Below are 56668 nucleotides of genomic sequence, written 5' to 3'. Positions count from 1 at the left end.
AACGTGAATTCAACGCACGTGGGCGGCACGCATATGATGAACGGCATAGGCGGCTCGGGCGACTTTGCGCGGAACGCGTCGTGTGCGATCTTCTCAACGAAGTCGACGGCGAGAGGCGGCTGCATTTCGAGCGTGGTGCCGATGGTTCCGCATTGCGACCACAACGAACACGATGTCGACGTAGTCGTAACGGAGCAGGGGCTCGCCGACCTGCGAGGTCTCGCTCCGCGCGAACGCGCCGCGCTGATTATCCAGAACTGCTCGCACCCACGGTATCGCGATCTGCTTCGTGACTACTACCGGGATGCATTGCGCGGCGAAGGACAAACGCCGCATCGGCTCGATCAGGCTTTCGCCTGGCACGCAAGACTGCGGGACACCGGCTCGATGTTGCCGGCAGTGCGGTCTTGAGCCGGAATAATTAAGCGAGCGAAAAGACGGCGTCACGGGGGTTTTTCCCCTGACGCCGACGGCATCGGATGGTACGGTCAGCTACCTCGCCGGATGAGCCGGATGATAAACAGCAGAATGACCGCGCCGATCACAGCCGTGATGATCGAACCGATCCAGCCGCCGCCCAGCGAAATGTGCAGCACGCCCGCGAGCCAGCCGCCGATGAACGCGCCCACAATGCCGACGATGATGTCGACGATAAGGCCAAAGCCGCCGCCCTTGACCAGCACGCCAGCCAGCCAGCCAGCGATCGCGCCGATGATAATCCATGCAATGATGCCGTGTTCCATAATCGAGACTCCATGGTTGAGTGTGAAAAATACACGGTGACAGAGCTTAGTCGAACCTTATGGGACAGTCCATATTCAGGATATGGAATTAACATTGTCTGAATCTATTGCAAGCTAAGTGTAGACGATGGGCGCGCATATTGGCGACCCGAGCGTGGGCTGCCGCGCAGAGGAAATTTCGACAACCAGCGCAGACCGATCGCCTGATTATTACGGAGTCCAGATATTGACGGTGACCATCGCGAAAAGCAAACTGTTCACACCTTGAATACCTGTCGCGCACGTTGCCGGCCTGCACGACGGTGGCGGGGTTTGCCGTTCACGTCATTGAGGAATGTATGAAAGTTAAAGCTCTTGGCATTGTTGCCGGCGCATTGATCGCCACTGCTCCGTTCGTTTCGTTTGCCGCGGGCCTGCCTGCGCCGTTCGAAGGGAGCAGCACCCTGCAGGCGGAAGGCGTGGTGAAATCCGTCGACTACGCAAAGCACACCGTGACTGTTTTCGACGCACGGGGCGGCGAGGCATCGCTCGACATCACGGACACGCACAACCTCGCGCAAATCAAGCCAGGCGGCAAAGTTCACATCCGTATGATGCGCAACGCTATGATAAGCGTCACGCGCGGTGCTGGCGGGCAGGGTGCAATGGCTCCAAATTCGCAGCCGGACGCTAACCCGAACGTGGCCGAAGTGCAGGCAATCGACCACGCTTCAGGCGTCATGGCATTGAAGGGCGCCGGCGGCTCGGTGTTCCACATCCAGGGCCGCGACCCGGTGAAGCTCGCGAACGTGAAGCCGGGCATGCAAGTATCGGTGGCATTCGCACCGCAAGTTAGTGTCGCAGTGGCGCCTGCGGAATAAATCGCGCTTGGCGCCCGTCCTTTGCGCGCCTTGTTCGACCATGACGCGATAATCCGCGAGGGCCGCGCTCCACTCGCCTTAATCCGGTTCGCCGGGCACGAGACGCAGTCGCGTGATTTCCGACGGCGCGCCGAGGCGCTTCGGAGGTCCCCAATAGCCGGTGCCACGGCTCGTATATACCCAGAGTCCGTTCAGACGTGCAAGACCGGCGGTGAACGGCTGCTGAAACCGCACAAAAAAGTTCCAGGGAAAAAACTGGCCCCCGTGCGTATGACCTGAGAGTTGAAGTGTGAAGCCAGCCGCAGCGGCAGCTTCGGCAGAGCGAGGCTGGTGGGCGAGCAGCACCTTGATCAAGACGTCGCCTGGTGCGCCCGCAATTGCCGCCATCGGATCACTGCGGTGCAGCGGGTCGTGATGACCAGCAGAATAGTCGGTTACGCCGGCAATGACGGCCCGCGCACCGTCGTGATCCACGATCACGTGTTCGTTGAGCAGCACGTTCAGTCCGAGGCGTCGGAATTCGTCGATCCACGCGTTGGCGCCGGCGTAGTATTCGTGGTTGCCGGTAACGAGAAACGCGCCGTGACGCGCATTCAACCGTGAAAGTGGTTGCGTGTGCTGCGTCAACTGCGGCACGCTGCCGTCCACCACGTCGCCGGTTACGGCGATGAGATCGGGCTTCAGGCGATTCACTGCGTCGACAATCGCATCGACGTAGCGGCGCTTGATGGTCGGGCCCACGTGAATGTCGCTGATCTGAACGATCGTGAAGCCTTCGAGCGCGACTGGCAGATCGTCGATCGGCACCTCGATCGTCACGACCCTGGCGCGGCGGCGGGCGTTGACAAGCCCGATCGAGGTCGAGAGTAAGGCAAGCAGCGGAACGGCGGCCGCGGTGGTGGTCCGCCAGTGAGCTAGGGCGATCGTCTTGGGCCAGATTGCGTCGATCGTCATCAGCGAAGCGAGCGCAAGGTCGCGCGCGAATGTCAGTACCAGCAGCGACGAGAAGAAGCCCATCGCAAGCAGGCCCACCCACGCGAGCCGGTCGCCCAGCGGTTGCCGTTTGATGGTGCGCGCAAGCATGCCGAGTGGAATCAGAAATACGGACAGTACGAGCCACAACCCGGAGATCCAGCGAGCTGTGTTATCTACGGGCATGTCCGGAATCAGGCGAAGGCCGACGTAGATGTGCAGCAGAATGCCAATCAGGATGAGGCGTACCAGAAACGATGAGCGGCGCATAGAGAAGACGAAGGCGGGAAGGAACCTGCATGAACGGCACGCTGGCGGGAGAGTCTTCGCTGGCGCGATGCAGCTAACGGTCGAACCATTCTACCGACATGCGCAACTGCGTGCCCGCGGCGCGAAATATGCTGCTGCTGTTGGCGAGCTTCGCGCCATTTACAGTTGAGTCGGCCTGTCTCGTTGCACTGCAGCGAGAACCAGTACGCAGCAAGCGTCGCAATGGAAGATCCCTCACAAACGTCCGCAATCGGTCTTCATCGCCCGAATTAAATGGGCTTTGAATTGCACCCCGGCGTGGACTATTCTGAAAGAGAGTAGGCCGAAACAGCCAGCCATGGCGAACTATCGGCGCGTCAAAGGCCTGCTCAATCGGCGTTATCGCCCGCAAATAGCGAGGCGGGAGGCGATCATGAAACTGCTCGGTTCGGGCCATCGTTTTCATCACGGCGATTCCGCGCACCGCGCGCATCACGTGGGACATGAGGGCAGCCATGTCATGTTGCCTCTCGTCGGCATATCGTTGATGGCGCTCGGGTTGTACCTCGCCGTGCGCAACGTCGACTTCTCCGAGCTGGGCAAGAGCGCGCTGTTCGATGTCGTGATGCTGTGCGTCGCGCTGGGTATCGCCGGGTTGTTTGGCTTCGTCGGCGCGTGGCTACGTTCGAATGGCGACGAGGCCGAAGAAGGCTTCTGCTTCATCGGCGCCGTAATCGGGGTCGTGGTGTTCTACGTCGCGATTTTCAGCTAAAGATGCGCGTCACATTATGCGAGCCGCTTCGTCGAAACTGAAGCGCGGACTGCGCGGGTGGAGTTTCGACGCATCGCCGTAGCCCAGATTAATCAGAAAGTTCGATTTGATCGTCGTGCCCGCGAAGAATGCTTCATCGATCTTCGCGGCGTCGAAGCCCGACATCGGACCGGCGTCGAGGCCGAGCGCGCGGGCCGCGAGAATCAGATAGCCGCCTTGCAGCGTCGAATTGCGGAACGCCGTGTCCGCAATCGCCCGGTCGTTGCTGGCAAACATCGCGACAATGACGGTCACGGGCGCCGCCATCGTCTTATCCACGTTACCCGCCGACAAGGCTGGCCGCAGCTTCTCCTTCGCTGCTGGGCTTTTCACGAAGACGAAACGCGCAGGGCTCGAATTGGCCGATGTCGGGCCGAGCAGCGTCAACTCCACAAGTTGCTGGAGTAGCGCGCCGCCGACGGGCTTTGGCTGCCAGGCCACATGCGTGCGGGCTTCGCGGAACAACTGGTCCAGCGCGTCGTCGGAAAGAATCATAGTGATGGTCCGGGAAGATAGAGAATGAAAAAGCGCCGTGACGCGGCGGTGAGCGCGTCAACAAAGCGCAATGAAACCGCAAGCCGCCGAAAGTGAGCGGCCCGTCGTTGCCGCCATAATAGCCAACGTTGCGCCCCGCAAGGTTGGCGCGCCCGCATCAGACACGCCTATGAACGATCTTTTCAATGACCTTCCGACGCCCGACGTCGACTGGTATCCCGACTGGCTCACGCCCGCACGGGCGGAGCAGCTTCTGGCGCAACTCATCGGTGAAGTCGAATGGCGGCAGGACACGATGGGCACGCCCGGCGGCCGTGTCGCGCTGCCGCGGCTGACTGCCTGGCAGGGCGATCCGAATGCGGTCTATGTTTACTCGGGCATCCGCAACATCCCGCAGCCATGGACGCCGGCCGTCGCCGAGCTTAGGGTCGCCGCCGAGGCCCTCTGCGGCGCGCAGTTCAACAGCGTGTTGCTCAACCGCTACCGCAACGGCACGGACAGCATGGGCTGGCACGCCGACCGCGAGCCTGAACTCGGCCCACAGCCGGTGATTGCATCGGTCAGTCTTGGCGCGGCGCGCACTTTCGACCTTCGGCATAACAAAAGCGGCGTTGTGCAGTCGTTTTCCCTGAAGGGCGGCAGTCTGCTGGTGATGAAGGGCAGCACGCAAGCCGAATGGCGGCATCGTGTGCCGAAGGAGCCGCGCGTCGCGGGCGAGCGCATTAACTTGACCTTCCGATGGGTCACGCCGCGCGCCGCGTCCCGCTAATTTGCTATCACTCCATACCGCGTCGCACAAACCCCGGCAGGTAAGCGCATAAAACCTCACGGCAGCCACCGGCCCGTCTCCATCCGCGTATCGCATTGGGCCGCAACAAACCGTCTTGCCGTCGCCAATCCCGTGTCCTATATCAAAACTGATATTGCCGACGCGAATCATATGATTGGACTGTTAACGCCCCGCACACTACGCTACATCACGATCCACACACCGTGAGTGCCGCGACGGCCGGGCGGATTCGATGGATCGCCTACACAACAACGATCAGGAGACAGTCATGGCGAATACACGACGCGCCGCATGTCGTGCGTTGGGCGCGCTTGCGCTGTGCGCGGGTTTGGGTGCGCTGACGCTGGCCACGCCGGGCGCCTACGCGCAGGACAAACCGATCACGCTGGGTTTCGCGCAGGTCGGCGCGGAAAGCGCATGGCGAACCGCTAATACCGAGTCGGTAAAGTCCGCGGCCACCGAAGCGAAAATCAAACTCAAATTCTCGGACGCGCAGCAAAAACAGGAAAACCAGATTAAGGCGATTCGCTCGTACATCGCACAAAAAGTGGATGTGATCGCGTTCTCGCCGGTCGTCGAGTCAGGCTGGGAACCGGTGCTGCGCGAGGCCAAGGCTGCGAAGATTCCGGTGATCCTCACGGACCGCAACATCGACGTCAAAGACACCTCGCTTTACGTGACGATGATCGGCTCGGATTTTCTGGAAGAAGGACGACGCGGCGGCAAATGGCTCGCCGACCACTATAAGGATTCGCAAGGTCCGGTGAACATCGCCGAATTGCAGGGGACAGTCGGCTCCGCGCCAGCGAATGACCGGCATGCGGGCCTTATCGAAGTGATCAAGAGCGATCCGAAGTTCAAGATCATCGCCTCGCAAAGTGGCGACTTCACATTGGCCGGCGGCAAGCAGGTCATGGAAGCGTTCATCAAGAGCTACGGCAACAAGATCAATGTGGTTTATGCGCATAACGACGACATGGCGCTGGGCGCTATCCAGGCGATGGAAGAGGCCGGCATGCATCCGGGCAAGGATGTGACCGTCGTTTCGTTCGATGCAACCAAAGGCGGCTTCCAGGCAATGGCCGCTGGCAAGATGAATGTCGATGTCGAATGCAGCCCGCTGCTTGGTCCACAGCTGATGTCGGCGGTAAAGGATGTGGTGGCCGGCAAGCCTTTGCCGAAGCGCATTCTCACGCAAGAGACGGTCTTCCCGATGAGCGTTGCGGCGCAGACATTGCCGACACGCAAGTATTAAACAATGTAGTTAGGCTGCCTTATTAATATGCGTGAATAAAAATCACAGCACCACGGCAGAAACGCGGATAAGCACAGTAACGACAGATCGAAAAAGTTCTCCAGCGGTGCCTGACCGTCCGATTGCTTGGGCAGCGGACGGTCTCTTTTCACCCAAGGTCCGCGATGCTGGAGCGCGCCGCATCAACGCAACGCCGATCGAGCGAGGTCTATGACGCATCCCGCTTCCGAACCGAATCCGCCGGCCATGGGCGCGTGCGCTTCCGCCAACGCCAACGCCAACGCCAACGCCCGAGACCCGATTCTCTCCACCACCGGCGTGAGCAAAACCTTTCCGGGCGTGAAAGCGCTGCAGAACGTTGATTTCCGCCTGTTCCCCGGCGAAGTTCACACGCTGATGGGGCAGAACGGCGCTGGCAAATCCACCTTGATCAACGTGCTCACCGGCGTTCTCGCGCCCGACGCCGGCACGATCCGTCTGGCGGGCGAAGTGGTCGCGTTCGCGTCCCCGCAGGAAGCCGAGGCGGCCGGCGTGCGCACGCTTTATCAGGAAGTGAACCTGTGCCCGAACCTGTCGGTCGCGGAGAATATCTTCGCGGGCCGGCAACCTCGGCGCTTCGGCGCGATCGACTGGTCCGACATCAAACGGCGCGCTCAAGCCGCGCTTGCGCGGCTCGATATCTCGCTCGACGTCACACGTTCGCTCGATGCCTACCCGATCGCCGTGCAACAGATGGTGGCGATTGCAAGAGCGCTTTCCGTGGACGCGCGCGTGCTGATACTCGACGAACCCACGTCGAGTCTCGACGACAGCGAAGTCGCGCAGCTTTTCAAAATACTTCGACATCTTAAGCAATCTGGCATTGCAATCCTGTTCGTCACGCACTTTATCGAGCAGACGTATGCCATTTCAGACCGCATCACGGTCATGCGCAATGGCGAGCGAGAAGGCGAATATCTCGCGCGCGATCTGCCTGCCGATCAACTCGTCTCGAAGATGGTCGGTCATGAGCGCATGAGCGCGCGTCTGCGCGAAGCCGCGCACGAAGCATCCGATGCGGGCGAGCATCCGCAAGGCAAACAGGCAGCGCCTGCGTTTATCGAGCTGCGCGGCGTGGGCCGGTGCGGCACATTGCAACCCATCGATCTCGACGTGCGGCGCGGCCAGATACTGGGTCTCGCCGGCCTGCTCGGTTCGGGCCGCACGGAAACTGCGCGGCTGCTGTTCGGCGCGGACCGCGCCGACAGCGGCACCTTGCTCGTGGACGGCAAGCCCGTGCGTCTGCGCTCGCCGCACGACGCGGTGCGCCATGGCATCGCGTATTGCGCGGAAGACCGCAAGAAAGAGGGCATCGTCGCGGACCTGTCGATCCGCGAGAACATCGTGCTCGCGTTGCAGGCGAGGCGCGGCTGGTGGCGCAAGATCAGCCGCCAACGCGCGCGCGAACTGGCCGACCTGTGGATCGAGCGCCTCGGCATCAAGGCCTCGGACGCGGAACAGCCGATCGCACTGCTGTCCGGCGGCAATCAGCAGAAAGCGCTGCTCGCGCGCTGGCTTGCCACCGATCCGAAACTCCTGATTCTCGACGAACCCACGCGTGGCATCGACATCGCCGCGAAGTTCGACATCATGGACCGTCTGCTCGCGTTGTGCGCAAACGGCCTGAGCATCCTGTTCATTTCGTCGGAGATCGGCGAGGTGCTGCGCGTCAGTCATCGCGTGGCGGTGTTGCGCGACCGCCGCAAGATTGCCGAGGTCGCGGGCCATGCGTCGAACGAGGACAATATCTACCGACTCATCGCGGGGAGCGGCGAATGAAGCTATCGAACTGGCTCGCGCGCGACGGCGTCGAGCGTCTATTGATCTGGCCGTGCGTGACGTTGGCACTGTTGTGCGCGCTGAACCTGTGGGTGAATCCGCATTTCCTGTCGCTGCGTCTGCTCGACGGCCATCTGTTCGGCGCGCCAATCGACGTGCTGAATCGCGCCGCGCCGCTGGCGCTCGTGGCGACCGGCATGACGCTCGTGATCGCGACGCGCGGCATCGACATCTCGGTGGGCGCCGTGGTGGCGATCGCCGGCGCGGCGGCGGCCACGCTGCTCGCGACGCAGCCGCTGCCGACCGGCGGACTCGTCGCGCAAGCATTGCTCGCGGCATTGCTCGTCGGCGTGCTGAGCGGAATGTGGAACGGCGTGCTGGTGTCCTTTGTCGGCATGCAGCCGATCATCGCCACGTTGATCCTGATGGTGGCGGGGCGCGGCATCGCACAACTGCTGACGGCGGGCCAGATCATTCCAATCGGCGCACCCGGCTATCTGTTCGTCGGCGGCGGATACTGGCTCGGCGTGCCGTGTTCCGTGTGGATCGCCACGCTCGCGGTGCTCGCAACGGCAGCGCTTGTCGAAGGCACAGCGCTTGGCTTGTTCATCCGCGCTATCGGCGTGAATCCGGTCGCGACGCGCCTCGTCGGATTGCGCTCCAAAGCGCTGGTCTTCGCGGTGTACGGCTTCTCGGGATTGACCGCCGCGGTGGCGGGCATCCTGATCAGCTCGAACGTGCGCAGCGCCGACGGCAACAACGCAGGCCTGCTGCTCGAACTCGACGCGATTCTCGCGGTGACGCTCGGCGGCACGTCGCTGCTCGGCGGCCGCTTCAGTCTCGCGGGCACGGTGCTCGGCGCGCTGATCATCCAGACGCTGACTTACACGACGTATTCGATCGGCGTGCCGCCGGAGGCGACGCTGGTCGTAAAGGCCGCCGTGGTGCTCGCGGTAAGCGTGATCCAGTCGCCGGCCGCGCGCTCGCTCGCCATATCGTTCGGTATGCTTATAATCAGAAAGCGCGGGGTGGCGCGATGAGACGACTTCTCGAAGCATGGGCTCATGTTGTCGATCCGCGCACGCTGCCCATTGCGGTCACGATCCTGCTGTTCTGCGCGCTATTCGGGTTCGGCTCGGTGATGTACACCGGCTTCTTCTCGTGGCAAGTGCTGCTCGATCTGCTGGTCGACAACGCGTTCCTGCTGATCGTCGCAATCGGCATGACCTTCGTGATCGTGTCGGGCGGAATCGATCTGTCGGTGGGTTCCGTGGTTGCGCTTACAACTATCGTAGAGGCGGTGTTGAGCGAACATCTGCATCTGTCGGTATGGATCATCTTGCCGATCGTTCTTGTGATGGGCACCGCGTTCGGCGCCGTCCAGGGCGCGCTGATTCACTTCTTCCGCTTGCAGGCGTTTATCGTTACGCTGGCCGGCATGTTCTTCGCTCGCGGCTTGTGCTTTCTGATCACCACGCAGTCGATCACGATCAACGATCCGGCCTTCCACGCAATCTCCGCATTCCGGCTGGACATTGGCGTCGGCTCGGTGAGCGCCAACGTGCTGATCGCGTTCGTCGCGCTGCTGGGCGCGATTTACGTCGCGCACTTCACGCGCTTTGGCCGCAACGTGTATGCGGTCGGCGGCAATGCGCGCTCGGCGCTGCTGATGGGTTTGCCGGTCGCGCGCACGCGCGTCGGCGTGTATGCGCTGAGCGGCTTCTGCTCGGCGCTCGGCGGCGCGGTCTTCACGTTCTATGTGCTGTCCGGTTATGGCTTGCAAGGGCAGGGCATGGAACTCGACGCCATCGCCGCGACGGTGATTGGCGGAACGCTGCTGACAGGCGGCGTGGGCTATGTCATCGGCTCGCTCTTCGGCGTCGGCATTCTCGGCACGATTCAGACGCTGATCACCTTCGACGGCACGCTCAGTTCCTGGTGGACGCGCATCGTGATCGGCGCGCTGCTATGCGCGTTCTGTCTGCTGCAGCGCCTGATCGAGCGCCATGCCAAGTCGGTGCGGCGGCCCGGCGGAACCGGCGCGGTGGTGACGTCGGGGCGCGAGCGCGCGCAGGACGAAGCCTCGACGGCATCCGACTCGCACGCGATAGGACGCGCGCCCGAACAGGCCTAGGCGACGCGCCGCAGTGCCCGCTTACTCGCTGTCGAGGCGCCGCCGCGCCGTCGCCGTCAGCCGTTCGAACGCAAACGTGCTGGCCGCGAGCGCGGCGATGTCCGGATAGTGCTCGCGCGTGATGTCCGTCAATACCTGGCCCGGTGGCGCTTCAATCGACACGCGCGCGCCCATTTCCTCCATCACGGTGAGCGCGTCGAACCATCGCACGGTATAGCGCATATTGGTCGCGAGGTCGTCGCGAATCGCGTCGGCCGTATACAAAGGCCGGCCGCCGCGATTGCCGATATAGCCGCTGCGCGGCGCGTGAAAGGGAATCGAGCGGGCGTACGCCACGAGTTCGTCGGTCGCGTTGGCGAGCAATTCGCAATGCGACGGCACGCTCACCGCGAGGCGCGTCGCCTTGCGCGCGCCCGCCGCCAACGCGCGGCCAATGAAGCTGTCGAGTGCGGCATTCGCGCCCGCCATCACGATCTGGCGCGGCGCATTCACATTGCCGATATAGACGGGCGGCTCGCCTTCGTTGGCATGCTGCGCGGCGAGCGTCGCGAGTTCGTGTTCGCTCAAGCCCGACACCGCCGCGAGACCGTAGCCCGACGGATACGCGGCTTGCATCAATTCCGCGCGGCGGCGCACCATCTTCAGCGCATGAGGGAAATCGAGCGCGCCGCAGCTCACCGCCGCCGGATACGCGCCGACCGACAAGCCCGCGCTCATGTCCGGCATGAAACCTTCATCGGCGAGCGCGCGGGTGAGGGCGACGCCCGCGACGGTGAGGCCGCACTGCACGGCGACGGTCGAGCGCAATGCGTCGGGTGCATCGAGTGTGAGCACGTCTGCGCCGAGCAGGCTGGAGGCTTCGTCGAGCGTGGACTGCACGGCGGGGTGCTGCGGCAGACGGTGCAGAAAGCCGTCGGTCTGCGCGCCCTGGCCGGGGAAGATCAGCGCAAGCATGACGCGTCGGCCCATGGATCGACAATCAGTTGCGGGCCGCGCGCGTGGCGCGCCATCACGCGAGATTTCCCCGCGGCCCACTCGACGAGCGCGACGCCGCCTTCGGGCGTTTCGAGTTGCGCATCGACGCGGATGCCGGTTTCACGCGCGAGCGTTTGCAAATGGTCCAGTAACGAGGCAGCGAATTCACGCGTCAATCGATTCGGCATCCGAATCAATAGATCGAGATCGCTCGACTCCGTGACGGTTTCCACCTTCGTTGCGAGTTCAAAACCGGCGCTGCCTGTCGGACCCCATACGAATTCGTGCAAAGGGCTCCGTGCATTCTGCTGCAACGCGGCAAGCGCGATGAAAGCGGGCAACGCGCCACGCCTGGCAAGCGGTTGTCCGCGCGCCAACGCTTCCGGCGCGACAGCGTCAAGAATGTCCGCCGACGCCGCCCACGTGCCGTAGCGCTGGGAACGCCGCGCGCCACGCAGGCCAATCGCAACGTATTCCCGCGCGGCGAGTGCGCGCCGCACGACGGCACATGGCGCGCGCGCGAAGGCGTCGCGCACCCATGCCGGCTCGCCGTCGAAGGCAGGCAGCCGCTGCAAGCGCAGCAGATCATGCGGCCGCCAGCGCGCGTCGCACGACACGGCGGACTCGCGCACGAAGGGCGGCGCTGCGCAGACCTGCATCACAGGGCATCCCATTGTTCGGCGAGACGCCGCCGCACTTCGATCGACGCCGCGCGGTTCTTCTGTGCCTGCGCCGATTCCAGCCGGCGCGACAGATCGCGGCTCCCCGTGCGCGCGTCGCGAATCTGCTCGCACAGCACCTGCTGCACGCGCGCGATGTGCCCGGCGTTGGGCGCGTCCGCATCGACACCTTCGATCAGTTGATCGAGCAGCCCAAGCTTCGCAAACGAGGCCATCGAGTAAGACATCGGCACGATGGTTTCGCCGAGCGCGTCGAGCGCTTCGACCGTGCGGCGCGTCACGCGCGCGGCCGCTTCCTTACCCATCGCGTGCACCATCGTGCCGGGCGCGTCGAGCGCGACGATGCGGTTCGCCTGGTAGCCATGCGCGAGAAACGCGCCCGACATGGCGGGCCCGACGATCAGCGCAATCACCGGATGCCCGGCGTCGCGAGCCGACGCATAGGCATCGACGGCGGCGGCGCACGCAAGGTGAATGCCGAGCATTTCTTCGCGATAGCCGTAGGCCTGACTTTTCACATCGACGATCGCGACGATCGGGCGGCGCGTGCCGCTCGCCGCGTCTTGCGCGATGGCTTCGCGCACGGTTTGCGCAAGCCGCCAGCCTTGTTCGAGTCCGACCACGTTGTCGGTCGCGCGTGGAAAGCGGTTGGCCGGATCGGGCACGACCGTGATGAAGCGCGCGCGCTCGCCGCCGAGCGGCGCGTCGCCGCTCCACACGGGCGCCGCGCTGTCGGGTTCTCCGGCGAGCGCGCGGAACCAGCGCGCGCCGCGGCTCAATGACGTGTCGCTCATGCTTGCTCCTTGCGCGGCTGGATTGGCGTGGACTGCGCGGCATAGACCTCGCGCATGCTGTGCGGCGTGACGCTCGCGGGATCGATCCGCGCGAGCCTTTGCAAGAACGTCTCGACCTGTTCGCTGCGATGCGCGGCGGGCACGCCCGCGCGAAACGCGTCATGCACGGCGGCGCGCACGGCGTCGGCGTCGTCGTCGACGAGTTGATCGGCCAGCGCCGCCGCCACGCGTTGTTCGCCGCCGATCAGTTGCCAAACGCGGCGCCGGTCGCTGGCGTCGAGTTCGTCGATGCCCGCTTCCTGCTCGATCACTTCCGGCCCGTTCATGCCAAGCCGTCCTTGCCGCGTCACGACGAGGTACGAGCACAGCGCCGCCGCGAGCGACATGCCGCCGAAGCAGCCGACCATGCCCGCGATCACGCCGACCACCGGCACATGCCGGCGCAGCGCGACGATGGCCGCCTGAATTTCGGCGATCACGGCGAGGCCGAGGTTGGCTTCCTGAAGCCGCACACCGCCGGTTTCGAACAGCACGACCGGGCGCACGATCTGGCCGCGCTCGCAATCGCGCAACGCCAGTTCGAGCGCCGCGGCGATCTTGCTGCCCGACACTTCGCCGATGCTGCCGCCCTGGAACGCGGATTCGATTGCGGCGATCACGGCGGGCTGGCCGTCGATCGTGCCGCGCGCGATCACGCAGCCGTCGTCCGCCTGGCACACGACGCCTTGTAGCGGCAGCCACGGAGACTCGATCCTGTCGAACGGGCCGAGCAATTCGCGGAAGCTGCCCGCATCGAGCAGCGAGCGGGCGCGCTCGCGCGCGGGCAATTCAATGAAACTGTCGCGCAGCAGCGGCGCGCTATGCATGCTCGCGGCCGTGCTCATGCGGCGTCTCCCTGCTCGGCGGCTTCCACCGCCTCCGCGAGACGCAACGCGACGACGCCCGGCGTCGCGCCGAAGTCGTTGATTTCGATGTGCGCGGCGCCGTCGTAGCGCGTGAAAAAGCGGTCGAGCACGCTTTTCCAGATGTGGCTGTAGCCGTCCACGCTGGTGCGCACGACGACATGCGCGGCGAGCGCGTTGGCGTTATCAGCGGGCGATAGCAGCACTTCCAGATCGCTCGAACCCACCACGCCGACATGCGCGCGGGTCGTGACGGCGCGTTGCGCCGGATAGTCGAAGGTCAGATGTTCCATGTGGCTCAGCTCCCGCTGGCGTCGTGATGCGCCAGCATGTCGAGAAAGAGAGTGGCGGCGAGGAGATCGGCTGCGCCGCCGGGCGATGCGTTGAGCGACAGCAGTTCGTGTTCGAGCGCGGCGAGCGCGGCCTGGCCCTCGCGCGTCGAAGTTCCGCCGGCCTCCAGCACGCGCCGCGCGCCGTGGCGGCCCGCCTGCAAGCCCGCCAGACCCGCGCGATGCAACAGGCAGGTGTCGTCGAGCGAGGCCATGATCGAGAGTAGCGCGTCGATGCGCGCGGCATTTTCGTCGATGCCGCGCGCGCGCGCCGCGAGCAGTGCGGGCAAGCCGATTCCGTTCACATGCGGAAAGCCTTCTTGCGCTTCGCGCCGCGCGCCGCCGACCTGATAGCGTCGGCGCGCGCGTTCGCCGTGACTGTCGGCCTGCGCCGCGAAACGGTCGGGGAAGCACGCGATCTGCGCCGCGCGTCGACAAATGGTCGATGCATCGGGCCGGGCCGCGGCATCGGGCAACGACGCGCCCGCGACCAGCAGCCCGACGATCCAGATCGCGCCGCGATGCGCGTTGCTGCCGCCCGTGGCGCGCAGCATATCCTGCTCGCCCGCGCGGCCGATCTGCGCGAGTTCGGTGCGCAACAGCGCGGACGGTTCGCCGCGGCGGCGCGCCGCGCGCGCGAGCGCGGCGAAGGTCGGTTCGAGCGCACGCGCGGAGCGCAGCATGATCGGCAGATCGAGGTCGCGATGCGCGCCGCTGCCGCGCCGGTCCACGAGCGCGGGCTTGGGCGTGAGTTCGGCTTCTTCGATCAGCGCGGTGACGGCGTAGCGGGCGAGTTGCGCGGCATCGGGCAACGCGAGCGGGCGCTTTGTGAACTGCGTATCGGGCGGTTCTTCGCGGGCGAGCAAAGCAGTTGCCGCGCGCATTACCAGCTCCTGAAACGAGCCGGAGGCGCATACAAACCGCCCGACCACGTGACGAGGTCGTCGATGCTGCGCGCCGCCAGCAGCGAGCGCTTCGCTTCGCCGCGCCGGATGCCCAGATCTTCCGGATACGCGACGATGCCGCGCCGGCGCAACTCCGCCGTCTTCTCCGGCTTCGCGCGCAAACCGATCGGCGTCACGCCGGCGACGGCGGCAATCGCCGCGCGCCGTTCGTCGATGCCCTCGGCCTTGTGCACATGCGCGATGCCTTCCTCCGTCACCACATGGCTCACGTCGTCGCCGTAAATCATGACGGGCGCGACCGGCATGCCGTTTTTCGCGCCGACCGCGACCGCATCGAGTTCATCGACGAAAGTCGGCTCGCCGCCTTTCTTGTAGGTTTCGGCCAGTTGCACGACGAGTTTCTGGCCGCGCGACACCGGGCCCGTGTCCTTCAGCAGCTTGAGCCACGCTTCGCTCGAATGACGCCGGCCGCGCGGGTCGTGGCCCATGTTCGGCGCGCCGCCGAAGCCGGCGAGACGCCCGCGCGTCACCGTCGACGAATTGGCGTCCGCGTCGATCTGCAACGTCGAGCCGATAAAAAGGTCCACGCCGTATTGCCCCGCCAGCTGGCACAGCACGCGGTTCGAGCGCAGGCTGCCGTCGTTGCCGGTGAAGAACACGTCCGGACGCGCCTCGATATACGCCTCCATGCCCACTTCGCTGCCGAAGCAATGAATGCTGTCGACCCAGCCGGATTCGATGGCGGGAATCATCGTGGGATGCGGGTTGAGCGTCCAGTTGCGGCAGATCTTGCCCTTCAGGCCGAGCGACTCGCCGTAAGTGGGCAGCAGCAATTCGATCGCCGCGGTATCGAAGCCGATGCCGTGATTCAGCGAAGTGACGCCGTACGGCTCGTAGATGCCGCGGATCACCATCATCGCGGTCAGCACCTGGAGATCGCCGATATGGCGCGGATCGCGCGTGAAAAGCGGCTCGACGGCGAACGGGCGGTCCGCCTGCACGACCACGTCGACCCACGAACCGGGAATGTCCACGCGCGGCAGTTCGTCGACGATCTCGTTGACCTGCACGATCACGATGCCATGCCGGAACGCGGCGGCTTCGGCGATGGTCGGCGTGTCTTCGGTATTTGGGCCGGTGTAGAGATTGCCGTGGCGGTCGGCCTTTTCCGCGCAGAGCAGCGCGACGTGCGGCGTCAGGTCCACGAACATGCGCGCATAAAGTTCGACGTATGTATAAATGGCGCCGATTTCCAGTTGCCCGTCTTCGAGCAGTTGCGCGACCCGCAGGCTCTGCGGCCCGGCAAACGAAAAGTCGACTTTATGCGCGATGCCGCGCTCGAACAGCGTCAGATGCTCAGGCCGGCTGATGCTCGAAATGAGCAGATGCACGTCGTGAAGTTTCTGCGGGTCCGCTTTGGCGAGCGAGCGCGACAGGAAGTCGGCCTGCTTCTGATTGTCGCCTTCGAGGGCGACACGCTCGCCTGGCTGGATCAGCGTTTCGAGCGCATCGACAATGCGGTGTGGCGGCAGCACGCCGTCTTCGAGCCAGGGCGCAATGGCCGCGAGGCGGCGGTTCTTTTCGTCGCGGCGCGTGGTCCACGAACGCGCGGCGGATGACGCTTCGGCGGGTCGGTTCATCGGCTCAATCAACTCCCGGTGGTGATGCGCGGAGGTCGGCCGCGCGGCTTGGGTCGGTTCGCGAGCGCGGCTTCCGCCTGCGCGCGTTCGGTCAGAAAACGGTGCAGCAGCTCGCCCGTGCCGAGCAGGTGCGCGACGACGAGCGCCTGCGCGGCCGGCACGTCGCGGCGGCGCACGGCATCGAGCAATTCGGTGTGTTCATGGTCGGACTCGCCTTTATACGACGGCAAGCCGAACTTCAGACGCAAGTAGCGCTCGCCGCGCCGATGCAGCACGCCGATCAGATCTTCCAGTTGCGGACGCGCAGCCGGCGCGTACAGGCTCATGTGAAACGCGGCATTGCGCGCGACATAGAGCGACGGGTCCGGCTCGCGCTCGGCGGCACGATGCAGCGCGGCGGATTCGCGCAGCGTGGCGGCCGTGTGTCGGGGAATGGCGAGCCCGATGGCGAGACTTTCCAGCGCCGAACGGATCTCGTAGATTTCGCGCGCTTCATCCGCCGACAAGGGCGCAACCGTCGCGCCTTTGTGCACGGCGACCTTTGCCCAGCCTTCGGTTTCAAGCAGGCGCAGCGCCTCGCGAACCGGAATCGCGCTGACCGAGAAATGCCGCGCGATCGCGTCCTGGCGCAGCGGTGCGCCAGGCGCCAGCGTGCCGTCGATGATCGCCTCGCGCAGCGCTTCCGCAATCACGCGGGACGTGCTCTCGCGCGGCGCGGCAGCCGGAAGAAGCGGGCCGCGTGCCGGGGCGTCCAGGGGAAAACCATCTGTTGCGTCGTTCATAAGTTCAAATATTATATATAAAAAGACGCGAATTAAAGGGCGGGCAAACCCGGAAATTTCCTCCGCTTCCGTGCCGGATCTCTCCTGAGTCTCTGCCGGATTCCCGCCGGTGCCAGCCGTTTCTGCAAGCGGCAAGCCGCCATCAACCAGCGCGCTCATCTCGTCGTTTCATGTCCCCGTTGTTTCCGTCCAGTCACGTAGGCAAACCGTAGGAGAAGCATGATGAGTTCAGTTACCGACCGCACGTCGGTCGCACGGCGTCGCACGCCGTTGAATCGTTCGCAGATAGCGGGTTTCTGGGGTGCGTGGGCCGGCTGGACCCTCGACGGCATGGACTCGTTCATCTACGCGCTGGTGCTCACGCCCGCGCTGGCCGAGTTGCTGCCGCGCTCGGGTTACGAGGCCACGCCGGCCAATATCGGGCTCGCCGGTTCGATTCTGTTCGCGCTCTTCCTGGTCGGCTGGGGCATGTCGTTCATCTGGGGGCCGCTTGCCGACCGCTTCGGACGAACCAAAGTGCTCGCCGGCACCATCTTCACGTTCGCCATCTTCACCGGACTTTCCGCGACCTCGCACAACGTGTGGGAACTCGGCATCTATCGCTTCATTGCCGGCGTGGGCATTGGCGGCGAATGGGCGCTGGCCGGCACCTACGTGGCGGAAGCGTGGCCGGAAGACCGGCGCAAGATGGGCGCCGGCTATCTGCAAACCGGCTATTACGCGGGGTTCTTTCTCGCGGCGGCGCTCAATTACACGGTCGGCGTGCACTTCGGCTGGCGCGCGATGTTCCTGACGGGCGCGGTGCCGGTCGTCGTCGCGATTCTGATCTTGCTGCGCGTGAAGGAGTCCGAGAAATGGCAGCGGGCCGACGCGCGCGCCGAACGCGCGAAGCCGTTGCGCGAAATCATGGGGCCGGCGTATCGGCGGCGCACATGGGTCGCGTGCATTCTGTTGACGATCGCCATCATCGGCCTGTGGGCCGGCGCGGTGTACGAGCCGTCGGCGGTGATTCAGCTCGCGGCCAAGGCCGGCATGGCGAAGAACGACTCGATCCGGATGGCGTCGCTTGCCACGGGGCTGTTGTCCATCGGCACGATTCTCGGCTGTCTCGCGCTGCCGCCGCTCGCTGAGCGCATCGGCCGCCGCAAGACGCTCGCGTTCTACTTCGCGGGGATGGCGGTGGCGATCATCGGCAGTTTCGGCTGGGCGTTCTATTTGCCGAACGGGCTCGCGCCGTTTATCGCGTGGCTGTTCGTGCTGGGTTTTTTCGGCGGCAATTTCGCGCTCTTCAGCTTGTGGCTGCCCGAGCAGTTCGAAACCCGTGTCCGTGCGACGGCGTTTGCATTCTGCACGTCGTTCGGACGCTTCGTCGGCGCGGGCGTGAATTTTCTGCTTGGCGCGGCGGTTCTTCATATGCACACGCTTGGCCTGCCGGTGGCGCTGACGGCGCTTGCCTTCATCGCCGGGTTGTTCGTGATTCCGTTCGCGCCGGAGACGAAGGGCGAAGTGCTGCCGCAGTAGGCCTGGCAGGGCTTGCCCGAGGGTTGGCCATTCGGCTGACTGGCGCGCGCGGACGCAACGAGGCATCCTGTCGATCCGTTAGACGACGTATTCCTCCGCTGTTCCGGGTTGGTTGTTCTGTACGGTGAGCTGTACAATGATTCTCGTGGCTCAGGTGTCGTTTATCTGGGCCGCGGTTGAGTTGACAGCCTCGCCGCACAGGCAATCCGAATGGCGGCGAAAGCGTCCCTAACTTTTGACAGGAGCGGCCCGAGGGCAACCTCTCAGGCCGAACGACCCATGAACGTCCTTACTTACAGCGAGGCGCGCGCCGGCTTCAAGCAAGCAATGGATGACGTTTGCCGCGACCACACGCCCATGCTCATCACGAGACAGAGCGGCGAGAATGTCGTCATGGTTTCGCTCGAAGATTTCAACGCGATGCAGGAGACCTTGTATCTGTTGAGTTCGTCGAAGAATGCCCAGCGGCTCGCGAAATCCATTGCCCAGTTGAACGCAGGCGGTGCGACTGCGCGCGAACTGCTGACCGATGAACCACCACAAAAGACGCAACGAGGAGGCCGCAAAGGCTGACAGCATTTTTATGTTTACCGACGAAGCCTGGGACGACTATCTACATTGGCAGGAATGCGATCGCAAGGTCGTCCAAAAAATCAACACGTTGCTGGAGGAATGCCGGCGCGATCCATTTTCCGGCAGCGGCAAGCCGCAGCCGCTGGCCGGCAGCCTGAGCGGCTTCTGGTCGCGCCGCATCACGCTGGCGGATCGGCTCGTGTATTTGCCTAAAGCCGGAAAGATCTTCGTGATTGCCTGCCGCTTTCACTACGACCCATGAGCGATCGGGGCGGCCGCGGCCGGAATCACTCCGCGTGGCGCCGCGCCCGTCCGCCGCGAAGCAGCAGTGAAAAAAGCGGCCAGCCGAGATTGACGCCCAGGCTCGCCATCACGATCAACGCCATGCCTGCGAGCTGCGGCAGCGAAAGCGCGCGGCCGTACACGAGCGCATCCACGGCAATGGCGGTGAGCGGGTAGACGAACAACAGCACGGCGATGATCGGTGTGGTGAGCTTCGGCAGCGCGCCGTAAATCAGCACATACGAGAGCCCTGTGTGCAGGATGCCCATGCCGATCACCCAGAACCACTGCATCGGGCTCATATGCGCCGCGCTGAGTGGCTCGATGAATGGCGCGATCAACGGCAGGCACACCACGCCGACCGCGCATTGCGCGAGCGTCAGCAGATGAGGCCGCAAATCGCCGAGCCCTTTGGCGATCAGCGTGACGCTTGCATAGAGCACCGACCCCGCCAACGCTTCGCCTATCCCGATCAGATAGCGGGTATGGCCTTGCAGATTCTCCGTGGCCACCACGCCGGACGCGAGCACGAGCCCGACGAAGGCGGTCGCGATCCAGCCGAGCCGGTCCGCGCCGAGCCGTTCGTTGAAAAGCGCCGCGCCGATCAGCACGACCCAGAACGGCTGCACGTGAAACACCACGGTCGCGACCGCAATGCTCGTGCGATGAATCGCATCGAAAAAGCCGACCCATTGCGTCACCATCAGCACGCCCGAAATCAACGCAAGCACGAGCGTGCGCCGCGTGAAATGCGCGCGCGTGAAGAAGCCTTTCCATGCGCAGTACGCGGCCAGCGAGAGAAAGCCGAACAGACAGCGGAAGAACACCAGGGTCAGCGCACCGAGCCGCGCTTCCTCGACGAAGATGCCGATCGTGCCCATCAGAAGCCCGCCGCTCGCCAGCGTGATGGCGCCGTGTTGACGTGGGGTGAGGGACATGCGAGGTGATCTCCGTAACGTGATGCCTCGAATTTTGCGCGGCTTGCATGGCACGCGCAAACGAATTAAATTGAGAAATTCCATAAGCGGAATTGATAAATCATGCACCCCGATTTCGACGTCGACCTGCTGCGCACTTTCGTTGCGGTCGTGGACACGGGCAGTTTCACGAAGGCATCGGCGAATGTGCACCGCTCGCAGGCCGCGGTCAGCATGCAGATCAAGCGGCTCGAAACCATGCTCGGCGCCACGCTGTTCGCGCGCAACACACGCAATCTGTCGCTCACGCGGCCCGGCAATACGCTGCTCGAATATGCGCGTCGCGTCTTGGCCTTGCATGAGGAAGCGTGGTCGGCCATCGTGCGGCCCGAAGTGACGGGACGCGTGGTGCTCGGCGCACCGGACGACTACGTGTCGTCGTTGTTGTCGCCGGTGTTGCGGCGCTTTTCGAATCTGTATCCGCACGTCGAAATTGAAATTGTCTGCGCGCAAAGCACGTCGCTCGCGCCCATGCTCGCCGACAACAAGATCGATCTGGCCTTCGTCACGCGCGACCGCAAACTGCGCGGCGAATTCGTACGCAGCGAGCCGATGGTGTGGGTGGGCGCGTCTGTCGACACGCCGGTGCTGGCGGCCTCGCCGTTACCCGTGGGACTCTACGAGCCCGGCTGCGTGGCGCGCCAGCACACGCTCGCCGCGCTCGACGGCGCGCGCGTCCGTTATCGCGCGGCCTTCAGCAGTGCGAGCCTGATGGGTCTCGTGGCAACGGTGGACGCGGGATTGTCGGTGGTGGCGCTCACGCGTTGCAGCGTGCCGCCGCGGCTCGCCGTGCTCGGCGAAGCGCAGGGACTGCCGAAGATCGAGCCGCTGGAAATCGTGGTGGCGCGCAGTGCGAAATCGGACCGTCCCACCTGCGATTATCTGGCCGCGCAAATGATGCAGGATCTGTCGCTGCGCGGGCAGCCGCGCGGGTTGTCGGCTGCCTCGTGAGGCGGCGCATCGGCGCTTGCCTGCGCTGATTTGCAGGGTTGCGTCAGAACGCGATGTTGGTCCGCACGCCGATCACGAACGTATTGCGAAGCGGCCTGGCCGGGTCGTTCGGGTTCTGACCGGCGCCCGCATTGAACGTGTATTGCGCGTCGGCTTGCAGCATCCACCATGGCGTGACCTGATATTGATAGGTCGCTTCGAGCGCAGTTTCGCTGCTGCGCACGCCGTACGGGCCGCCGCTCGACGCCAGGTAATCCTGATCAAGTCCGCGCGCGTGGCTGCCAACCTTGATGTAGGTCAGCGCGAGGCCCGCGCTGTCGTTGTCGCGGCCCGCGAACGGCGCTTTCAGCACGACGCCGAGATTGGCCGCGAGGCTCACCAGGTTGCGATCCCCCGGCGCGCCCATCACGCGCGCAAATACGCCGAGGCTGCGTGCCTCGTTCGGGTTCGGACGCCAGATCGTCTGGTCGGCCACGGCGTAGAAGCTGTAGTCGCCGCGATGGTTCGCGCCCACGCCGGTCGACGAAGCACTCGCGAGCGATACGCCGTTGCTGTCGTAACGCTGATCCGCGAAACGGCCGTTGTTGTACCAGACGCCGATCTTGTATGTGCCCGGCAGACCGCCGTGGTCGGCACCAGCCGCACTAGCCGTATCGCCGTCGGCCGGCTGATTGACCGCATACTGCAATTCGCCGATGAACAGCGTGCCGTTATGCAGGTTGAAGTTCGTGCCGCTCCGGTTGTTCGGATTATTGCCGAGGGGGTCGCCGTCGAACACACCGGCAAGCGCCGTCAACGAAGGCGCGAACTGGCCGCGCACGCGCACGCCGAGCGCCGACAGCGGATACGCCGGGCCGCCCGACGGCATGTCGTACGAGGGCAGCGCGGGCCAGCCGAACATCGTGTTGATGAATAACGCCGAGTTCGTGCTGGTGATGAACTCCTGGTCGATGCTTTGCTGACCGACCTTCACGTCGACGCGTTTGTCGAGGAACGACTGCTGATACCACAGCTCCCACAGACGAGTCGCGTCCTGAGCTTCGATGCCGCTCGCCGTATTCAAGGTGCCGAGCTTGTCACTGCTGAGATTGCGCCCGTGGATCTGCAAGGCGCTCACGTTGAACTGGCCGCCGGGCAAGCCGAACGCTTTTTCCGTATCGAGTTGCACGGTCGCGGTGGTCAAGCCGTCGTACGCGACGCCGCGCGCGAGACCGCCGCGCAGATTGCCGAGCAGTTCGCTGGTTTCGGTGAGCGTGAATGTCGCGCCGTATTTGCCGAGCCACGGGCGCAGGCCGCCCATGTCGCCGAGCATCTGCGGACGGTTCCAGAAGCCTGTCGGCTCGCCCGCAGGCGCGTTGCTTGCGTCGGCGCGGGTGCCGGTTGCTTCGCTCGCGGCATCGGGAGCAGCCTGAGCCATGGCCGCCGATGAAGCCGAAGCCCACGCGAACGCGGTGCATAGCACGGCACGCCGGAGCGGCAGCGAGTGTGAACGCGCAGTCGCGGCGCGGCGGATGGAGGAGGCGACCTTCATCAAGAGCCTTGTCGGTGTTGTATCGAGACTGTTTCGATGGGTTGGACCGATTCGCGCGCATCGCGGCGTTAAATGGCTCATTAAGTGGCCCTTTAAGTGGCTCTTTAAGTGGCTCTTTAACGGGCGCATGCCGGCATCGGTTCGCGGAAGCGGCGAGGCTTGCGCGATCGTACCGACGCGCCCTGGACGCGTCAACGACACGGAACGATGCGTGAGGGCAAGAGCACCGGGAGCCGGGCGGCGCGCGGATATTCGACGAATTCATGCGAACGCGTCGCGCTGCCGGCTGTCGAACCGCACACGTTTTCCGCAGCCTTTTACAAGGAGTTAGATTATGAAGAAGCGCATCCTCTTGATTTCGTTGCTGGCGAGCGCGGGCCTGTTCGCGAGCGGCGTCTCTCATGCACAGCTGAATCTGAAGCAGTTCGGCATCGGCGGCGGAGATAGTTCGGCGGATGCTGGCGGCGCGGCGTCGTCGGGCGGCGTCTCGCAGTTGCTGCAAACTTATGTGGGCGCGAATCAGCAGGTGCTGAGCGGCCAGTCGAGCCTTGCTTCCGCGATGGGTATGAGCAGCGCCGCCGGCCAGGCGAAGCAGGCGGCCGGCCTGCTCGCCGGCGGCACGCCGTCGGTCAGTCAGTTGACGCAGGTGGGCAGCACGCAGCAGTCGCTGTCGCAAACGCTCACGCAGGCATTCGCGAGCCGTGCCGGCGGCGCGGCGGGCGCATCGCAAACGCCGGTCAACAAGCAGGCCTTTACCGACGGCCTGTCCTCGCTCGGTAAAGGCGTGAGTCAATATTCGAGCTTGCAGTCGGGACTCGGCAGCATCGGACAGATGAATCCTTCCTCGCTGTTGCAGGCCGGCATGAATCCGCAGACGGCGCAAAGCGCGTCGTATATCGCGCAATCGGCGCCGGGCCAGTTGCAATCGCTAATGTCCACGCTCAGTTCCGCGGTACAGTTTGCAACCAGCAATGGAATCAGCGTGCCGTCTATTGCGAAGTCGGCACTCGGAGGCGGGCAGTAACAGCCGCGCAAACCCCACGGGACCCTGCCGATGTCACACATCCTGAATCTGGACAACTACTTCAAACGCATTGGCTATGACGGCCCGCGCGCGCCGACGCTGGAGGTGCTGCGGGCAATCCACCGGTTGCATCCGCGCGCCATTCCGTTCGAGAACCTCGATCCGCTGACGTGCCGCGCGGTGAAGCTCGACCTCGAATCCATCGAGACAAAGCTCGTCGGCGATCATCGGGGCGGCTACTGTTTCGAGCAGAACACGCTGCTCGCGAATGTGCTGAAGGAGTTGGGCTTCAGCGTGACGCCGTTGATCGGGCGCGTGCTGTGGGGCCGCGAACCGGGCGCCATGCCGCCGCGCACGCACATGGTATTGCGTGTCGATATCGACAACGAAGCATGGATCGCCGATGTCGGTTTCGGCAGCGTCACGTTGACGTCGCCGCTGCGCCTCGCGCCGGGGCTCGCGCAAGCCACGGAACTCGGCGTGTTCCGTCTCGCGGACGCATCGCACAACGCGCTTGATCTGGAGGTGCAGGCACGCGAGGAAACCTGGTCGCGCGTCTATCGTTTCGATCTGCATCCGGTGGAATGGATCGACTACGAAACGTCGAACTGGTACACGTCCACGTCGCCGGATGCGATCTTCGCGAGCCATCTGATCGTGTGCCGCGTGTTGCCCGAAACGCGGCTCACGCTGCTCGACGATCAGTTGAACGAACGCGCGGCGGACGGCAGCGTGGTCGGCGAACAGCGTCTTGCGAGCGCCGAAGCACTCGCCGCGTGTCTGCGCGAGCGCTTCGGCCTCGATACCGGCGACGTCGATATCGCCGGCGTATTCAAGCGCGTGCGCACGCAAACGGATTCAGCCTGAGCGGCCACGGCCATGATCGCGCGCCTCGTCGTGCAAACCGTGCTGTGGCTCGCGAGCATGGGCGTGCTGCTGTTCGGCGCGGCCGGCACGCTCGCGTGGCCGGCCGCGTGGTGGTATGTGATCGAGCTGGGCGCGCTGAGCTTGTGGATCGGCGTGTGGCTCGCGCGCCATGATCCGGACCTGCTCGCCGAGCGCCTCGCGCCGCCCATGCAGAAGCAGCAAAGCGGCTGGGACCGGCACTTCATGATGGGCGTCGCGCTCGTGTGGTGCGCGTGGCTCATCGTGATGGGCCTCGACGCCGTGCGCTTTCGCTGGTCCGCGCCGCTGCCCGTCGCGCTGACGAGCCTCGGTTCGCTGTGCGTGTTCCTCTGCATCTTCATGTGCCGCTTCGTGTTCCAGGCCAACAGTTTTGCCGCGCCGGTCGTGAAGATTCAAACGAGCCGTGGGCATAAGGTGATCGACAGCGGTCCTTACGCGCGCGTGCGTCATCCGATGTATGCGGCGGCGCTGTTGTTCTTCGTCGGCACGCCTTTGCTGCTCGGTTCCTGGTGGGGACTCGCGTTCGTGCCTGTCATGGCGGGCGGCCTCGGCTGGCGCGCGGTGCGCGAGGAACGCGTGCTGGCCGCCGCGCTCGACGGCTATCCGGACTACATGAAGCGCGTGCGTTTTCGTTTCGTTCCGTTCATCTGGTAGCGCACGGTCGCGGCGCATCTTCGCCTCCCGGCTCTCAACCTGTCTAGACAAAACCCATCAGGCCGACGCATCTTATTTGCGATATGGCGTGCGCCCGTTGGCTCGACAAGCGCCCGCAGAGCCTTGTCCTGCCGAATTATCTAGGGGCTTACCCGATGATTCCGGCCAATTTGCGCGAATCCGCTTGCGACGGCTTTTTGTCTCATGCAGACTTGTCTATACAAATTCGGCGGCAGCGAAAAGCGCGCTTCGCATCCAGTCGCATCCCGTTGCATCCCTCCGCATTCAGTTCGACGGTTTCCCAATCAAAGGAGTTTCGACGTGAAAGTGAAACGCACCACGGCAGCAAAAGCATTGATCGGCGCCGTGCTCGGCGCAGCGGCGGTCCTCGCGGCGCCGGCGCAGGCGAAAGACTGGAAGACGGTGACGATCGCGCTCGAAGGCGGCTACGCGCCGTGGAACCTGACCTTGCCCGGCGGCAAGCTGGGCGGCTTCGAGCCCGAACTGGTCGCCAATCTGTGCGAGCGCATCAAGCTGCAATGCAACCTGGTTGCGCAAGACTGGGACGGCATGATTCCGGGCCTGCAAGCGGGCAAGTTCGACGTGCTGATGGACGCCATCTCGATCACGCCCGAACGCGAAAAGATCATCGCGTTCTCGAAGCCGTATGCGGCCACGCCCGCCACCTTTGCCGTGTCCGACACGAAAGTGCTGCCGAAGGCCGCGCCCGGCGCGGGCGTCGTCAAACTGTCGGGCGATCCGAAAGCCGATCAGCCGACCGTCGACGCCTTGCGCAAGCAGTTGAAGGGCAAGACCATCGGCATCCAGTCGGGCACGGTGTACACGAAGTTCATCAACGAAGGCTTCAAGGACGTTGCCACGATCCGCGTCTACAAGACTTCGCCGGAGCGCGATCTCGATCTCGCGAACGGCCGCATCGACGCATCGTTCGACGACGTGACGTACTACGCCGCGAACATCGACAAGAAGGAAACGGCGTCGATCTCGATGGCCGGTCCGAAGATCGGCGGCCCGATCTGGGGGCCGGGCGAGGGCCTCGCGTTCCGCAAGCAGGACGCCGACCTGAGGGCGAAGTTCGACACCGCGATCAGCGCCGCGCTCGCCGACGGCACCGTGAAGAAGCTATCCGCCAAGTGGTTCAAGACCGACGTCACGCCCTGATTCACGAGACGTCGCAGGAAGGCGGCATGCGCAAGCTCGCACTCGCGCATGCCGCCCGTTCGATCCGCCGTCACGAATGAGAGGTAGAGAATGGCTCTGATAGAGATGCTCGGCTTCGGGCCGGAAGGCTGGGGCGGCGTGCTGCTGCTCGCGGCGTTGATGACCGTCGCGCTCACGCTCGCGGCGCTCGCGGTCGGCGCGCTGTTCGGCGCGCTCGTCGCGGCGGCCAAGCTGTCGCGCTCGCGCACGCTGCGCGTGATCGGCGATACCTACACGACGGTGTTTCGCGGCGTGCCCGAACTGCTCGTCATCTATCTGTTTTACTTCGGCGGCTCGACACTCGTGACGACCGTCGGCCAGTGGTTCGGCGCCGAGGGCTTTGTCGGCGTGCCGCCGTTCGTGATCGGCGCGCTGGCCGTCGGCATGATTTCGGGCGCGTATCAGGCCGAGGTGTATCGCTCCGCGGTGCTCGCCGTGTCGCGCGGCGAACTGGAAGCGGCGCGTTCCATCGGCATGCCGACTCTGACCATGGCGCGGCGCATTCTGATTCCGCAAGTGCTGCGCTTCGCGTTGCCCGGCATCGGCAACGTATGGCAACTGAGCCTGAAGGATTCCGCGCTGATCTCGGTCACGGGTCTCGCCGAACTGCTGCGCACGAGTCAGGTGGCGGCGGGCTCCACGCATCAGTACTTCACGTTCTTCGTGGTCGGCGGCGCGCTTTATCTGCTCATGACCAGCATCTCGAACCGGGTCTTCAACCACGCCGAAGCACGCGTGGGCCGGTCCTTCAAGCGCAACTTCGCGCGCAACTGACGGAAACGGCATCATGAATTTCGACTTCGACTTTCTGCTCGACACGATGAGGCAACTGCTCGCTGCCGTGCCGATCACGCTCGGGCTTTTCTTCTGTTCGCTGATTCTCGGCGGTCTGTTGTCGCTCGTGATCGTCACGATGCGCGTGTCGCCGCATTGGCTGCCGAACCGCTTCGCACGCGCCTACATCCTCGTGTTTCGCGGCTCGCCATTGCTGATCCAGATGTTCCTCGTGTACTACGGCATGGGCCAGTTCGGCGTGATACGCGAGAGTTTTCTGTGGCCTGTGCTGCGCGAGCCGTATATGTGCGCGGTGTTATCGCTCGCGCTCTGCACGGCCGGCTATACCGCCGAAATCATTCGCGGCGGCTTGATGGCCGTGCCCGTCGGCCAGATCGAAGCGGGCTATTCGATCGGCCTCTCGGGCTTCGCGCTGCTGCGCCGCGTGATCGGCCCGATTGCGTTGCGCCAGTGTCTGCCGGCGTATTCGACCGAAGCCGTGCTGCTCGTCAAATCCACCGCGCTCGCCAGTCTCGTCACCGTGTGGGAAGTGACCGGCGTCGCGCAGCAGATCATTCAGCAAACGTACCGCACGACGGAAGTGTTCGTTTGCGCCGCGCTGATCTATCTGTTCCTGAACTTCATTATCGTGCGCGCGCTCGGTCTGCTCGAAGCGCGTCTGTCGCGGCATCTGCGGGCGGCGCCCCGGCAGTCCGCGCCGAGCCGCCCGGTGTCGGCCACGACCGAAGCACGCCGCGCCGCGCCCTGAACGGCCGGCCATTCCGGATGAACCTGGAGAATTCCATGAACGCTACGGCACCCGTTGCACTGTCGGTCAAGAACATTCACAAATCGTTCGGCGATCATCACGTGCTCAAAGGCATTTCGCTCGACGCCCATCAAGGCGACGTGATCTCGATTCTCGGCGCGAGCGGCTCGGGCAAGAGCACCTTTCTGCGCTGCCTGAACCTGCTCGAAACACCGGACGACGGCTCCGTCGCGCTCGCCGGCGAGGAGCTGAAAATGAAACGCCGCAGCGACGGCAAGCTGCAACCGGGCGACCGCCGTCAGGTGGATCGCGTGCGCTCGCAACTCGGCATGGTGTTCCAGAACTTCAATCTCTGGTCGCACATGACCGTGCTCGAAAACCTGATCGAAGGGCCGATGCGCGTGCAGAAGCGCAGCCGCGCCGAGTCGGTTGAAGAAGCCGAGGCGCTGCTCGCGAAAGTCGGTCTCGCGGAAAAACGCGGCCACTATCCGGCGCATCTGTCAGGCGGTCAGCAACAGCGCGTGGCGATTGCGCGCGCGTTGGCCATGCATCCGAAGGTCATGCTGTTCGACGAACCCACGTCGGCGCTCGACCCCGAACTCGTCGGCGAAGTGTTGCGCGTGATGCGCTCGCTCGCCGAGGAAGGCCGCACGATGCTGGTGGTCACGCACGAAATGGGCTTCGCGCGCCACGTGTCGAACCGCGTGATGTTCCTGCATCAAGGACAGGTCGAAGCCGACGGCACGCCAGACGAAGTGTTCGTCGACTGCAAGTCCGAGCGCTTCCGGCAATTCGTGTCGAGTCACCAGGACCGCACGACGCACTGAACGGCGCCGCGCCAACGCGCCGCCGCCTCATTTCACGTTACTTATCGCGCAGAGCACCATCATGGCCGTGATCCGTTCCGATCGTCCTCTCGACTGGGTTCAGGTGGCGGCGGTCGCCGCCGGCGAGCCGCTCGAACTTTCCGCCGACGCCCGCGCGCGCATTGCGGCGGCGCGTGTGCTCGTCGAGCAGATCGTCGAGCGCGGCATTCGCGCGTATGGCGTGAATACCGGCGTGGGCGCGCTGTGCGATGTCGTGGTGTCGCCGACAGAACAGCGCACGCTGTCGCGCAACATTCTGATGAGTCACGCGGTGGGCGTCGGCGCGCCGCTCGGTGTCGCCGAGACGCGCGCGATCATGGCCGCGGCGGTCAACAATTTCGCGCATGGGCACTCGGGTATTCGTCTCGAAGTCGCCGATCAACTGGTGGCCCTGCTCAACGCCGATTGCCTGCCCGAAGTGCCGGCGTTCGGATCGGTCGGTTATCTGAGCCATATGGCGCACATCGCGCTGGTGTGCATCGGCGAGGGACATGTGCGCTATCGCGGCGAGCGCCTGAAGGGCGGCGACGCGTTGCGCAGGCTCGGCCGCGAGCCGCTCGTGCTCGAAGCGAAGGAAGGGCTGAGTCTCATCAACGGGACGCCTTGTGTGACGGGACTTGCGGCGCTGGCGCTGGCGCGCGCGGTGCGTCTGCTCGATTGGACCGACGTCGTCGCGGCGATGAGCTTCGAGAATCTGCGCGGCCAGCTTGCCGCATTCGACGAAGACTCGCTCGCGTTGCGCATTTCGCCGGGATTGAACCTGGTCGGCGAACGCATGCGCAGCGCGCTCGCGGACAGCGGCATTCTCGCGGCGGTGGTCGGCCAGCGCACGCAAGATCCGCTGTCCATGCGCACCATTCCGCACGTGCACGGCGCCGCGCGCGACGTGCTCGCCGCGACCGCCGAGGTGGTGAATCGCGAACTCGCTTCGATCACCGACAACCCGATCGTCGCCGGCACGCCGGAAGCGCCGCGCGTGTATTCGCAGGCGCACGCGGTGGGCGCGTCGATCGCGCTTGCCATGGACAGTCTCGCCACCGCGATGGCCCAGGTCGCCGCGATGGCCGAGCGGCGGCTCGACCGTCTCGTCAATCCGCTCGTGAGCGGCTTGCCCGCGTTTCTCGCGGAGCCGGGCGGCACGTGCTCGGGCTTCATGATCGCGCAGTACACGGCGGCTTCGCTCGTCGCGCAGAACCGCCGTCTCGCGTTGCCCGCGAGTCTCGACGGCGGCATCACGTCGGGCTTGCAGGAAGACCACCTGTGCCACGCGACCCCCGCTGCGCTGAAGGCGCTGGAGATTGTCGATAACGCGGGGCGCATTGTCGCCATCGAATTGCTCGCCGCGGCGCAGGCCTACGATCTGCAAGCCACCGACGCGCCGCGCGCGCCGCATACGCAGTCGCTGTGGCGGCGCGTTCGGCGGATCGTGCCGACTTATCGCGACGATCGTCCGCTTGCCGACGACATGAGCGTGGCGTTTCGCATGATCGCGGGTGAAGCGCCTCCGCCGTTGCCGAGCCCTGGTAAGATGACGCCGGGCAGCGTCACGGCGAGCGGCGGCGCGCAAACCGGCGCGGGCGCGTCGTTGGCGAGCCTCGCGGCTGTCGGCCCTGTCGGCGATTGCGCGAGCAACTTCGCGGCGGCCGCGAACAGCGCGCTCGGCGCGCCCGGCGCGTTCGGTGCCGACAGCGCGCCGGCCTCCGCTCACATTGCCTGATGGAGCGCTACCCGCAACCCACCCACGAGGTCGGAGTGAACACAATTACAAATACGCAGAAGCAGGAGCAGGAACAGGGGCAAGCAGGCACGCCCGACGCCAGGCCGGATGACCGCGCGGCCTGCAAGGACACACCGGCGAAGGCCATGCCGGCCTATGAGCAGATCAAGCGCTATGTGATCCGGCGCATTAGCGAAGGCGACTGGAAGCCGGGCGGCCTGATTCCGTCCGAAGCGGAACTGGTGAAGGAATTCGGCGTCGCGCGCATGACCGTGTCGCGCGCGCTGCGTGAATTGACGGCTGAGCGTGTGCTGACGCGTGTGCAGGGTTCGGGAACCTTCGTCGCGCCGCAGCGGTATGAATCGACGGTGCTGGAAATTCGCAATATCGCCGACGAAATCGCCGCGCGCGGGCATCGGCATTCGGCGCGCGTGCTCACGCTCGAACCGAGCGACGACCCAAGGGCGCTCGAAGCGCTCGGTCTCACGAGCGGCCCTGCGTTTCACTCGTGCATCGTGCATAGCGAGGAGGGCGAGCCGATCCAGTACGAGGACCGCTACGTCAATCCCAAGGTGTTCCCCGAGTATCTGAAGCAGGACTTCACGGTCGAAACACCGAATCACTACATGGTGCGTCTCGCGCCGATCCAGCGCGCCGAGTTTCGCATCTACGCGCAGAAGCCGGACGCGTCCGTGCGGCGTCATCTGCTGATGGAAATCGGCGAGCCGTGTTTGCAGCTCTGGCGCCGTACGTGGGTGGGCGATGACGTCGCGACTTCCGTGCAGTTGTGGCACCCGGCGTCGCGCTTTCACCTGGCGGGGAATGTCTGATCAGCCCTGCCGTTGCGACATATCCGGTGAAAAGCGGCAGCCGAGCCGGTAACGCGAGCCGGGGTGCACGAAGCGCGCGAACGTCACCGCCACGCCGCTTGTCCATGTGCGGCGCACGAGCGTGAGGCACGGCTCTTCGGCGCGAATTTCGAGCAGTTCGGCTTCGGCCTGAGTGGGCAGTCCCGCATCGACGATATGCTCGACGTCGTGCGCGGGCACCCTTTCGAACAGATACTCCGACGGCCTGATTGCCGCGAAATCCTGCTGCAGGAAATCCGGCGCAATAGCGGGATTGACGTAGCGGTCTTCCAGTTGCACGGGCAAGCCATTTTCCCGATGCACGCAGATCACATGAAAAACGGACGCGCCGGGCGCGAGCCCCAACGCGTTCGACACCACCACGGAAGCCGTCTCGCGCTGCAAAAGCAGCGTACGGTAGCTGTATTCGTGGCCGCGCGAGCGGATCTCGTCGCCGATATGCGCGATCATCAGCAGCGTGGATTGCGGCCTGGCTTGCGCGACGAAGGTGCCGACACCCGATACGCGCGTGACGAGCCCTTCGTGCGCCAGCTCGCGCAACGCGCGATTGACCGTCATGCGCGACACGCCGAGCGTCGCGACAAGATCGAGTTCCGAGGGCAGGCGTTCGCCCGCCTGACGCGCGCCCGATTCGATGATGCCGCGAATATGATGCTTGACCTGCTCGTAGCGCGCGGCCGGCGCCTGCGCTGCCGGCGTCGTGGCGGCCAGCGGCTTGTCGTGACGCTTGCCGCGAAGCATGGAGGACATGGCCCGCCTCCGCATCACGGCCCGCGCGAGGCGGCTAAAGCAGGGCGCGCGCTCATAGCGGTTCTGCGTCGTCGGGGCCGCGCGCCCAGAAGGCGTTGCGCTCGAAGTAATTCTGCAGGAACTGCCGCAGGCGCGGCTGCCCGGCGTCGTGAAAGACCTCGCGCGGCTTGCCGTGCACGGCGATACGCCCCTGGTCGATGAACATGACCTTGTCCGCGACCTGCGCGGCGAAGCCCATCTCGTGTGTGACGACGGCCATCGTCATGCCGTCGCGCGCGAGTTGCTTCATGACTTGCAGCACCTCGCCGACGAGTTCCGGATCGAGCGCCGAAGTCGGCTCGTCGAACAGCATGATGTGCGGCTCCATCGCGAGCGCTCGCGCAATCGCCACGCGCTGCTGCTGGCCGCCCGACAGTTTCGCGGGATACGCATCGCCCTTGTGCGACAGGCCCACGGTGTCGAGCATCGCGTTCGCGCGGCGGCGCGCTTCGTCGTGCGGCAGATGCCGCACTCGCAGCAGCGCTTCCATCACGTTGCCGAGCGCTGTCATGTGCGGCCACAGATTGAACTGCTGAAACACCATCCCGACGTTGCGCCGCACGCGATTGATCTCGGCCTGCGACGCGCGCACGCGGCGGCCGTTGCGCTCGCTGTAGCCGAGCAGTTCGCCTTCGATGCGCACGTCGCCGTGATCGTAGGTTTCGAGCGCGGCGAGGCAGCGCAACAGCGTGCTTTTTCCCGAGCCCGACGGACCGATGATGCACACCACTTCGGAGCGGGCAATCTCCAGATCGACGCCGCGCAGCACCTCGACTTCGCCGAAGCGTTTGCGCAGATCGCGCACTTCGATCAGCGGCGCGCCGTGTTGAGTGCCGGCGGCGGGCGGGGCGGAAGAGGGCATGTCGGCGATGGCGTTCATGAAGTGATCCGATTCCTTTATGCCATGAAGCGTGCGATGCGGGCTTCGGCCCACATGCCCGCGCGCGAAGTGAGTTCGACGAGCGCGAGATAGCACACGCACAGCACCAGCAGCGTTTCGACGAAAGCGAAGGTGGCCGAGCCGATGCCGGTCAGCACGAATGTGAGTTCGGGCACCGTGACGATCGACAGCACGGCCGTCTCCTTGCTCAACACGATGATGAGGTTCGTGAGCGCGGGCACGATCAGCACCAGCATTTGCGGCATCTGAATGCGCAGTACCGCTTGCGTGCGCGTGAGACCCAGGCACGACGCCGCTTCGAGATGACCGGGCGGCACCGATTGGAACCCCGAGCGGAATGCTTCGGCGAAATAGGCGCTGCCGTAGAGGCCGAGACCGAGCACGCCGGCTGTCATGGGTTCGAGTGTGAGACCGACGGACGGACCGCCGTAGTACAGCAAAAAGAGTTGCACGAGAAACGGCGTGCCGCGAAAGAGTTCGATATAGAGGCGCAACAGGCCGCGAATCCATCGTCCGCAAAAGAGTTGCAGCACCGCGATCACAAAACCGATCAGCATGCCGATGACCACGCCCGCCGCCCACGTGCCGAGCGTCGTGGCGAGACCGGCGGCGATCGGCTGAAGATTATGCGTGATGACGCTGGGGTCGAACTGCTGCATGGTTTCGCCTCCTCGCGTTCAGGCGCGCTGCAAACGGTATTCGGCGGCGTGGGCGACGAGCGCGAGCGCACCGCAGATCGCGAAGTAAATGAGCCCGGCCGCGAGATACGCTTCGAGCGGCCGATACGTGCTGGCCGCGATGTTCTGCGCGGTGCGCGTCAACTCGGCCACGCCGACCACCGAGATCAGCGACGACGCCTTGATCAGCAGCACCATTTCGTTCACGAGCGAGGGCAGCGTCAGGCGGAATGCCTGCGGCACGAGAATGCGCCGCAGCGTGTCGAGCGGCGAGAGGCCGAGCATGCGCGCCGCTTCGATATGGCCCGGTGGAATGCTGAGAAAACCGCCGCGCAGAATCTCGGCGATATACGACGCGGAGCACAGCGACACCGCACTGATCGCGGCCACGAGCGGTGACACGTTGATGCCCGCGAACGGCAGCAGGTAGTACACCAGCAGCAGTTGCACGAGCATCGGCACGCCGCGAAAAAAGAACACATAGGCGCCGCCGAACCGGCGTGCCGCGCGATTCGCCGAGAGCCGCGCCGAGCACACGCCGATGGCCACGAAGAAGCCGATCAGAAGACCCGTCAAAGAAACGCCCACGGTGGCGAGCGCCGCATGCAGCAGCAGCGGCATGCCCTGAAGGAAGACGGTCGCGCTGAACATGAGCGTTGCCCTCGCTAATCTGCGTTCATTGCGCTGTGTGCCCCGCGCAATGCGCGTTCAATAGTTCGGCGTGGGCAGCGTGGTGGGCGCTTCCATGGCGACGCCGAACCACTTCTTTTGCAACGCCGTGAGGCGCCCGTCGTTGTGCATTTTCACGAGCGCGGCGTTGAACGCGTCGGCGAGCGGCTTGCTGTCGGCGTCTTTGCGCAGGCAATACGCGAAGTACACTTTCGCGCCGAACGGCGGCTGCACCACGGCGAACGTTTCGGGGCGCTGCTTGGCCACATAGGCGATGTTGGTCATGGAATTCGCCACCGCGGCAATACGGCCCGCGGCGAGGTCTGCATAGGCCTGATTGTTGTCGACGTATTCGCGGATTTCAGGCGGCTTCGGCAACGTGGCGACGTAGGCCTTCAACTGGTCGAGCTGCGCCGAGCCCTTGCCCGCGCCCACCGTCTTGCCCGCAATGTCCGATGATTGCTTGAGCGCCGCGTCGTTCGCGCGTTTGAGGAGCGCGTCGGTCGCGTCCGCGACGGGCAGCGTGTACGTGTAGCGCTCCATGCGCGCCTTCGTGACGGTGAGCGGGCCGCCCACCATATCGAACTTTCCCGCTTCGAGGCCGGGCAGCACGCTCGGCCACGGCAAGTCGATGAAGCGCACCTTGACGCCGATTTCCTTGCCCACTTCCGCGAAAAGATCTTTGTTGAAGCCCGCTTGCTGGCCGTTTTCGAGGAAGTCGAAAGGCGCGAACTGCATCTCCGTGCCGACCACCAGTTCGCCCGCTTTCTTCACTTTGGCGAGCTGATCCTCGGCGTAAGCGCTGACGCTTGCCGCGCACAACGCCAGCATGACCAAACGACACTTCCAGCCTGCAAGGATGCTCATGAGATTCTCCGGTGGACAAAGCGAGGGTCATACACGTGAGCTGCGAGCAGCGCGCAAAAACCGCACACACCCGTAGCGCGGCGCAGGTCATGCGAGGCAGTATATACCGCAGTTTTCGCGCGAAATAAATAAAGACGCGAGTAGAGAAAAGCCCTGACGCGCAGCGCCGCGAGTTCACTTGCGAGGGCGCTTTTGGCGGTATATACCACTGCAATGACAAGGCGATCCCGCCGCCTCGCCGATCTTTCATGGAGCCACGCGATGCCTGTGACCCGTATTCCGCTGATCGACTTTGCCGGCGTGCGCGCGGGCGATCCACAGGCTTTGCAGCGCGTGGCGCGGGAGATTCGCGAAGCGTGCACGACCATCGGCTTCTTCTACATCGTCAATCATGGTGTTCCGCAAGCGACGATCGACGCGGCCGCGCAGGCCGCGCGCACCTTCTTCGCGTTCCCGCCGGAAACGAAGCGGCGCGCGGCGGTCAATCACCGGCATCGCGGCTTCAATGCGCTGGGCGATGCAACCATGTATCAGGCGAAAAGGCCCGATTACAAGGAGTTTTTCAGCATCGGGCTGGAGTTGCCGGAAGACGATCCGGACGTGCTCGCGGGTCAGGCGCTGCGCGGGCCGAACAACTGGCCGGACTTCATGCCCGGGTTGCGTGCCGCGCTGTATGGCTACTATGAAGCGGTTGGCGCGTGCGGTGCCGATCTGCTGCGCGCCGTGGCGGCGAGTCTCGACGTCGACGAAAACTTTTTCGCGCCGCGTTATACGAAGCGGATGCAACGCACGCAAATGGTCTACTATCCGCCGCAACTGCCTCAGTCGGACGAGGATCAATTCGGCGTCGCGCCGCATACCGATTACGGCTGCATCACGCTGCTGTGGCAGGACCAGGTGGGCGGCCTGCAGGTGCGCGAGATCGCGAACGACACCTGGATCGATGCGCCGCCGGTCGAGGGCAGCTTCGTGGTGAACGTCGGCGATCTGCTCGCGCGCTGGACCAATGACCGTTTTCGTTCGACGCTGCATCGCGTGATCAATGCATCGGGGCGCGAGCGTTATTCGATCGCGACGTTTTACGATCCCACGTATGGTGCGATGGTCGATCCGCGCGATCTCGGCACAAGCACGAACGAATTGAAGTATCAGCCGGTGGCGGCGGGCGATTATATTCTCGGCCGCATCAACGATTCGATGGGTTATCGGAAGAAGCAGGCCGCTAAAGCGACATGAGCACGACAAGGAACACGGCATGACCAATAGCAACGACGCGGGCCGTGATACGGGCATGCAGGCGCCGCTGGCCGCCACACTCGATTCGCTGCGCGCTGCGCTCGGCGACGACGCGGTGCGCGTGGGCGAGCAGATCGGCGAACGGGCGATGACCGACTGGACGCGCCACGCCCCCACACGGCCCGCGGCATTGCTGTTGCCGCGCAACACCCAGGAGGTGTCGCGCGCGCTCGCCATTTGCCACGCGGCTCATCAACCGGTGGTGCCGCAAGGCGGCATGACGGGGCTCGCGGGCGGCGCGATTGCGCGCGCCACGGACATCGCGTTGTCGCTCGAACGCTTGAGCGGCGTCGAGGAAATCGATGCGGCTTCGGCCACGCTGACCGTGCTGGCCGGCACGACCTTGCAGAGCGCGCAGGAAGCCGCGGCGGACGCGGGCTTCGAACTCGCGCTCGATCTCGGCGCGCGCGGCTCGTGCCAGATAGGCGGCAATCTCGCGACCAATGCGGGCGGCAATCGCGTGATCCAGTCGGGCACCGCGCGCGACCAGGTGCTCGGTCTCGAAGTGGTGCTCGCCAACGGCGACGTGCTGAGCGCGCTCGGCAAGATGGTCAAGAACAATACGGGCTACGATCTCAAGCACTGGTTTATCGGCTCGGAGGGCACGCTCGGCATCATCACGCGCGCGGTGTTGCGGCTTCATCCGCAGCGCGCCGCGCGTCACACGGCGCTCGTCGCGCTCGACGGCTACGACGCTGCCGTGAAGCTGCTGCGGCTTTTGTCCACGCGCTTTGGCAACGACATCGGCGCGTTCGAAATCATGTGGCCGGACTTCTACGACTTCGGTGTGAAGCTCACGGGCACGCGCTCGCCGTTCGACGCAGCGCATCCGCTTTATGCGCTGATCGAACACGCGAGTTTCGATTCGGACGACGACGGCGAGCGCTTTGCCGCTGCGCTGACCGGCGCGCTCGAAGCGGGCGCGATCCGCGATGCGGTGATCGCGCAGTCGGTCGCCGACGCGCGCGCGTTGTGGGCGATTCGCGAATGCACCGCTGAATTTCCGGTGCGGCTCGATGCGATCAACTTCGACGTGAGTCTGCCGATCAGCGGAATTGGCCACTTTGTCGAGCGTTGCCGCGCGGCGCTCGATGAGCGCTGGCCCGGCAACGAATCGTATTTCTTCGGGCATATCGGCGATTCGAATCTGCACGTCACGGTAGACGGCCATTCGATTCCCGGCGTCGATCATCACGCGGTGTACGCGTTCGTTTATGACATGCTCGGGCCGCTGCACGGCTCCGTGTCGGCGGAACACGGAATCGGTTTGCTCAAGCGCGAGTTCCTGCCGATCTCGCGCTCGCCCGCCGAACTCGCGGCAATGGCCGCGGTCAAGCATGCGCTCGACCCGCACGGCATTCTGAATCCGGGCAAACTGTTCTGAACAGCGCGGCGCTGGTGCGCCCGTTTCAATGCGCGTCCAGATAGCGCGCGATGATCGGATACACATCGACCGCCGCGTTCTTGCCGAAAATGCAATCGATGTGCCCATAGCCCGGAATCAAATGCCGCTCATAGGGCTGCTCGGGAAACGCGTTCGTGAGCATGCCGTAGGTGAGCGCGGTGCTTTCCGGCACATAGGTTTCGTTGCGCTCGCCGTGAATGAAGCCGATCGGCATGCGCATGCCCGCGAGACCTTTCATGCCGTTTGAGCCTTGCAGATAGATGTCGTCGCCTTTGGCATTGACAACTTTGCGCGCGCGCACCATCGCGGCGAGGTGCCTGAACACGCCGACATCGTGCACGCCGAACAATTCCTGCAAGTTCGAATGCAGCGTCGCGCTCAGCTGCGCGTGCTCGTAAAGCAGGCCGTACATGAACGTCGCGCGATGGCAGATCGGGTTGCCGCAGCCCTCGGCGTGATCGACGGGAAAGAGCCGCAGCGCTTCGTCGAAAAGATTGTGGGGCCATTTTTCATGCTGCGTATACGCGTTCAGATCGGTCACGCCGAGATACTGCATGATGCCGGGAAGATGCAGGCCGGCCTTGATCTTGCCGAGCGTGCCGGGCACCGGATGCGCGGCGACCTGCGAAATCACCGCTGAGCGCACGCCTTCGAGCCCCGCCAGCAGCGACATGCTCAACGCGAGGCCGCCCATGCAGTGACCGAGCGCCTGAATATCCGGCGCGCCCGTGACCTCGCGGATTTTCGCCACGGCTGCGGGAATATCTTCGAGCGCGACCTTATCGACATCGGTCGGCTTCATCACGCTCGGCATTTCGATGCTGACGCGCAGATCGACGAGCCACACATCGTAGGCCGCGACACACAGATATTCGACGAGATTCGTGCCGATCAGATCGGTCGAAAAGATGCGGCTCGACACGCCCGAGCCGTGAATCAGCAACACGGGCCGCGCGTGCTTGCGCGCGGGATCGACGTAGCGCGTGAGCCGCAAGCGCGTGCCGTCGGCTGTGTCGAAGAAAAACACTTGCGGCGCCGGCGCGCGCAGCGCGCGCTTCAAACGCGGCGCCGCTTTGGGATCGTAATATTGCAAGGGCGCGGCCACGCCGCCATATTCGTTGAACAGCACGCCCGCGAAAAACTTGCCGAACTTAAGCGTCCATTCGAGCCGCGTCGGTAGATCGGGCGCGTTCGTGACTTCGAGCGTGCGCTGCTGCTTCAAAAAATTTTCCGGCGTGATGACGAGCTTCGCGCTGCCGATAAGCGGCGCGTTCGTTTGCGGCGCACCGCGAAGCTGCGCGTAGAGTGTATTGGTTTGCTCCCACAATTCAAGCGGCGACGTGCGCGTGATGATCTTTTGCCCGATCAGATAGAAGGTCTTGCCTTCGGCGGAATTGAGCGTCATGCGATAGTTCATGTTGCGCTCGTCCACATCCGCGGGGTCGGCAACGAACAGATTGAAGGTGCCGTCCGCGATGGTCATCGGTTGTGCGGAGAGGGCGGGGCAGGTCAGCGTGCCGGCAGTCTTTGCCAGATGATTTGGATCACTAAGCATGTATTCAAGGTCATCGGATTCAACAGTGAGCGTGAAGGCCATCGGAGTCGCGGCGTCCTCGTTCGCGCCGGTGGGCGTGTAGTGGCCGACCATCGTTTCGGTGAAGCGCAGCCCGATCTTTTCCGGCGGCGGCGTGGCGGCGGCGCCCTTCGAAGCGTAGTCGATCGTCCAGCCGCGCGATGCCGCGAGCAACGCGCAATTGCGTTCGGCCAGCGCCGAGATCGTCCACAGCGGATTGACGCCGAGCGACATCGGCATGACCGCGCCGTCCATCACGTAGAGGCCCTCGTGCACGTCCGCGCCGGTCGTGCCGCTGAACACGCGGCCCATATGATCGACCACGCCATGGTCCGCGTCCTCGCCCATCCCACAGCCACCGAGCGGATGCACCGTGACGATCCGGTTGCCGAGCACTGCGTTGGAGATCGGATCGCGCAGATATTTGCCGCCGAGCGGCACGGTCGCGTTCTTCAGCGTCTCTTCGACGGTCGCGAAGATCGGCTGCTTGCCGGCGTTCTCCCATGCGATGCGCGGGCGGCCCTTGTCGTTCACGGTGATCTGGCCGCTTTCGTCGTCGTGCGCCATGACCAGGTAGCTTTGTGTGTGATTGAGCGCGCCGTGATACGGGCCGCGCAAAATGCTTTCGGCTTGGCGTGCATCGTAGGCGAGCTGCTGTTCCGCTGAACGCGGGCCGCCGACGTCCACGCCTTCGAGCGGCGCGGCCGCGCCGAGCAGGCCGACGAGCGCGGTGCCGACCGGACCCGCGAGCGAGCCTTCCTCGATCACGAAGCCGTCTTTCACGTCGACGGTATTGCGCAGGTCGATGAGGCCGGCGATGGTCGGTCCGACAGGGGGAATCTCGCCTGGCTCATGCGCGCCCCAGCCGACGCCGTTCACCACATCGTCGGTGTTGTACGCGAACGCGAGCACGTCGCCATTGCCGGTGAAGTGCTTGCCGAGCGCGTCCGATACGCTCAAGCCCGCGTCGCGCGAGCGCAAGAGCAACGCGCTCGAACCGATCGTGCCCGCCGACACGATCACGATATCCGCGCTCACGAAAAGATCGGGCGCGTCATAGCTCTCGCGGCCAAGATGCACGAGCTGATAGGCGACTTGCCAGTTCTGCGTGGCGGCATTGCGCACGACCGAATGAACCGCTGCGCCGGTGAAAATCTGCGCGCCGTGTGCAACCGCATCGGGCAGATAGTTCATGTGCGTCGAATTCTTCGCGTCGTAGTTGCAACCCGAATTGCAATCGCCGCAACCCTTGCACGCCTTTTGTCCGATGCCGGCTGCGTTCGTGCGGTCGACGAAAGTCACGGTTACCGGCGGCGTGCTGAAGCGATCCGCCGTGCCGAGTGCCTCGGCGGATTTTTCGAGCGACAGCAGTTTGGGCAATTCACGGAAGCGGCCTGGAACGGGCGAGGGTTCCAGCATGTCCCACGCGCGCTGATAGCCCGTGTCGCGGCCTGCTACATCGGCGCGCAAGGCCGCGGGCCAGCGCGCGTCGTCCCATAGGCGCGGATCGATCTTCAACGCGACGTTTGCATTGACGAGCGACGTGCCGCCGAGGCCGCAACCGACCACCGCGTTGACGTCGTCGTTTACGTGCACTTCGAGCAGCGCGAGCGGCGAGCCGATTTGCGCGAGCGGGGTGTTGTACTGGATCTGTTCTGCGCCCTGAAACGGCGTGCGCGGATATTCGCCAGCCATGAATTCGCGTCCGCGTTCGAGCACGCACACGCTGCGGCCCGCGCGCGCCATGCGGCTCGCGGCAATCGCGCCGCCATAACCGGAGCCGACTACGACCACTTCGTAATGCGCTTGCATCGCCGTCACGGCGCTCGATAAGCGGTTCATGGTGGACCACCTCGTCAGGAATCGTGCAGGAAGGGACCGGACTTCGGAAGGAAGACGGCGCGCGGCCGCGGCTTTTTCATCGTAGGCGGTGCGCGAAGACAAAAAAAGGCGCATCGATTCGATGCGCCAACTCCTGCCACTGGAATTCGAGGCCCTGAAACAAGGGCTTTTAAAGCAGAACGCTTTTTCGCGCGCGAGTTACGCCGCTGCTTCATTCATTTCGCTATCGCTCGATTCGGCTGCCAGCAGGTTCAGCGTAATCAGAATAGCGCTGCGATTCTCGATGTCGATCTCGATGCCCAGAACATGTGTGAGCCAGCGGCCGATCTTCGTATTGGAAAAATCGCCGGCAGTGGCCGTCTTTTTCATGGTGACGCCGAGTTTGACGGCGCGATAGTGATACGAGGGCACCCGATGCGAAGCCGCAACCGCCGACAGTCCGCCTTTGCCTTCCGAGCACCAGCCGAGGCTGCCGGCCAGCACGATGCGCTCGGGCTCGTCGAGGCTTTCGATAAAAGCGCGCGCCGCGAGCCGCACGCGCTGTTCGTCGAGCCCATATTGCAGCAGCACGCTTTGCACCGGGTCTTCCAATGCGTGGGCATGCAGATCGATTTCCTGCGCCATGCCGTCGACCTCCATCGACACGTTGCGTTGATGTCCGGCGCTGCGCAGGCAGTCGATCAGATAGCGGCGAAAATACGCGCACAGTGCGTAACCGTTCGACGGCGCGCTCTCCGCGCAGGCGCGCGTTTCGGTGTGGCCGGGCGCGAGGCGCAGCACCTTGAAATAAATGAATTGCGCGACCAGTTCTTCCTTGTCTTCGGCGAGCGCTTGCAACTCCATCGGGTGATAGGTGCGCAATGCCCGCTTGACCAGCTCGACCATCGACACCATCTCGTCGGCGGACAACTGCGTGCGACGGCGCCACAGATCGGGCAGGATTGCATCGTCGAGATTGCGGACGAACTCGTGGCTCGGAACTGCGCCCATGAAAGCCTCCATGTCGGGTAAGGCAATCAGCGCGGGGAGCCTCGGCTACAGGCGTGGAGTGGAAGAGGAAAACATTGCGGCCGCGCTGTGTTTGTGGAGGCAGTATGGTTGCGGGCGTCGGCTTCGCCTATATGGATTAAGTAGTAGCTGATGGGTAAACTGCCGGGTAAACCATCCGCCAGCGCACCCCTCATTCGTCTGATGAGAAAGCGGTCGTATCGCGCCGCTGCATGGCTGTACAACCGTGCGGTTTTTGCGCCGCCTCGCGCCCTGGCGATGCGTCGCGCGCGAGCCCTGGCCGCGTTTCGCGACAGCACCGGGCTTTCTCGCCCCATCACCGAATTTGCCGTGCCCGACAAGGAGACCGCGCGATGCGGGCCGACCCGATCCAGCGTGCCATCGACGAAGATCTTGTGCGCGTTCTCTACGCGCAAGATCCGATCGCATTCTTCTCGCACTGGTTTTCAATCGCGGTGCTGGTGGCGATCTACTGGCCCACGATACCTTCGCCGCCGCTTTTCATTGCGTGCTTCGGCTTTTATGCGGCGGCCAATTGCGCGGGCCTCGCGCTCTGGATCTGCAACCGGCGCTATCCGCAACTCGTGTCGCCACGCGGCTGGATCAATTTGCATGCCGTGCGCGGCGTGCTGCTGTATAGCGCGCCGGGCCTCGCGATCTGGTTCGCGTTCCAGAGTCCGCAAAGCGATTTGCCGCTCCTGCACACGGTGATGCTCGTCACGCTCGCGGCGGGCGTTTTCATGTCGAACGGTTTCGACCTGCTGAACTTCGCCACGGCTCTTCCGTTCCTGCTGTTTCCGTCGATCGTGCTGCATTTCGGCGTGCATACATTCGACCGCACGATTCTGGCTATCGTGCTCGCCTTCTTTTTCTGCGCGATCAACGTGTATGCGCTCAGTTATCGCAAGCTGTTCCGCCAGGTGGTGCAGGCGCGTGTCGATCAGCAGTACCTGGCGGAATCACTGGCGCTGCAAAAGCAGGTCGCCGAAGAAGCCAGCCTCGCGAAAACGCGCTTTTTCGCGGCCGCGAGCCACGATTTGCGCCAGCCGCTGCATGCGATCGGATTGCTGGCCGCGTCGCTGAACGATCCGGCGGCCACGTCCGCGCAGCATGCGAAGACTGCCGAGCACATCGTCTATAACGTCGAGGCGCTGAACCAGCTATTCAACCAGGTGCTCGATCTCGCGCGGCTCGAAAGCGGCGTCACGCAGGTGATCCGTCTGCATTTCCGGCTCTCGGAGCTGTTCGAGCGCGTGGGCAGCCAGTATCGTCCGCAGGCGGCCGCGAAGGGGCTCGCGCTGCGCATTGCACCGACGACGATCGTGATCCACGACGATCCCGTGCTGCTCGAACGCGTGCTGAGCAACCTGCTCTCGAACGCGGTGCGCTATACGGAGGAAGGCGCGATCTGGCTCGGTTTCAGGCGCGCGAGGCGGCCGGCAGGCGGCTATATCGAGGTGCGCGATTCCGGTATCGGCATTGCCGCCGACGAACACGCGCGCATTTTCGAGGAGTTCTATCAGGTCGCGAATCCGCAACGCGACGCGCGCCAGGGTCACGGTCTCGGCTTGCCGACGGTGAAGCGCCTCGTCGAGATGCTTGGCGGCGAGTTGCAATTGCGCTCGGCGCCGGGGCGCGGTTCGGTGTTTCGCTTTGCGGTGCAGGCGGGCGACGCGAGCGGCGTCGTCGCGAGCCTGAACGAAACGGTGGCGGGCGGACCGGCCGCGCAAGGACGCCGCGTGCTGTGCATCGACGACGAGCCGTCGATCCTGGAAGGCCTCGCCAGCCTGCTCGGCCGCTGGGGCTGCATCGTGCGCGGCGCGCGCGACGAAGCGGCGGCGCTCGCCGCGCTCGCGGAAGGCTTCGTGCCCGACGCCGTGCTGTGCGACTACCAGTTGGCCAATCATCGGACCGGCGCGCAGGCGCTCACGGCGGTGCGAAACATGCTCGCGCGCGGCGGCCACGCAGGCGCGGTGACGCTGCTGATCACAGGCGATATGGCGTCGGCGGAACTCGCGGCGCTCGCGTTGCAGGGCATTCCGGTGTTGCACAAGCCGGTCACGGCGGCGCGTCTGCGGCGCACGCTGGAAATGCTGTGGCAACAGGCGGAACTGGACAAGGGGCGGGCGGCCGCGGCAGTTGAGTTGCCCGCCGACGCGGGCGCGAGCAGTGGGGGAAGCAGCGAGGGAAGCAGCGCGGGCAACGAGGCCGGGTAGGGCGGCGCGCGAAGCGAAGGCTGGGGCGCGAATTGGCTCGCGGCGTCGTCGGCAAAGTGCTTTGCGGCAGGAAGGGGCGGCGGACCTGAGGTTTTTCGCGGCGGCGGCGGCGACGGTGGCGGCGTCTCGCCGCAAAGCACGAACCGTGCGCCGCGCGTGTGCTTCGCGGGTGTCTCGCTTGCACCTCGCCAGTGCTTCGCCCGCACCTCGCGTGTGCTTCGCCTGCGCCCCGCCCGTGCCGCCGCGCCGCGGCGCTTCACTACAGCGTTTTCCCCGCCTCCAGCCAGCCGTTGATCACGGCGATGGCCGTCGACCGGTTGTGCACGCCGAGCGCCCGGAAGATCACCGACAGATGCACCTTCACCGTGCCCTCGGCCACGCCGAGTTCGCGCGCGATCATCTTGTTGGTCCAGCCGCGATGCACGAGCCGCATGATCTCCTGCTGACGCGGCGACAGATTTTCCAGCAAGTGCTGCTGATGCGGCTGCAACGCCTGGAGCTGTGCGACGGGTTCCACCAGCGTGGCGCTGCTCGGGCCGGCCGCGGTTGCGCCTGCCGCCGAGCCGCCGCCTACCGCGCCTGGCGCGCAACTTTCCGTGGATGGCGCGTCGCGCGAGCCGAGCAGACTCAGCGCTTCCATCGGCACATAAGCGCCGCCCGACAGCACGAGTTCGATCGCCTTCATCATCACGCTCGCGGGCTGACGCTTCGGCACGAAGCCGAGCGCGCCTGCGGCCAGCACCGCGCGCATTTCGTCGGGCGACTCTTCGGCAGAGAGCACGACGACCGGCAGCGCGGGATTCGCCTTCAACAGCATTTCCAGCGATGACGCGCCGCTCATGCCCGGCATATGCAGATCGACGATCGCAAGGTCGTGATCGGCGTCGGGCCGCGCGGCAGCGGCGAGAGTTTCCCAACTGTCGGCTTCGTCGAATTGGGCGTCGGCGTCGAGACCGCGAAGCATTCCCTTGACGCCTTGCCGGATCAGTTCATGGTCGTCCGCCACAAGAAACTTCATGATGTCTCCACGAGTCGGGCTTGCGCGTTGTGGACTGCCGCCGTTGCTGGGTCTCGTTTTACTTCTATTGTCGTGAATCGCATCATGGCCGGCTACCCCGCGTTTCATCAGCCGATCGGCGCGGCGCGGCGTGCCGCTCATTCCCCGTGTGTGGGATCGCCGGCGCCACGGTTTTGTCCTGGGTCTCTCTCGCGCTTCGGTTCCGGCTTGCTACGTAGACGAGCCGCGCGCGCGCTTTTTTAAGCGGCGGCGGCGGGATTCGGAAGGTTATGCGAGGCGGCTCATGGCGCGACCCGAGCAGCGGCGCGCGGAAGACGCGCGCCCGAAACCGTCATTTGACAGCGAACAGCGTGGCGTTCATGAAGAGCTTGAACGCGAACCCGAGCGACATCGCCGAGCCCACGCCGAAGCACCACAGCGCGATGAACCAGAGCCAGCCCGGCAGCTTGCGCGCGGACTCAGTGATAGTGATGTTGGTCGCCATGACGCACCTTGCCGCGAAAAACCCAGTAACCCATCGTCGTATAAGCGACGATGACCGGCAGAATCACTGCCGCGCCGACCAGCGTGAACGTCTGGCTGGTGCGCGGCGCGGCCGCTTCCCACAGCGTCACGCTCGACGGAATCGCATACGGCCACAGGCTCACCAGCAGCCCCGCGTAACCGAGCAGCACCAGCAGCAGCGCGAGCGCGAACGGCGTGTTGTGATGCCGCTCGCGCACCGCGCGCCGCATGAAGAACACGCAGGCGGCGACGAGGAACGGCACGGGCAGCAGCCGGTAGAAGAGGCCGTCGTGGAACCAGCGTTGCGCGATGTTCGGTTCTTGCAGCGGCGTCCACAGGCTCACCATCGCGATGAAGCCGAGCAGCACGATCGTGAGCGGCCACACCACGCGGTGCAGGCGGCGCTGCAGGTCGCCTTCGGTTTTCGCGACCAGCCAGCAGCAGCCCAGCAACGCGTACGTGACGACGAGCCCGAGGCCCGTCAGCAGGCTGAACGGCGTGAGCCAGCCGAACGCGTCGCCGGCATACGCGCCGGCCTCGACCGGAATGCCTTGCAGGAACGCGCCCAGCGCGACGCCCTGGAAAAACGCGGCGCCCGCCGAGCCGCCGATGAACGCCAGATCCCACAGGTGCTTGGTGCGATTGGCCTTCGCGCGAATTTCAAACGACATGCCGCGAAAAATCAGGCACACGAGCATGAAGACGAGCGGCAGATAAAGCGCCGACAACACGGTCGAATACACCATGGGGAAGACCGCGAAAAGCGCCGCGCCGCCGAGCACGAGCCAGGTTTCGTTGCCGTCCCAGACGGGCGCGACGGTGTTCATCATCAGGTCGCGTTCCTTTTCGTCGGGGAAAAACGGGAAGACGATGCCGATGCCCAGATCGAAGCCGTCCAGCACCACATACATGAAAAGGCCTAGCGCGATGATCGCGGCCCACACTACGGTTACGTCCATTTTCTGTCCCGGTGAAAGAGTGCGGAAGTCAGGCATCGATCATCTGATCGGCGGCGGAGAAGGGGCGGCGCGCCGTCTGAGCCGGCGTGTGCTGCGGCACGCCGTGCGGCGTCTGTCCGGGCAACGCCGGACCGGAGCGCATCAGCTTGAGCATGTAATAGATGCCCGTGCCGAACACGAGGAAATAGACGACCACGAACGCCATCAGCGAAATGCCGACCTGTTGCGCGGTGAGCGGCGACACGGCTTGCGACGTGCGCATCACGCCATACACGACCCACGGCTGGCGGCCCGCTTCCGTCGTGACCCAGCCCGCGAGCAGCGAGATGAAACCGCTCGGGCCCATCGCGAGCGCAAAGCGCTGGAACCACTTCGATTCGAACAGGCGTTCGCGGCGGCGCAGCGCCCAGGCGGCGAGCGACATCGCGATCATCAGCACGCCGAGGCCGGCCATGATGCGAAAGCTCCAGAACACCACCGTCGAGTTCGGGCGGTCTTGCGGCGGGAATTCCTTCAGGCCGCGAATTTCGCCGTCCCAGCTATGCGTGAGAATCAGGCTGCCGAGGTGCGGAATCGACACCGCGTAGCGTGTGGTCTCCGCCTGCATGTCGGGAATGCCGAACAGGTTGAGCGCGGTGCCGCCTTTCTCGGTGTCCCACAGACCTTCGATCGCCGCGATCTTTGCCGGCTGATATTCGCGCGTGTTCAAACCATGCTGATCGCCGACGAACGCCTGGATCGGCGTGAGAATCAGCAGCAGCCAGAGCGCCATCGAGAACATCTTCCTGACGGCCGGATCGCGCCGTCCGCGCAGCAAATGCCATGCGCCGACCGCCGCCACCACCAGCCCCGCGACGATGAACGCCGCCAGCGCCATATGCGCGAGCCGGTACGGGAACGACGGATTGAAGATGATCTTGAACCAGTCGAGCGGCACGACCTGGCCGTTCACGACTTCGAAACCTTGCGGCGTTTGCATCCAGCTATTGGACGCGAGAATCCAGAAGGTGGAGATCAGCGTGCCGACCGCGACCATCAGCGTCGCGCCGAAGTGCGCGCGCGGGCTCACGCGCTGCCAGCCGAACAGCATGATGCCGAGGAAGCCGGCTTCGAGGAAAAACGCCGTCATGACCTCGTACATCAAAAGAGGTCCGGTGACGGGCCCGGCGAAACTGGAAAAGCCCGACCAGTTGGTGCCGAACTGATAGCTCATGACGACGCCGGAGACGACGCCCATGCCGAAGGCCACGGCGAAGATCTTCGACCAGAACAGGCAAAGATCTTTGTAGTAGGCCTTGCCGGTTTTGAGCCAGCGCCATTCGAGCACGGCGATGAAGCTCGCGAGACCGATGCTCAGCGCCGGAAAAACGATGTGAAACGAGACCGTAAACGCAAACTGGATGCGGGCGAGGTCGAATGCCGAAATTGCGGAGTTCATGATCGTGAGGGCGTGGTGCCGCGTGGATGGACTACGCGCGTCGACCGGTGTCGGTGCGCTCTGCGTTTCGCAGATGGCCGAAGATTAGGGGAAGCGCGGGATTTATGCTGCAACGCGACGTGCGTCAAAAAACCACGTTGTTTTACGATTTTTTGCGGTTTTGTGCCTGCAAGCATTTGATCTTTATCAGTTTTTTCTGATTGATTGTGGCGCGTGTTTTTATGGCGCAGCAGGGAAAGTGCGGCAATCGACCGCGTAGCAGCAAAGCACGTGGACGAATCGGGCGGCTTGCGCAGGGGCGAGCAGAGGCGGCGTGATTTGCGACGCCAAATGATTCGCAAAGTTATACGACATCACATAAATAATTGAATGGTAAGTCTCTGATTCGCCAAAATTAAAGCGACGCACCATTCATGTGCCTCCGGGTAAATGCCTAGTTGAAATCCGTTTCTGGATGGACGATAGTACGTTATCGTACAACTTAAATCTTCCACCGACGGCCAGCCGGTGCAGCAAAGGAACCCTCCATGAAAAAGATTGCCCTGAGTGGCGCCGGCGGTCAGCTCGGCTCGGTCGTGCGCGCCGCCATGATCGCGCGCGGCACGCCGCTGCGCTCGGCGGCCGGCTCGAAAGCGCTGACGCCTCTGGTCGAAGGCGAGGACGTGATGCACGGCGACCTGCGCGATCCGGCGGTGGTGGATCGGCTGCTCGACGGCGTGGATGTGCTGATCCATTTCGCGGGAACGAGCGTCGAGCGCCCGCTGCCCGAAATCATCGAAAACAATCTGCGCGGTCTCGTCGAGGTGTACGAGGGCGCGCGCCGGCACGGCGTGAAGCGCATCGTGTTCGCGAGTTCGAATCACGCGATCGGCATGTATCCGGTCACCGAGCATCTCAGTCTCGACTGCGAGTTGCGCCCCGACGGCTTTTACGGCTTGAGCAAGGTGTGGGGCGAAGCGCTCGCGCGCATGTATTGGGACAAGCACGGCATCGAAAGCGTGTGCGTGCGCATCGGCAGTTGTCTCGAACGTCCGACCGAGCCGCGGCATCTGAGCACGTGGTTCGGCCATCAGGATCTGATGCATTTCCTCGACCGCTGCGTGGAGGCCGAAGACGTCGGCTTCCTCACCGTCTGGGGCGTGTCGGCCAACCGGCGCAGCTGGTGGGACAACAGCGGCGCCGCGCGCCTCGGCTACCAGCCGACGCAAAACGCCGAAGATTTCGCCGACGACATCCTGTCGCGCCCGAATCCGCTCGACGCGCTCGGACAGCGCTTCCAGGGCGGCGGTTTTGTCGGCATCGATTATTCGCGCAAGGACGTGGCACGCAAGTCCTGACAGTTCAGGCATTACCAGGAGACGCAGCAATGAAGATCAAGGGAATCCGCTGGTGGATGGTTAGTCTGGTCGCCGCCGGGCTCATCATCAATTACCTGGCGCGCAATACGTTGTCGGTGGCCGCGCCGACGTTGATGAACGACCTTCACATCACCACGGAGCAGTATTCGCACGTGGTCGTCGCGTGGCAGCTTTGCTATGCGTTCATGCAGCCGGTCGCGGGCTTCGTGCTCGATACGGTCGGCACGAAGCTCGGCTTCGCAGCGTTCGCGCTGGCGTGGTCGCTGGCTTGCGCGGCGGCGGCGTGGTCGACGGGCTGGCGCAGTCTCGCGTTCTTCCGCGGCCTGCTCGGCATTGCCGAGGCGGCGGGCATTCCCGCCGGCGTCAAGGCGACGAGCGAGTGGTTCCCGGCCAAGGAGCGTTCGGTCGCGATCGGCTGGTTCAACATCGGCTCGTCGATCGGTGCGGTGCTCGCGCCGCCGCTGGTGGTGTGGGCGCTGCTGCATGGCCAGTGGCAACTGGCGTTCGTGATCGTTGGCGTGGCGGGGATCGTGTGGAGCGTCGTGTGGATGGCGCTGTACAAGCATCCGCGCAAGCAGAAACTGCTGGGCGACGCGGAGCGCGACTACATTCTCAGCGGCCAGGAAGCGAAACATAGCGACGACGGCGCGCCCCGGCGCAACTGGCTCGCCATGCTGCGAAGCCGCGACTTCTGGGCGATCGGCATTCCGCGCATTCTGTCCGAGCCGGCCTGGCAGACCTTCAACGCGTGGATTCCGCTCTACATGATGACCGAGCGTCACATGAACCTGAAGGAAGTCGCGCTGTATGCGTGGATGCCGTTTCTCGCGGCGGATATCGGCTGCGTCCTGGGCGGCTATCTGAGCCCGTTTTTTCACAAGTACGCGAAGGTGTCGCTGTTCACGTCGCGCAAGATGGTGTTCGTGGTCGGCGCGTTGTGCATGATCGGACCGGCGTGCGTGGGCCTCGTGGCGAGTCCGTATGTGGCGGTCGCGCTGCTGTGCGTCGGCGGCTTCGCGCATCAGACCTTGTCGGGCGCGCTCTACGCGATCACCTCCGATGTGTTCGGCAAGAACGAAGTCGCCACTGCGACGGGCATGGGCGGCATGGCCGGCTATCTGGGCGCGGCGGCTTTCACGGCGTTGTTCGGCGTGCTGGTCACGCAGGTCGGCTATAGCCCTCTGTTCGTGCTGCTCGCGGTGTTCGACATCGTCGCCGCCGGCGTGGTGTGCCTGCTCGCGAAAAGCAACGACAAGGCGCCCGAGCCGCGCTGGTCGGAAACGGGCGGTCCGGTCGCCATCAAGTAAGTGTCGGCGAGTCGTACCGGCATGATTGCGCGTGACGTTTAGCGTTGAGCGGAATCGGCAGGCGGCGCTCGGGTTCGGGCGCCGCTTTTTTCTTGGGCACGCTTCAATGCCGCCCACACCGCACGCCCAAACCGCACGCCTGCAAGGGCTGTGGGATAATTGCGCGGTTTGCCCGGAGCGCGGCTCAAAAGGTTGTTTGCACGGGCGCGCAAGGGGCCTTCACTCCCGTGGCCCGCTTCCTTCAAGCGATATTTTTCCAACAACCACGATGCCCGCATACCGTTCCAAAACTTCCACCGCCGGCCGCAACATGGCGGGGGCGCGCTCGCTGTGGCGCGCCACCGGCATGAAAGACGAAGACTTCTCGAAGCCGATCATCGCCGTCGTCAATTCGTTCACCCAGTTCGTGCCTGGCCATGTCCACCTGAAGGACCTCGGCCAGCTTGTCGCGCGCGAGATCGAGGCCGCGGGCGGCGTCGCCAAGGAGTTCAACACCATCGCCGTCGATGACGGCATCGCCATGGGCCACGACGGCATGCTGTATTCGCTGCCGAGCCGCGACATCATCGCGGATTCGGTGGAATACATGGTCAATGCACATTGCGCCGACGCGATGGTGTGCATCTCGAACTGCGACAAGATCACCCCCGGCATGCTGATGGCCGCGATGCGCCTGAACATTCCGGTGATCTTCGTGTCGGGCGGCCCGATGGAAGCCGGCAAGACGCGCCTCGCCAATCCGAAAACCGGCACCATCGAACTGAAGAAGCTCGACCTGGTGGACGCGATGGTGATCGCCGCCGACAAGAGCTATTCCGACGCCGACGTGGCCGAGGTCGAACGCTCCGCCTGCCCGACCTGCGGTTCGTGCTCGGGCATGTTCACGGCCAACTCGATGAACTGCCTCACCGAGGCGCTAGGTCTCTCGTTGCCGGGCAACGGCACGGTGGTCGCCACGCACGCGGACCGCGAGCAGCTCTTCAAGCGCGCCGGACGCCGCATCGTGGAACTGGCCCGCCAGTATTACGAGCAGGAACAGGCGGGCATCCTGCCGCGCGCGGTGGGCTTCAAGGCATTCGAAAACGCGATGACGCTGGACATCGCGATGGGCGGCTCGACCAACACGATCCTGCACCTGCTGGCCATCGCGCGCGAAGCGGAGATCGACTTCACGATGACCGACATCGACCGCCTGTCGCGCGTCGTGCCGCAGTTGTGCAAGGTCGCGCCGAACACCAACAAGTACCACATCGAAGACGTGCATCGCGCGGGCGGCATCATGGCGATCCTCGGCGAGCTGGACCGCGCGGGCAAGCTGCACACCGACGTGCCCACGGTGCACGCGGCCACGCTGAAGGACGCGCTGGATCAATGGGACATCGTGCGCACGCAGGACGAAGCGGTCCGCACCTTCTACATGGCGGGTCCGGCTGGCGTTCCGACGCAGATCGCGTTCAGCCAGAACACGCGCTGGCCGAGTCTCGACACGGACCGCGCCGAAGGCTGCATCCGCTCGTATGAGCACGCGTTTTCGAAGGAAGGCGGTCTCGCGGTGCTGACCGGCAACATCGCGCTCGACGGCTGCGTGGTGAAAACCGCCGGCGTCGACGAAAGCATTCTGGTGTTCGAGGGCACGGCTCACGTCACCGAATCGCAGGACGAGGCGGTGGAGAACATCCTCGCGGGCAAGGTGAAGGCGGGCGATGTGGTGATCGTGCGCTACGAAGGTCCGAAGGGCGGCCCCGGCATGCAGGAAATGCTCTACCCGACGAGCTATATCAAGTCGCAAGGCCTCGGCAAAGCATGCGCGTTGCTCACGGACGGCCGCTTCTCGGGCGGCACGTCGGGACTGTCCATCGGCCACTGCTCGCCGGAAGCGGCGGCGGGCGGCGCGATCGGCCTGGTGCGCGACGGCGACAAGATCCGCATCGACATTCCGAGCCGCACGATCGACGTGCTGCTGTCCGACGCCGAGCTGGCAAGCCGCCGCGAGGAACAGAACGCGAAGGGATGGAAGCCGGCCAAGCCGCGTCCGCGCAAGGTGTCGGCGGCGCTGAAGGCCTACGCGAAGCTGGTGATGTCGGCCGACAAGGGCGCGGTGCGCGACCTGTCGCTGCTGGACGACTGATCCCGCCTGCTCCCGCCTGATCTGGCGACGGGCTTCACGCCCGTCAGTAAAAAAGCCGCTCCGAAAAGCGGCTTTTTTTTTGCCTGCATTTGCCGCTGCTTTTGCAACCGCTTTTGCAACTTCCGATGCGCTTAACGCTGATCGACCACCGTCGTGTTGTACGTCGTCGAGCCGATCACCACGTTCTTCAACGTAATCCCGTTGACGTTGTACGCATAGATCGGCCCCGGTGTGGTCGCCGTGGCCGGCCCCGCGCTGACCGCCGTTCCGAGATTGCAGTTGGAGAGCGTGACGCCCGTGATCGGCGGGATGGTCGGCGTGGGGGCCGGGCCGTTGTAGTCGAATGCGACCGGGCCTTGCGCGACGATCGCCTGGAAGCACGACCCCGTCGCGCCGTTCAGCGTGACGTTGCTCGCCTGCACGTTCGAGATGTTCACGTTCTGCACGACAGCGGGACGGGTTCGGATCGCGTCGTTGGCGGGCTGGTAATCGCAGTCGAACGTGATCAGGCCGCCTTGTGCCGCCGACGGGTTGGACGCCGCCGCCGTGGCGACGCCGAGCGGCACCTTGCCGTTGATCGGGCTGCCCGCGAGCAGCGCGCTGCCGTAGCCGCCGCCTTTCAGCGCGACGCCGTTCGGCAGCGTGACCTTATCGACATAAAAGTTCTTCACGAAGCCGCCGCGATTCATGTTCGTCTTGATGCGGATCGCGATGTTCAGCGGATTCGTCGCCCAGTTCTGATTGAGCATCTGCAGATTGCGCGCATAGACGTTCTGCACGCCGCCGCCCATTTCGCTGCCGAGCGTGATGCCGCCGTGGCCGCTGTTCATCGTGCAGTTCTGGATCACGTGGTTCTGCGCGGGGCCGTATTGCGTATCGAGATCCTTGCCCGATTTGATCGCGATGCAGTCGTCGCCCGTGTTGAAGGTGACGCCGTCGCAGAGCACGGTATCGCACGCATCGGGATCGAAGCCGTCGTTATTCGGGCCGATGCTGTTCGTCGTCACGCCGCGAATCACGACGTTACGGCAATCGGTCGGATGATGCTGCCAGAAAGGCGTGTTATTCGTGGAGTAGTTTTCCATCAGAACATTCGTGCAGCCGATGAACTCGACCATGCACGGCCGTAGATAGTGACCCACGCCGAAGATACGCTTCGCCACCGGCACGCCTGCTTCGGAAAGCGCGGGCAAATAGTTCTGATCCTCCTGCCATGGTGTCGTCGGGCTCGTGAGCTGCGCGTAGAGCGTGTCGGAAATGCCGGGCGCGGCGGTGCGCAAGTCGACGTTGTTCGGGTTCAGATACACCTGCGAGGGCGTCGACGAATTCACGCAACCGTACGCGCCGTTCGACCCCTTGAAGGTCCACCAGCAGGTGGCCGTGTTGCCCGAGCCGGAGAAGGGCGTCATCGCCTGACCGTTGAGAATCGAGGTCGCGTCCTCGCCGCTCAGCCCGATGTTGGACTGGTTGCGCGCGTAGACGGGCGAGCCGTAGTTCAGGCAGTCGTTGGCCTGCCAGCGGCTGTAGAAAAGGTTGCCGTTCGCGCCGCAGTTCACGGGGCCGTCCTTCGCATAGTCGGCGGGATTCGGGCTGAAATAGATCGTGCAATTCGCGCTCAGATGGAAGTTCACGTTGCTGAGCAGCACGATCGGTCCCGCGCAATACCACGTGCCCGACGGCACCACGACGCGTCCGCCGCCGGCCGCGTTGGCTGCCTGAATCGCGGCGAGAAACGCGGGCCGCGAGTCGAACGACGAAGCGGCGTTGGTCTGATTCGAGCCCGGACTCGCGGGCGAGGAAGCACCCGTGTACGGGTTCGTCGCGGCAACCACCGCGCACGGCTGCGCGCCATATTGGGTGACGAGGAAATCGCGCGAGGGAAACATCGACTGCGTGATGTTCGCAAGCGCCGCGATGATTTGCGTGGCGGCGCCGTCGCTGCCCCAGATCGGGTCTTCCGGCGTCAGGCCGGAACTGCCGCCGCCGCCGCATGCGGACAGTCCGCCGAGCATCGTCGCGCCCGCGGAGGTGCCGGCGAACACCATGAATGCCCGGCGTGCCGGGGAATGCGGCTCGGCCTGAGCAAGGGTTTTCGATGCGACGCGTTTGCCGGTGTTGTCATGTTGGTGTGCCACACATGTCTCCTGGCCCTTTACGGGCGTTGTGAATCGTCGTCGATGCGCGAAGGCGCGCGGTGCGCCGCGAGCGCCTTCGTTACGTCATCCTTATTAAATGAAAAATCGAAAAAAATGTTGATGACTCATGCAGGCGTTGAACGCAACGCGCGCCGCCTGGCCCGTTCATCGGCGTCGAACAGGGCGAAGCGGCGCTGCCGGACAAGGCAAACGCTTGAGGCGTTTTCAGTGCGCCGTCAGTGGGTTTTTAGTGCGTTTATTGGCCGATCTCGTGATTGGCGAGCACTTCGAGCGCGCGCACCATCGCGGAGTGATCCCACGCTTTGCCGCCGTGCGCCACGCACGCGTTGAAAAGTGCCTGACAGGTCGCGGTATTCGGCAAGGCGACGCCGAGTGCCTGCGCGGTCGACAGCGCCAGGTTCAAATCCTTCTGATGCAGCTCGATGCGAAAGCCCGGCTCGAAGGTGCGTTTGGTCATCCGCTCGCCGTGCACTTCGAGAATGCGCGAGGACGCGAAGCCGCCCATCAGCGCCTCGCGCACGCGCGCCGGATCGACGCCGGCCTTGGAGGCGAGCAGCAGCGCTTCGCCGACCGCCTCGATCGTGGCCGCCACGATCACCTGATTCGCGACCTTGCAGACCTGTCCCGCGCCGACCGCGCCGATCAGCGTGACGTTCTTGCCCATCATGTCGAACAGCGGCTTCACGCTGTCGAAGGTTGCCTGCTCGCCGCCGACCATGATGGTGAGCGAACCTGCCTTCGCGCCAACTTCGCCGCCCGAGACCGGCGCGTCGAGATACTCCGCGCCT

Annotated in this window: 53 protein-coding genes (2 of these 53 running past the window's edge); 27 read left to right on the top strand and 26 right to left on the bottom strand. The window is 64.4% G+C overall.

Annotated elements, in window-relative coordinates; genetic code table 11:
• Positions 1-411 carry the 3' end of an acetyl-CoA hydrolase/transferase family protein gene (locus VOM14_RS24650; RefSeq protein WP_327631367.1) on the top strand. The gene continues 1098 nt to the left of window position 1, outside the view, so only the last 411 of its 1509 coding nucleotides appear in the window; its start codon lies beyond the left edge, outside the window; its stop codon occupies positions 409-411.
• A 77-nt stretch (positions 412-488) separates the two neighbouring features.
• On the opposite strand, the gene VOM14_RS24645 is transcribed toward VOM14_RS24650, so the two are convergent.
• Positions 489-743, bottom strand: a complete 255-nt coding sequence (locus tag VOM14_RS24645) for a GlsB/YeaQ/YmgE family stress response membrane protein (RefSeq protein WP_327631366.1) — start codon at positions 741-743, stop codon at positions 489-491.
• A 338-nt stretch (positions 744-1081) separates the two neighbouring features.
• Here VOM14_RS24645 and VOM14_RS24640 point away from each other — a divergent pair, with 338 nt between their 5' ends.
• Positions 1082-1603: a hypothetical protein gene (locus VOM14_RS24640; RefSeq protein ID WP_327631382.1), complete on the top strand. Its 522-nt coding sequence runs from the start codon at positions 1082-1084 to the stop codon at positions 1601-1603.
• Between the two features lie 78 nt (positions 1604-1681).
• Here VOM14_RS24640 and VOM14_RS24635 read toward each other — a convergent pair whose 3' ends face one another.
• On the bottom strand, positions 1682-2845 hold the full coding sequence (locus VOM14_RS24635; RefSeq protein ID WP_327631365.1) for a metallophosphoesterase: 1164 nt from the start codon (positions 2843-2845) through the stop codon (positions 1682-1684).
• Between the two features lie 412 nt (positions 2846-3257).
• Between VOM14_RS24635 and VOM14_RS24630 the strand changes: the two genes are divergently transcribed.
• Positions 3258-3596, top strand: a complete 339-nt coding sequence (locus VOM14_RS24630; protein WP_327631364.1) for a hypothetical protein — start codon at positions 3258-3260, stop codon at positions 3594-3596.
• 9 nt (positions 3597-3605) lie between these two features.
• Here the strand turns inward: VOM14_RS24630 and VOM14_RS24625 are convergent, their stop codons facing one another.
• Positions 3606-4130: a malonic semialdehyde reductase gene (locus VOM14_RS24625; protein WP_327631363.1), complete on the bottom strand. Its 525-nt coding sequence runs from the start codon at positions 4128-4130 to the stop codon at positions 3606-3608.
• A gap of 169 nt (positions 4131-4299) precedes the next feature.
• On the opposite strand from VOM14_RS24625, the gene VOM14_RS24620 reads away from it, so the two are divergent.
• The 5 genes from VOM14_RS24620 to yjfF all read left to right on the top strand — a co-directional run bounded on the left by VOM14_RS24620 (position 4300) and on the right by yjfF (position 10127).
• Positions 4300-4899, top strand: a complete 600-nt coding sequence (locus VOM14_RS24620; RefSeq protein WP_327631381.1) for an alpha-ketoglutarate-dependent dioxygenase AlkB family protein — start codon at positions 4300-4302, stop codon at positions 4897-4899.
• 289 nt (positions 4900-5188) lie between these two features.
• The gene (locus tag VOM14_RS24615; RefSeq protein ID WP_327631362.1) at positions 5189-6175 is read left to right on the top strand and encodes an ABC transporter substrate-binding protein; all 987 of its coding nucleotides are present in this window, start codon (positions 5189-5191) and stop codon (positions 6173-6175) included.
• 210 nt (positions 6176-6385) lie between these two features.
• The gene (locus VOM14_RS24610) at positions 6386-7993 is read left to right on the top strand and encodes a sugar ABC transporter ATP-binding protein (RefSeq protein WP_327631361.1); all 1608 of its coding nucleotides are present in this window, start codon (positions 6386-6388) and stop codon (positions 7991-7993) included.
• On the top strand, positions 7990-9033 hold the full coding sequence (locus VOM14_RS24605; RefSeq protein ID WP_327631360.1) for an ABC transporter permease: 1044 nt from the start codon (positions 7990-7992) through the stop codon (positions 9031-9033). Before VOM14_RS24610 ends, VOM14_RS24605 begins: the two co-directional genes overlap by 4 nt.
• On the top strand, positions 9030-10127 hold the full coding sequence (yjfF, locus tag VOM14_RS24600; protein ID WP_327631359.1) for a galactofuranose ABC transporter, permease protein YjfF: 1098 nt from the start codon (positions 9030-9032) through the stop codon (positions 10125-10127). Before VOM14_RS24605 ends, yjfF begins: the two co-directional genes overlap by 4 nt.
• A gap of 21 nt (positions 10128-10148) precedes the next feature.
• Here yjfF and mdcH read toward each other — a convergent pair whose 3' ends face one another.
• Genes mdcH through VOM14_RS24560 form a run of 8 tightly spaced genes read right to left on the bottom strand, consistent with a single transcriptional unit; the run spans position 10149 to position 17134 of the window.
• Entirely contained in the window at positions 10149-11081 is a 933-nt protein-coding gene (gene mdcH, locus VOM14_RS24595) for a malonate decarboxylase subunit epsilon (RefSeq protein ID WP_327631380.1), read from the bottom strand.
• Entirely contained in the window at positions 11069-11761 is a 693-nt protein-coding gene (locus tag VOM14_RS24590; RefSeq protein ID WP_327631358.1) for a malonate decarboxylase holo-ACP synthase, read from the bottom strand. The genes mdcH and VOM14_RS24590 overlap by 13 nt, the downstream gene beginning before the upstream one ends.
• Positions 11761-12576 carry a biotin-independent malonate decarboxylase subunit gamma gene (gene mdcE / locus VOM14_RS24585; protein ID WP_327631357.1) on the bottom strand — a complete coding sequence of 272 codons (816 nt, stop codon included), beginning with the start codon at positions 12574-12576 and terminating at the stop codon, positions 11761-11763. The genes VOM14_RS24590 and mdcE overlap by 1 nt, the downstream gene beginning before the upstream one ends.
• Positions 12573-13460 (bottom strand): biotin-independent malonate decarboxylase subunit beta, encoded by an 888-nt coding sequence (locus tag VOM14_RS24580; protein ID WP_327631356.1) that lies wholly within the window; start codon positions 13458-13460, stop codon positions 12573-12575. Before VOM14_RS24580 ends, mdcE begins: the two co-directional genes overlap by 4 nt.
• Entirely contained in the window at positions 13457-13771 is a 315-nt protein-coding gene (locus tag VOM14_RS24575; protein ID WP_327631355.1) for a malonate decarboxylase subunit delta, read from the bottom strand. Before VOM14_RS24575 ends, VOM14_RS24580 begins: the two co-directional genes overlap by 4 nt.
• A gap of 5 nt (positions 13772-13776) precedes the next feature.
• Positions 13777-14691: a triphosphoribosyl-dephospho-CoA synthase gene (locus VOM14_RS24570; protein WP_327631354.1), complete on the bottom strand. Its 915-nt coding sequence runs from the start codon at positions 14689-14691 to the stop codon at positions 13777-13779.
• Positions 14691-16352, bottom strand: coding sequence for a malonate decarboxylase subunit alpha (gene mdcA, locus VOM14_RS24565; RefSeq protein WP_327631353.1), 1662 nt, complete (start codon positions 16350-16352; stop codon positions 14691-14693). Before mdcA ends, VOM14_RS24570 begins: the two co-directional genes overlap by 1 nt.
• An 8-nt stretch (positions 16353-16360) precedes the next feature.
• Positions 16361-17134 (bottom strand): GntR family transcriptional regulator, encoded by a 774-nt coding sequence (locus VOM14_RS24560; protein WP_327631352.1) that lies wholly within the window; start codon positions 17132-17134, stop codon positions 16361-16363.
• A gap of 222 nt (positions 17135-17356) precedes the next feature.
• Here VOM14_RS24560 and VOM14_RS24555 point away from each other — a divergent pair, with 222 nt between their 5' ends.
• The 3 genes from VOM14_RS24555 (at position 17357) to VOM14_RS24545 (ending at position 19490) form a co-directional block, all read left to right on the top strand.
• Entirely contained in the window at positions 17357-18655 is a 1299-nt protein-coding gene (locus VOM14_RS24555) for an MFS transporter (protein WP_327631379.1), read from the top strand.
• 279 nt (positions 18656-18934) lie between these two features.
• Positions 18935-19228, top strand: coding sequence for a type II toxin-antitoxin system Phd/YefM family antitoxin (locus VOM14_RS24550; protein ID WP_327631351.1), 294 nt, complete (start codon positions 18935-18937; stop codon positions 19226-19228).
• Positions 19229-19238: 10 nt separating this feature from the next.
• Positions 19239-19490 (top strand): Txe/YoeB family addiction module toxin, encoded by a 252-nt coding sequence (locus tag VOM14_RS24545; RefSeq protein WP_327631378.1) that lies wholly within the window; start codon positions 19239-19241, stop codon positions 19488-19490.
• 25 nt (positions 19491-19515) lie between these two features.
• Here the strand turns inward: VOM14_RS24545 and VOM14_RS24540 are convergent, their stop codons facing one another.
• Positions 19516-20448: a DMT family transporter gene (locus tag VOM14_RS24540; protein ID WP_327631350.1), complete on the bottom strand. Its 933-nt coding sequence runs from the start codon at positions 20446-20448 to the stop codon at positions 19516-19518.
• A 102-nt stretch (positions 20449-20550) separates the two neighbouring features.
• Between VOM14_RS24540 and VOM14_RS24535 the strand changes: the two genes are divergently transcribed.
• Entirely contained in the window at positions 20551-21438 is an 888-nt protein-coding gene (locus tag VOM14_RS24535; protein ID WP_327631349.1) for a LysR substrate-binding domain-containing protein, read from the top strand.
• Between the two features lie 43 nt (positions 21439-21481).
• Here the strand turns inward: VOM14_RS24535 and VOM14_RS24530 are convergent, their stop codons facing one another.
• Positions 21482-22969, bottom strand: a complete 1488-nt coding sequence (locus VOM14_RS24530; RefSeq protein WP_327631348.1) for a carbohydrate porin — start codon at positions 22967-22969, stop codon at positions 21482-21484.
• Positions 22970-23303: 334 nt separating this feature from the next.
• Between VOM14_RS24530 and VOM14_RS24525 the strand changes: the two genes are divergently transcribed.
• From VOM14_RS24525 to hutC (VOM14_RS24485), 9 genes are all read left to right on the top strand, one after another.
• Positions 23304-23993 carry a hypothetical protein gene (locus tag VOM14_RS24525; RefSeq protein ID WP_327631347.1) on the top strand — a complete coding sequence of 230 codons (690 nt, stop codon included), beginning with the start codon at positions 23304-23306 and terminating at the stop codon, positions 23991-23993.
• 30 nt (positions 23994-24023) lie between these two features.
• A complete protein-coding gene (locus tag VOM14_RS24520; protein ID WP_327631346.1) occupies positions 24024-24860 on the top strand; it encodes an arylamine N-acetyltransferase family protein in 837 nt (278 codons plus the stop codon).
• 12 nt (positions 24861-24872) lie between these two features.
• Complete coding sequence (locus tag VOM14_RS24515) at positions 24873-25553, top strand: methyltransferase family protein (protein WP_327631345.1); 681 nt, start codon at positions 24873-24875, stop codon at positions 25551-25553.
• A 321-nt stretch (positions 25554-25874) separates the two neighbouring features.
• Positions 25875-26735 (top strand): transporter substrate-binding domain-containing protein, encoded by an 861-nt coding sequence (locus VOM14_RS24510; RefSeq protein WP_327631344.1) that lies wholly within the window; start codon positions 25875-25877, stop codon positions 26733-26735.
• Between the two features lie 90 nt (positions 26736-26825).
• On the top strand, positions 26826-27548 hold the full coding sequence (locus VOM14_RS24505; protein ID WP_327631343.1) for an ABC transporter permease: 723 nt from the start codon (positions 26826-26828) through the stop codon (positions 27546-27548).
• Positions 27549-27561: 13 nt separating this feature from the next.
• Positions 27562-28317, top strand: a complete 756-nt coding sequence (locus VOM14_RS24500; protein ID WP_327631342.1) for an ABC transporter permease — start codon at positions 27562-27564, stop codon at positions 28315-28317.
• Positions 28318-28352: 35 nt separating this feature from the next.
• On the top strand, positions 28353-29144 hold the full coding sequence (locus VOM14_RS24495) for an ABC transporter ATP-binding protein (RefSeq protein ID WP_327631341.1): 792 nt from the start codon (positions 28353-28355) through the stop codon (positions 29142-29144).
• 61 nt (positions 29145-29205) lie between these two features.
• The gene (locus tag VOM14_RS24490) at positions 29206-30900 is read left to right on the top strand and encodes an HAL/PAL/TAL family ammonia-lyase (protein ID WP_327631340.1); all 1695 of its coding nucleotides are present in this window, start codon (positions 29206-29208) and stop codon (positions 30898-30900) included.
• A gap of 146 nt (positions 30901-31046) precedes the next feature.
• Positions 31047-31730 carry a histidine utilization repressor gene (hutC, locus tag VOM14_RS24485; protein WP_327631377.1) on the top strand — a complete coding sequence of 228 codons (684 nt, stop codon included), beginning with the start codon at positions 31047-31049 and terminating at the stop codon, positions 31728-31730.
• On the opposite strand, the gene hutC (VOM14_RS24480) is transcribed toward hutC (VOM14_RS24485), so the two are convergent.
• Genes hutC (VOM14_RS24480) through VOM14_RS24460 form a run of 5 tightly spaced genes read right to left on the bottom strand, consistent with a single transcriptional unit; the run spans position 31731 to position 35672 of the window.
• Positions 31731-32519, bottom strand: coding sequence for a histidine utilization repressor (gene hutC / locus VOM14_RS24480; protein ID WP_327631339.1), 789 nt, complete (start codon positions 32517-32519; stop codon positions 31731-31733).
• Positions 32520-32571: 52 nt separating this feature from the next.
• Positions 32572-33438, bottom strand: coding sequence for an amino acid ABC transporter ATP-binding protein (locus VOM14_RS24475; protein ID WP_327631338.1), 867 nt, complete (start codon positions 33436-33438; stop codon positions 32572-32574).
• A 17-nt stretch (positions 33439-33455) separates the two neighbouring features.
• Positions 33456-34118, bottom strand: coding sequence for an amino acid ABC transporter permease (locus tag VOM14_RS24470; RefSeq protein ID WP_327631337.1), 663 nt, complete (start codon positions 34116-34118; stop codon positions 33456-33458).
• An 18-nt stretch (positions 34119-34136) separates the two neighbouring features.
• The gene (locus VOM14_RS24465) at positions 34137-34787 is read right to left on the bottom strand and encodes an amino acid ABC transporter permease (RefSeq protein WP_327631336.1); all 651 of its coding nucleotides are present in this window, start codon (positions 34785-34787) and stop codon (positions 34137-34139) included.
• Between the two features lie 57 nt (positions 34788-34844).
• On the bottom strand, positions 34845-35672 hold the full coding sequence (locus VOM14_RS24460) for a transporter substrate-binding domain-containing protein (protein ID WP_327631335.1): 828 nt from the start codon (positions 35670-35672) through the stop codon (positions 34845-34847).
• 261 nt (positions 35673-35933) lie between these two features.
• Here VOM14_RS24460 and VOM14_RS24455 point away from each other — a divergent pair, with 261 nt between their 5' ends.
• Positions 35934-36908, top strand: coding sequence for an isopenicillin N synthase family dioxygenase (locus tag VOM14_RS24455; protein ID WP_327631334.1), 975 nt, complete (start codon positions 35934-35936; stop codon positions 36906-36908).
• 19 nt (positions 36909-36927) lie between these two features.
• On the top strand, positions 36928-38352 hold the full coding sequence (locus VOM14_RS24450; protein WP_327631333.1) for an FAD-binding oxidoreductase: 1425 nt from the start codon (positions 36928-36930) through the stop codon (positions 38350-38352).
• A gap of 25 nt (positions 38353-38377) precedes the next feature.
• Here VOM14_RS24450 and VOM14_RS24445 read toward each other — a convergent pair whose 3' ends face one another.
• Both VOM14_RS24445 and VOM14_RS24440 read right to left on the bottom strand, forming a co-directional pair.
• Positions 38378-41788 (bottom strand): alpha/beta fold hydrolase, encoded by a 3411-nt coding sequence (locus VOM14_RS24445; protein WP_327631332.1) that lies wholly within the window; start codon positions 41786-41788, stop codon positions 38378-38380.
• A gap of 198 nt (positions 41789-41986) precedes the next feature.
• On the bottom strand, positions 41987-42778 hold the full coding sequence (locus tag VOM14_RS24440; protein ID WP_327631331.1) for a hypothetical protein: 792 nt from the start codon (positions 42776-42778) through the stop codon (positions 41987-41989).
• A gap of 371 nt (positions 42779-43149) precedes the next feature.
• Here VOM14_RS24440 and VOM14_RS24435 point away from each other — a divergent pair, with 371 nt between their 5' ends.
• Positions 43150-45012, top strand: coding sequence for an ATP-binding response regulator (locus tag VOM14_RS24435; RefSeq protein ID WP_327631330.1), 1863 nt, complete (start codon positions 43150-43152; stop codon positions 45010-45012).
• Between the two features lie 259 nt (positions 45013-45271).
• On the opposite strand, the gene VOM14_RS24430 is transcribed toward VOM14_RS24435, so the two are convergent.
• From VOM14_RS24430 to VOM14_RS24415, 4 genes are all read right to left on the bottom strand, one after another.
• Entirely contained in the window at positions 45272-46030 is a 759-nt protein-coding gene (locus VOM14_RS24430) for a response regulator transcription factor (RefSeq protein ID WP_327631329.1), read from the bottom strand.
• A gap of 331 nt (positions 46031-46361) precedes the next feature.
• Positions 46362-46514, bottom strand: coding sequence for a hypothetical protein (locus VOM14_RS24425; protein WP_327631328.1), 153 nt, complete (start codon positions 46512-46514; stop codon positions 46362-46364).
• On the bottom strand, positions 46489-47493 hold the full coding sequence (gene cydB / locus VOM14_RS24420) for a cytochrome d ubiquinol oxidase subunit II (protein WP_327631327.1): 1005 nt from the start codon (positions 47491-47493) through the stop codon (positions 46489-46491). The genes VOM14_RS24425 and cydB overlap by 26 nt, the downstream gene beginning before the upstream one ends.
• Before the next feature lie 28 nt (positions 47494-47521).
• Positions 47522-48931 carry a cytochrome ubiquinol oxidase subunit I gene (locus VOM14_RS24415; protein ID WP_327631326.1) on the bottom strand — a complete coding sequence of 470 codons (1410 nt, stop codon included), beginning with the start codon at positions 48929-48931 and terminating at the stop codon, positions 47522-47524.
• A 527-nt stretch (positions 48932-49458) separates the two neighbouring features.
• Between VOM14_RS24415 and VOM14_RS24410 the strand changes: the two genes are divergently transcribed.
• The 3 genes from VOM14_RS24410 (at position 49459) to ilvD (ending at position 53724) form a co-directional block, all read left to right on the top strand.
• Entirely contained in the window at positions 49459-50268 is an 810-nt protein-coding gene (locus VOM14_RS24410; protein ID WP_327631325.1) for an NAD-dependent epimerase/dehydratase family protein, read from the top strand.
• A 29-nt stretch (positions 50269-50297) separates the two neighbouring features.
• A complete protein-coding gene (locus VOM14_RS24405) occupies positions 50298-51596 on the top strand; it encodes an MFS transporter (protein WP_327631324.1) in 1299 nt (432 codons plus the stop codon).
• Between the two features lie 268 nt (positions 51597-51864).
• On the top strand, positions 51865-53724 hold the full coding sequence (gene ilvD, locus VOM14_RS24400) for a dihydroxy-acid dehydratase (RefSeq protein ID WP_327631323.1): 1860 nt from the start codon (positions 51865-51867) through the stop codon (positions 53722-53724).
• 131 nt (positions 53725-53855) lie between these two features.
• On the opposite strand, the gene VOM14_RS24395 is transcribed toward ilvD, so the two are convergent.
• The gene (locus VOM14_RS24395; RefSeq protein WP_327631376.1) at positions 53856-55769 is read right to left on the bottom strand and encodes a glycoside hydrolase family 28 protein; all 1914 of its coding nucleotides are present in this window, start codon (positions 55767-55769) and stop codon (positions 53856-53858) included.
• Between the two features lie 346 nt (positions 55770-56115).
• Positions 56116-56668, bottom strand: the 3' portion of a protein-coding gene (locus VOM14_RS24390; RefSeq protein WP_327631322.1) for a 2-hydroxy-3-oxopropionate reductase. It continues 353 nt past the right edge of the window; 553 of the gene's 906 nt are visible here — the last part of the coding sequence; the start codon falls outside the window, past its right edge — the gene reads right to left on this strand; it ends in the stop codon at positions 56116-56118.

Source organism: Paraburkholderia sp. MPAMCS5, assembly GCF_036016995.1.
GTDB lineage: Bacteria > Pseudomonadota > Gammaproteobacteria > Burkholderiales > Burkholderiaceae > Paraburkholderia.
The sequence above is the reverse complement of the archived record's forward strand: the minus strand, read 5'-3'. Positions and strand labels throughout refer to the sequence as shown.

Bases quoted from the DNA above. Each gene is read 5' to 3' on its own strand.
- VOM14_RS24645 (WP_327631366.1), bottom strand. From the start codon at position 743: ATGGAACACGGCATCATTGCATGGATTATCATCGGCGCGATCGCTGGC.
- VOM14_RS24640 (WP_327631382.1), top strand. From the start codon at position 1,082: ATGAAAGTTAAAGCTCTTGGCATTGTTGCCGGCGCATTGATCGCCACT.
- VOM14_RS24635 (WP_327631365.1), bottom strand. From the start codon at position 2,845: ATGCGCCGCTCATCGTTTCTGGTACGCCTCATCCTGATTGGCATTCTG.
- VOM14_RS24630 (WP_327631364.1), top strand. From the start codon at position 3,258: ATGAAACTGCTCGGTTCGGGCCATCGTTTTCATCACGGCGATTCCGCG.
- VOM14_RS24625 (WP_327631363.1), bottom strand. From the start codon at position 4,130: ATGATTCTTTCCGACGACGCGCTGGACCAGTTGTTCCGCGAAGCCCGC.
- VOM14_RS24620 (WP_327631381.1), top strand. From the start codon at position 4,300: ATGAACGATCTTTTCAATGACCTTCCGACGCCCGACGTCGACTGGTAT.
- VOM14_RS24615 (WP_327631362.1), top strand. From the start codon at position 5,189: ATGGCGAATACACGACGCGCCGCATGTCGTGCGTTGGGCGCGCTTGCG.
- VOM14_RS24610 (WP_327631361.1), top strand. From the start codon at position 6,386: ATGACGCATCCCGCTTCCGAACCGAATCCGCCGGCCATGGGCGCGTGC.
- VOM14_RS24605 (WP_327631360.1), top strand. From the start codon at position 7,990: ATGAAGCTATCGAACTGGCTCGCGCGCGACGGCGTCGAGCGTCTATTG.
- yjfF (WP_327631359.1), top strand. From the start codon at position 9,030: ATGAGACGACTTCTCGAAGCATGGGCTCATGTTGTCGATCCGCGCACG.
- mdcH (WP_327631380.1), bottom strand. From the start codon at position 11,081: ATGCTTGCGCTGATCTTCCCCGGCCAGGGCGCGCAGACCGACGGCTTT.
- VOM14_RS24590 (WP_327631358.1), bottom strand. From the start codon at position 11,761: ATGCAGGTCTGCGCAGCGCCGCCCTTCGTGCGCGAGTCCGCCGTGTCG.
- mdcE (WP_327631357.1), bottom strand. From the start codon at position 12,576: ATGAGCGACACGTCATTGAGCCGCGGCGCGCGCTGGTTCCGCGCGCTC.
- VOM14_RS24580 (WP_327631356.1), bottom strand. From the start codon at position 13,460: ATGAGCACGGCCGCGAGCATGCATAGCGCGCCGCTGCTGCGCGACAGT.
- VOM14_RS24575 (WP_327631355.1), bottom strand. From the start codon at position 13,771: ATGGAACATCTGACCTTCGACTATCCGGCGCAACGCGCCGTCACGACC.
- VOM14_RS24570 (WP_327631354.1), bottom strand. From the start codon at position 14,691: ATGCGCGCGGCAACTGCTTTGCTCGCCCGCGAAGAACCGCCCGATACG.
- mdcA (WP_327631353.1), bottom strand. From the start codon at position 16,352: ATGAACCGACCCGCCGAAGCGTCATCCGCCGCGCGTTCGTGGACCACG.
- VOM14_RS24560 (WP_327631352.1), bottom strand. From the start codon at position 17,134: ATGAACGACGCAACAGATGGTTTTCCCCTGGACGCCCCGGCACGCGGC.
- VOM14_RS24555 (WP_327631379.1), top strand. From the start codon at position 17,357: ATGAGTTCAGTTACCGACCGCACGTCGGTCGCACGGCGTCGCACGCCG.
- VOM14_RS24550 (WP_327631351.1), top strand. From the start codon at position 18,935: ATGAACGTCCTTACTTACAGCGAGGCGCGCGCCGGCTTCAAGCAAGCA.
- VOM14_RS24545 (WP_327631378.1), top strand. From the start codon at position 19,239: ATGTTTACCGACGAAGCCTGGGACGACTATCTACATTGGCAGGAATGC.
- VOM14_RS24540 (WP_327631350.1), bottom strand. From the start codon at position 20,448: ATGTCCCTCACCCCACGTCAACACGGCGCCATCACGCTGGCGAGCGGC.
- VOM14_RS24535 (WP_327631349.1), top strand. From the start codon at position 20,551: ATGCACCCCGATTTCGACGTCGACCTGCTGCGCACTTTCGTTGCGGTC.
- VOM14_RS24530 (WP_327631348.1), bottom strand. From the start codon at position 22,969: ATGAAGGTCGCCTCCTCCATCCGCCGCGCCGCGACTGCGCGTTCACAC.
- VOM14_RS24525 (WP_327631347.1), top strand. From the start codon at position 23,304: ATGAAGAAGCGCATCCTCTTGATTTCGTTGCTGGCGAGCGCGGGCCTG.
- VOM14_RS24520 (WP_327631346.1), top strand. From the start codon at position 24,024: ATGTCACACATCCTGAATCTGGACAACTACTTCAAACGCATTGGCTAT.
- VOM14_RS24515 (WP_327631345.1), top strand. From the start codon at position 24,873: ATGATCGCGCGCCTCGTCGTGCAAACCGTGCTGTGGCTCGCGAGCATG.
- VOM14_RS24505 (WP_327631343.1), top strand. From the start codon at position 26,826: ATGGCTCTGATAGAGATGCTCGGCTTCGGGCCGGAAGGCTGGGGCGGC.
- VOM14_RS24500 (WP_327631342.1), top strand. From the start codon at position 27,562: ATGAATTTCGACTTCGACTTTCTGCTCGACACGATGAGGCAACTGCTC.
- VOM14_RS24495 (WP_327631341.1), top strand. From the start codon at position 28,353: ATGAACGCTACGGCACCCGTTGCACTGTCGGTCAAGAACATTCACAAA.
- VOM14_RS24490 (WP_327631340.1), top strand. From the start codon at position 29,206: ATGGCCGTGATCCGTTCCGATCGTCCTCTCGACTGGGTTCAGGTGGCG.
- hutC (WP_327631377.1), top strand. From the start codon at position 31,047: ATGCCGGCCTATGAGCAGATCAAGCGCTATGTGATCCGGCGCATTAGC.
- hutC (WP_327631339.1), bottom strand. From the start codon at position 32,519: ATGTCCTCCATGCTTCGCGGCAAGCGTCACGACAAGCCGCTGGCCGCC.
- VOM14_RS24475 (WP_327631338.1), bottom strand. From the start codon at position 33,438: ATGAACGCCATCGCCGACATGCCCTCTTCCGCCCCGCCCGCCGCCGGC.
- VOM14_RS24470 (WP_327631337.1), bottom strand. From the start codon at position 34,118: ATGCAGCAGTTCGACCCCAGCGTCATCACGCATAATCTTCAGCCGATC.
- VOM14_RS24465 (WP_327631336.1), bottom strand. From the start codon at position 34,787: ATGTTCAGCGCGACCGTCTTCCTTCAGGGCATGCCGCTGCTGCTGCAT.
- VOM14_RS24460 (WP_327631335.1), bottom strand. From the start codon at position 35,672: ATGAGCATCCTTGCAGGCTGGAAGTGTCGTTTGGTCATGCTGGCGTTG.
- VOM14_RS24455 (WP_327631334.1), top strand. From the start codon at position 35,934: ATGCCTGTGACCCGTATTCCGCTGATCGACTTTGCCGGCGTGCGCGCG.
- VOM14_RS24450 (WP_327631333.1), top strand. From the start codon at position 36,928: ATGACCAATAGCAACGACGCGGGCCGTGATACGGGCATGCAGGCGCCG.
- VOM14_RS24445 (WP_327631332.1), bottom strand. From the start codon at position 41,788: ATGAACCGCTTATCGAGCGCCGTGACGGCGATGCAAGCGCATTACGAA.
- VOM14_RS24440 (WP_327631331.1), bottom strand. From the start codon at position 42,778: ATGGGCGCAGTTCCGAGCCACGAGTTCGTCCGCAATCTCGACGATGCA.
- VOM14_RS24435 (WP_327631330.1), top strand. From the start codon at position 43,150: ATGCGGGCCGACCCGATCCAGCGTGCCATCGACGAAGATCTTGTGCGC.
- VOM14_RS24430 (WP_327631329.1), bottom strand. From the start codon at position 46,030: ATGAAGTTTCTTGTGGCGGACGACCATGAACTGATCCGGCAAGGCGTC.
- VOM14_RS24425 (WP_327631328.1), bottom strand. From the start codon at position 46,514: ATGGCGACCAACATCACTATCACTGAGTCCGCGCGCAAGCTGCCGGGC.
- cydB (WP_327631327.1), bottom strand. From the start codon at position 47,493: ATGGACGTAACCGTAGTGTGGGCCGCGATCATCGCGCTAGGCCTTTTC.
- VOM14_RS24415 (WP_327631326.1), bottom strand. From the start codon at position 48,931: ATGAACTCCGCAATTTCGGCATTCGACCTCGCCCGCATCCAGTTTGCG.
- VOM14_RS24410 (WP_327631325.1), top strand. From the start codon at position 49,459: ATGAAAAAGATTGCCCTGAGTGGCGCCGGCGGTCAGCTCGGCTCGGTC.
- VOM14_RS24405 (WP_327631324.1), top strand. From the start codon at position 50,298: ATGAAGATCAAGGGAATCCGCTGGTGGATGGTTAGTCTGGTCGCCGCC.
- ilvD (WP_327631323.1), top strand. From the start codon at position 51,865: ATGCCCGCATACCGTTCCAAAACTTCCACCGCCGGCCGCAACATGGCG.
- VOM14_RS24395 (WP_327631376.1), bottom strand. From the start codon at position 55,769: ATGGTGTTCGCCGGCACCTCCGCGGGCGCGACGATGCTCGGCGGACTG.